The 57,671-nt window shown below is 64.3% G+C and carries 40 protein-coding genes and 1 tRNA gene (1 of these 41 running past the window's edge); 26 read left to right on the top strand and 15 right to left on the bottom strand.

All coding sequences use genetic code 11. From position 1 onward, the window contains the following. Nucleotides 1–648 precede the first annotated feature (648 nt). The 8 genes from QD172_RS14635 to QD172_RS14670 all read left to right on the top strand — a co-directional run bounded on the left by QD172_RS14635 (nt 649) and on the right by QD172_RS14670 (nt 11,987). A complete protein-coding gene (locus QD172_RS14635; protein WP_240499605.1) occupies nt 649–1,938 on the top strand; it encodes a GlxA family transcriptional regulator in 1,290 nt (429 codons plus the stop codon). 196 nt (nt 1,939–2,134) lie between these two features. Continuing rightward, on the top strand, nt 2,135–2,989 hold the full coding sequence (gene mtgA / locus QD172_RS14640) for a monofunctional biosynthetic peptidoglycan transglycosylase (protein ID WP_279856140.1): 855 nt from the start codon (nt 2,135–2,137) through the stop codon (nt 2,987–2,989). Between the two features lie 253 nt (nt 2,990–3,242). Next, nucleotides 3,243–4,253: a dipeptidase gene (locus tag QD172_RS14645; RefSeq protein ID WP_279856141.1), complete on the top strand. Its 1,011-nt coding sequence runs from the start codon at nt 3,243–3,245 to the stop codon at nt 4,251–4,253. Between the two features lie 135 nt (nt 4,254–4,388). Next, nucleotides 4,389–4,925: a DUF5943 domain-containing protein gene (locus tag QD172_RS14650; RefSeq protein ID WP_043333737.1), complete on the top strand. Its 537-nt coding sequence runs from the start codon at nt 4,389–4,391 to the stop codon at nt 4,923–4,925. A gap of 266 nt (nt 4,926–5,191) precedes the next feature. Continuing rightward, nucleotides 5,192–7,270, top strand: coding sequence for a dimethylglycine demethylation protein DgcA (gene dgcA, locus QD172_RS14655; RefSeq protein ID WP_279856142.1), 2,079 nt, complete (start codon nt 5,192–5,194; stop codon nt 7,268–7,270). A 32-nt stretch (nt 7,271–7,302) separates the two neighbouring features. Further along, nucleotides 7,303–9,507, top strand: coding sequence for a (Fe-S)-binding protein (locus QD172_RS14660; protein WP_279856143.1), 2,205 nt, complete (start codon nt 7,303–7,305; stop codon nt 9,505–9,507). Continuing rightward, a complete protein-coding gene (locus tag QD172_RS14665) occupies nt 9,504–11,024 on the top strand; it encodes an electron transfer flavoprotein subunit alpha/FixB family protein (protein ID WP_279856144.1) in 1,521 nt (506 codons plus the stop codon). The genes QD172_RS14660 and QD172_RS14665 overlap by 4 nt, the downstream gene beginning before the upstream one ends. Nucleotides 11,025–11,057: 33 nt before the next feature. Then, nucleotides 11,058–11,987, top strand: coding sequence for an electron transfer flavoprotein subunit beta (locus QD172_RS14670; RefSeq protein ID WP_279856145.1), 930 nt, complete (start codon nt 11,058–11,060; stop codon nt 11,985–11,987). 66 nt (nt 11,988–12,053) lie between these two features. Here the strand turns inward: QD172_RS14670 and QD172_RS14675 are convergent, their stop codons facing one another. Continuing rightward, complete coding sequence (locus QD172_RS14675; RefSeq protein ID WP_136939039.1) at nt 12,054–12,761, bottom strand: DUF4174 domain-containing protein; 708 nt, start codon at nt 12,759–12,761, stop codon at nt 12,054–12,056. A gap of 440 nt (nt 12,762–13,201) precedes the next feature. Here QD172_RS14675 and QD172_RS14680 point away from each other — a divergent pair, with 440 nt between their 5' ends. Continuing rightward, a complete protein-coding gene (locus QD172_RS14680) occupies nt 13,202–13,594 on the top strand; it encodes a DUF4168 domain-containing protein (protein ID WP_077379061.1) in 393 nt (130 codons plus the stop codon). 97 nt (nt 13,595–13,691) lie between these two features. On the opposite strand, the gene QD172_RS14685 is transcribed toward QD172_RS14680, so the two are convergent. Next, nucleotides 13,692–15,281: a BCCT family transporter gene (locus QD172_RS14685; protein ID WP_279856147.1), complete on the bottom strand. Its 1,590-nt coding sequence runs from the start codon at nt 15,279–15,281 to the stop codon at nt 13,692–13,694. 434 nt (nt 15,282–15,715) lie between these two features. Between QD172_RS14685 and QD172_RS14690 the strand changes: the two genes are divergently transcribed. The 3 genes from QD172_RS14690 (at nt 15,716) to QD172_RS14700 (ending at nt 20,969) form a co-directional block, all read left to right on the top strand. Next, nucleotides 15,716–17,479, top strand: a complete 1,764-nt coding sequence (locus tag QD172_RS14690) for an NADH-ubiquinone oxidoreductase-F iron-sulfur binding region domain-containing protein (protein WP_279856148.1) — start codon at nt 15,716–15,718, stop codon at nt 17,477–17,479. Then, nucleotides 17,476–20,502: a molybdopterin-dependent oxidoreductase gene (locus QD172_RS14695; RefSeq protein ID WP_279856149.1), complete on the top strand. Its 3,027-nt coding sequence runs from the start codon at nt 17,476–17,478 to the stop codon at nt 20,500–20,502. Before QD172_RS14690 ends, QD172_RS14695 begins: the two co-directional genes overlap by 4 nt. A gap of 227 nt (nt 20,503–20,729) precedes the next feature. Next, nucleotides 20,730–20,969 (top strand): hypothetical protein, encoded by a 240-nt coding sequence (locus tag QD172_RS14700; RefSeq protein WP_077379069.1) that lies wholly within the window; start codon nt 20,730–20,732, stop codon nt 20,967–20,969. A 162-nt stretch (nt 20,970–21,131) separates the two neighbouring features. Here QD172_RS14700 and QD172_RS14705 read toward each other — a convergent pair whose 3' ends face one another. Beyond that, nucleotides 21,132–21,770 carry a flavin reductase family protein gene (locus QD172_RS14705; RefSeq protein WP_279856150.1) on the bottom strand — a complete coding sequence of 213 codons (639 nt, stop codon included), beginning with the start codon at nt 21,768–21,770 and terminating at the stop codon, nt 21,132–21,134. 1,392 nt (nt 21,771–23,162) lie between these two features. Here QD172_RS14705 and cyoA point away from each other — a divergent pair. From cyoA to cyoE, 5 genes are read left to right on the top strand one after another with little or no spacing between them, the layout of a single operon-like run. Then, the gene (gene cyoA / locus QD172_RS14710) at nt 23,163–24,131 is read left to right on the top strand and encodes a ubiquinol oxidase subunit II (RefSeq protein WP_077379075.1); all 969 of its coding nucleotides are present in this window, start codon (nt 23,163–23,165) and stop codon (nt 24,129–24,131) included. Nucleotides 24,132–24,134: 3 nt separating this feature from the next. Then, nucleotides 24,135–26,144, top strand: coding sequence for a cytochrome o ubiquinol oxidase subunit I (gene cyoB, locus QD172_RS14715; protein ID WP_136939036.1), 2,010 nt, complete (start codon nt 24,135–24,137; stop codon nt 26,142–26,144). A gap of 2 nt (nt 26,145–26,146) precedes the next feature. After that, complete coding sequence (gene cyoC, locus QD172_RS14720) at nt 26,147–26,773, top strand: cytochrome o ubiquinol oxidase subunit III (protein ID WP_077379079.1); 627 nt, start codon at nt 26,147–26,149, stop codon at nt 26,771–26,773. Continuing rightward, nucleotides 26,770–27,099, top strand: a complete 330-nt coding sequence (gene cyoD / locus QD172_RS14725) for a cytochrome o ubiquinol oxidase subunit IV (protein ID WP_054555337.1) — start codon at nt 26,770–26,772, stop codon at nt 27,097–27,099. Before cyoC ends, cyoD begins: the two co-directional genes overlap by 4 nt. A 13-nt stretch (nt 27,100–27,112) precedes the next feature. Continuing rightward, entirely contained in the window at nt 27,113–27,967 is an 855-nt protein-coding gene (cyoE, locus tag QD172_RS14730; protein WP_084209346.1) for a heme o synthase, read from the top strand. Nucleotides 27,968–28,121: 154 nt separating this feature from the next. On the opposite strand, the gene QD172_RS14735 is transcribed toward cyoE, so the two are convergent. Continuing rightward, nucleotides 28,122–29,405, bottom strand: a complete 1,284-nt coding sequence (locus tag QD172_RS14735) for an aromatic ring-hydroxylating dioxygenase subunit alpha (protein WP_077379084.1) — start codon at nt 29,403–29,405, stop codon at nt 28,122–28,124. A gap of 673 nt (nt 29,406–30,078) precedes the next feature. Between QD172_RS14735 and QD172_RS14740 the strand changes: the two genes are divergently transcribed. Together QD172_RS14740 and nhaC are read left to right on the top strand one after the other, a co-directional pair. Then, entirely contained in the window at nt 30,079–31,188 is a 1,110-nt protein-coding gene (locus QD172_RS14740) for a hybrid-cluster NAD(P)-dependent oxidoreductase (RefSeq protein ID WP_077379384.1), read from the top strand. 199 nt (nt 31,189–31,387) lie between these two features. Then, nucleotides 31,388–32,917, top strand: a complete 1,530-nt coding sequence (gene nhaC, locus QD172_RS14745) for a Na+/H+ antiporter NhaC (RefSeq protein WP_279856151.1) — start codon at nt 31,388–31,390, stop codon at nt 32,915–32,917. Nucleotides 32,918–33,461: 544 nt separating this feature from the next. On the opposite strand, the gene QD172_RS14750 is transcribed toward nhaC, so the two are convergent. Beyond that, the gene (locus tag QD172_RS14750) at nt 33,462–34,355 is read right to left on the bottom strand and encodes an AEC family transporter (RefSeq protein ID WP_084209344.1); all 894 of its coding nucleotides are present in this window, start codon (nt 34,353–34,355) and stop codon (nt 33,462–33,464) included. A 280-nt stretch (nt 34,356–34,635) separates the two neighbouring features. On the opposite strand from QD172_RS14750, the gene glyA reads away from it, so the two are divergent. The 6 genes from glyA to purU all read left to right on the top strand — a co-directional run bounded on the left by glyA (nt 34,636) and on the right by purU (nt 42,585). Beyond that, nucleotides 34,636–35,946: a serine hydroxymethyltransferase gene (gene glyA / locus QD172_RS14755; RefSeq protein ID WP_077379135.1), complete on the top strand. Its 1,311-nt coding sequence runs from the start codon at nt 34,636–34,638 to the stop codon at nt 35,944–35,946. A gap of 141 nt (nt 35,947–36,087) precedes the next feature. Then, nucleotides 36,088–37,338, top strand: a complete 1,251-nt coding sequence (locus tag QD172_RS14760; RefSeq protein WP_191236556.1) for a sarcosine oxidase subunit beta family protein — start codon at nt 36,088–36,090, stop codon at nt 37,336–37,338. Between the two features lie 25 nt (nt 37,339–37,363). Next, nucleotides 37,364–37,690, top strand: a complete 327-nt coding sequence (locus QD172_RS14765; protein ID WP_279856153.1) for a sarcosine oxidase subunit delta — start codon at nt 37,364–37,366, stop codon at nt 37,688–37,690. Further along, nucleotides 37,687–40,794 (top strand): sarcosine oxidase subunit alpha family protein, encoded by a 3,108-nt coding sequence (locus QD172_RS14770; RefSeq protein ID WP_279856154.1) that lies wholly within the window; start codon nt 37,687–37,689, stop codon nt 40,792–40,794. Before QD172_RS14765 ends, QD172_RS14770 begins: the two co-directional genes overlap by 4 nt. Beyond that, complete coding sequence (soxG, locus tag QD172_RS14775) at nt 40,787–41,488, top strand: sarcosine oxidase subunit gamma family protein (RefSeq protein WP_240499601.1); 702 nt, start codon at nt 40,787–40,789, stop codon at nt 41,486–41,488. Before QD172_RS14770 ends, soxG begins: the two co-directional genes overlap by 8 nt. Nucleotides 41,489–41,709: 221 nt before the next feature. Next, nucleotides 41,710–42,585: a formyltetrahydrofolate deformylase gene (purU, locus tag QD172_RS14780; protein ID WP_279856155.1), complete on the top strand. Its 876-nt coding sequence runs from the start codon at nt 41,710–41,712 to the stop codon at nt 42,583–42,585. 145 nt (nt 42,586–42,730) lie between these two features. On the opposite strand, the gene fhuB is transcribed toward purU, so the two are convergent. From fhuB to QD172_RS14825, 9 genes are all read right to left on the bottom strand, one after another. Beyond that, nucleotides 42,731–44,833 carry a Fe(3+)-hydroxamate ABC transporter permease FhuB gene (gene fhuB / locus QD172_RS14785; RefSeq protein WP_279856156.1) on the bottom strand — a complete coding sequence of 701 codons (2,103 nt, stop codon included), beginning with the start codon at nt 44,831–44,833 and terminating at the stop codon, nt 42,731–42,733. Nucleotides 44,834–44,840: 7 nt separating this feature from the next. Beyond that, on the bottom strand, nt 44,841–45,851 hold the full coding sequence (locus QD172_RS14790; RefSeq protein WP_279856157.1) for an ABC transporter substrate-binding protein: 1,011 nt from the start codon (nt 45,849–45,851) through the stop codon (nt 44,841–44,843). After that, nucleotides 45,848–46,615 (bottom strand): ATP-binding cassette domain-containing protein, encoded by a 768-nt coding sequence (locus QD172_RS14795; protein ID WP_077379143.1) that lies wholly within the window; start codon nt 46,613–46,615, stop codon nt 45,848–45,850. The genes QD172_RS14790 and QD172_RS14795 overlap by 4 nt, the downstream gene beginning before the upstream one ends. Before the next feature lie 46 nt (nt 46,616–46,661). Then, complete coding sequence (locus QD172_RS14800) at nt 46,662–47,261, bottom strand: sigma-70 family RNA polymerase sigma factor (protein ID WP_240499599.1); 600 nt, start codon at nt 47,259–47,261, stop codon at nt 46,662–46,664. A gap of 317 nt (nt 47,262–47,578) precedes the next feature. Then, the gene (locus tag QD172_RS14805) at nt 47,579–50,260 is read right to left on the bottom strand and encodes a GNAT family N-acetyltransferase (protein WP_279856158.1); all 2,682 of its coding nucleotides are present in this window, start codon (nt 50,258–50,260) and stop codon (nt 47,579–47,581) included. Then, nucleotides 50,257–51,813, bottom strand: a complete 1,557-nt coding sequence (locus QD172_RS14810) for a SidA/IucD/PvdA family monooxygenase (protein WP_279856159.1) — start codon at nt 51,811–51,813, stop codon at nt 50,257–50,259. Before QD172_RS14810 ends, QD172_RS14805 begins: the two co-directional genes overlap by 4 nt. Further along, complete coding sequence (locus QD172_RS14815; protein ID WP_077379149.1) at nt 51,806–53,494, bottom strand: aspartate aminotransferase family protein; 1,689 nt, start codon at nt 53,492–53,494, stop codon at nt 51,806–51,808. Before QD172_RS14815 ends, QD172_RS14810 begins: the two co-directional genes overlap by 8 nt. 385 nt (nt 53,495–53,879) lie before the next feature. Then, nucleotides 53,880–56,012: a TonB-dependent siderophore receptor gene (locus QD172_RS14820; RefSeq protein WP_279856160.1), complete on the bottom strand. Its 2,133-nt coding sequence runs from the start codon at nt 56,010–56,012 to the stop codon at nt 53,880–53,882. Between the two features lie 265 nt (nt 56,013–56,277). Next, the gene (locus QD172_RS14825) at nt 56,278–56,919 is read right to left on the bottom strand and encodes a hypothetical protein (RefSeq protein ID WP_279856161.1); all 642 of its coding nucleotides are present in this window, start codon (nt 56,917–56,919) and stop codon (nt 56,278–56,280) included. 215 nt (nt 56,920–57,134) lie between these two features. Here QD172_RS14825 and QD172_RS14830 point away from each other — a divergent pair. After that, nucleotides 57,135–57,211: transfer RNA gene (locus QD172_RS14830), tRNA-Ile, on the top strand. Nucleotides 57,212–57,552: 341 nt separating this feature from the next. Here QD172_RS14830 and QD172_RS14835 read toward each other — a convergent pair. Beyond that, a protein-coding gene (locus QD172_RS14835; RefSeq protein WP_065392634.1) for a PRC-barrel domain-containing protein crosses the window boundary here: on the bottom strand, nt 57,553–57,671 show its 3' end. Its footprint extends 439 nt past the window's final position; only the last 119 of its 558 coding nucleotides appear in the window; its start codon lies off the right edge, out of view; it ends in the stop codon at nt 57,553–57,555.

The following is a 57,671-nucleotide window of genomic DNA, read 5'->3' on the forward strand; positions in this document are numbered from 1 at the left end:
ACACCTCCTTTGAGGTGTGAGGATGGTAGCCAGTGAAGACGAAAAGGCATGCGAAACACCTTCTTTCTTGAGGTGAGCCTGAAGCCTCGAGCTGTGATGTGACATGGCCAGCCACAGGGGATCGCTCCCCGAGCAGAGAACCTGCGTGAAAGACAGAAACGACAGCCCCGGCATCCATCACAGGATGTCGGGGCTGTCGTTTTTCCGTCATGAGCGACATCGCCTTTCAGAACCTTTCGCTATGAAGGGCGGTTTTCGTGGCTCGCGGTTATATCGCGTCGATGTCAGCCAATCACGGCGTTATTCTGTGCCGTACAGCAACGATGATTTGCCGTGCAGCGGCGATTTAATCGCTGCGCGGTATCAGGGCGATGGTTTACTGTCGAGAGGTGGACAACGCACGACGTCCAAGCAGTGATTCACGACACCCCTGACGTTATCGGACTCCTTCGGGTCGCATCCCGAGTCGCTCAAGCGAGAGATCACGATGATGGCTGTCATCACTGCTGGAATCGCCAGCCTTCCGGTCGATTCCCTGCTGAGTGCCAACAACGACAATATCGCGGGCCCCCTGATCGCCGACTGATCCGGGTGAGGGCATTCATGCTCCGGTCTGCAACTCAGGCAGATAGCAAGAAGGAGTTTCCCATGGCACTGACCAGTGGCCGCATTGATCGCCCGCACGATCGCTCTCACATGACATCCGGCTTTTCCTCCGATTCCCGCCGGGCGGGGGCTCGCTCGCTGGGCCCTCAGGCCGGCGAGACACGCCAGCCGCAGACCATCGGCTTCCTGTTGCTCGACAGCTTCACGCTCATCTCGCTGGCCTCGGCGGTCGAACCGCTGCGCATGGCCAATCAGCTGGCCGGACGTGAGCTGTATCGCTGGTACACCGTGACCCTGGAAGGCATGCCCGTGCGTGCCAGCGATGGTCTGCAGGTCACGCCGGATGTGTCGGCCGAGACCTGCCCGGCGCTGGACATGGCCATCGTCTGTGGCGGCGTCGGTATCCAGCGGGCGGTGCAGCGCCCGCATGTCAGCTGGCTGCAGGCCCAGGCGCGCGCTGGCCGTCAGCTGGGCGCCGTGTGTACCGGCAGCTGGGCGCTGGCGCAGGCCGGACTGCTGGAAGGTCACGAGACCAGCATTCACTGGGAGTGTCTGGCGGCCATGCAGGAGGCCTTCCCGCGCGTACCGCTGACCACGCGGCTGTTCTCCATCGACCAGCAGCGTGCCACCGCCTCGGGCGGCACCGCGCCGATGGACATGGTATTGACCATGATCGCCCGCGAGCATGGCCGTGAGCTGGCGGCGGGCATCTCCGAGATGTTCATCTGTGACCGCGTGCGCGGCGAGCAGGACCAGCAGCGTGTACCGCTCAAGCACGTGCTGGGCACCACCCAGCCCAAGCTTCTGGAAATCGTCGCGCTGATGGAGGCCAATCTGGAGGAGCCCATCGGTCTGGACGAGCTGGCCCACTACGTGGATGTCTCCCGCCGTCAGCTGGAGCGCCTGTTCCAGCGCTATCTGCACTGCTCACCGTCGCGCTACTACCTCAAGCTGCGCCTGACGCGGGCGCGTCAACTGCTCAAGCAGACGGCGCTGTCGATCATCGAGGTGGCCTCGGCCTGTGGCTTCGTCTCCACGCCGCACTTCTCCAAATGCTACCGCGAGTACTTCGGCATGCCGCCGCGCGATGAGCGTATCGGTGGTGAGCGTCAGCCCGGCGTGTCTGACGTGCCGTGTCGTGCCGATGTCGATCATCAGCTGCACGGCGTGGCCAGTCTGGAAGGCGTACTGCATGGTGCCATCCATCAGTCGCTGAGCCAGACGACTGCCTCCTCGCCGCTGCATACCGCCGCCGAATCGCCGGTGTCCTCGGCGATCCTGGCGCTGGCCAATGCGCGTGGCGAGCCAACCTACGCAAGCGTCAGGCTCTGATCGCCATACACCTGCGTGACGGGATGACCCCTCGATGCCCCTGCCCTTCGGCCGGGGCATCTTGGTTTTCACAGGAGCCATCGGCGGGCTCTGGTACACTCGAGCGCTGCATGAGGCAGTAGCTGACAACAAGGGCTGGGAGACGGGATGACCCGTCGTGATCAGCCACGACACGCGCGACAGGGGACGGCGAGGGATGGCACGAACACAGGGGCAGAAGACCCGCGATGGGCAATCGGCACGCCGCGGCGCGACACGCAGGCCGGCGGCGTCCGTGAAGATGCGCCCGATGGAGCGTCTGCGCTGGCTGGCGACATGGGCGATCAAGGTGCTGGGCTGCTGGATGGTCGCCTGCATCGGCCTGGTGGTGTTGCTGCGCTTCGTGCCATTGCCGGTGTCGATGGTGATGCTGGAGAAGTGGGGCTACAGCCTGGTCTCGGGGGCGCCGATGGCGCTCCAGCATGACTGGGTGCCGATGGAGAAGATTTCCCGCAATGCCCGGCTGGCGGTGATCGCCTCGGAAGACCAGAAATTTCCCGATCACTACGGCTTCGATGTCGATCAGATCGTCAAGGCCATCGATGCGCGCCTGGCCGGTGAACGGCTGCGCGGGGCCAGCACCATCAGCCAGCAGACCGCCAAGAATGTCTTCCTGTGGAACGGGCGCAGCTGGGTGCGCAAGGGGCTGGAGGTCTGGTTCACCATCCTGATCGAGGTGATCTGGCCCAAGGAGCGCATTCTCGAGGTCTATCTGAACGTCGCCGAGTGGGGGCCGGGGGTGTTCGGTGTCGAGGCCGCGGCCGTACATCACTTCAATACCGATGCCGCCAGCCTGTCCGCCTACCAGGCCAGCCTGCTGGCGGCGGTACTGCCCAATCCGATCCGCTTCAATGCCGGCAAGCCCTCGGCTTATATCCAGCGGCGTGCCAGCTGGACACGGCGCCAGATGAACAATCTCGGCATGGGCTATCTCAAGCGGCTGGAACAGCCGCGTGGCTGGTTGAGCTGGGACCTGCTGCCTTCGCTGAAGGAGCTGTCTCCCGCGCACTGACCTGACCAGCTTGACGGTACACCATCGGCTGTCCCACGACGCCCCGGCTCTCTCGAGTCGGGGCGTCGTCGTTTCAGAAACGACAGTCCTGACGCGATTCGGTAGCCACGCGTCGCATCTGGCGTCAGAGGGGGATGAGGGCAGGACTATGCTGGCACAGCCTGCTGGAGATCGTGTTCCGGCAGACCCTGTCCGCCGGGTACGGGCAGTGACCTGACTTCCAGAGCCGCCTGCCCAGCGCCGGAGCGACATGATGTCCGAATTCTCCTCCTCCTTCGGTGGGTCCGATGCGGCCCGCGCCCTGCACGATGACAGCATCGTCATCGATGGTCTGGTGATCGCCAAGTGGCAGCGCGAGCTGTTCGAGGACATGCGCAAGGGCGGTCTGACCGCGGCCAACTGCACCGTCTCGGTCTGGGAAGGCTTCCAGGCGACCGTCAACAACATCGTCAAGAGCAACCAGCTGATCGCCGAGAGCAGTGACCTGGTCTGCGTGGCGCGCACCGCCGCCGACATCCGCGCCGCCAAGGCCGCGGGCAAGACCGGCATCATCTACGGCTTCCAGAATGCCAACGCCTATGAAGACCAGATCGGCTATGTCGATGTCTTCAAGCAGCTCGGCGTGGGCATCGTGCAGATGTGCTACAACACCCAGAATCTGGTCGGTACCGGCTGTTACGAGCGCGATGGCGGCCTGTCCGGCTTCGGGCGCGAGATGGTCGCCGAGATGAACCGCGTCGGCGTGATGTGTGATCTCTCCCACGTCGGCTCGAAGACCTCCGAGGAAGTCATCCTCGAATCGAAAGTCCCTGTCTGCTACTCCCACTGCGCGCCGGCCGGTCTCAAGGACCACCCGCGCAACAAGTCCGATGCCGAGCTGCGCTTCATCGCCGAACACGGCGGCTTCGTCGGCGTCACCATGTTCACCCCCTTCCTCCGGGCTGGCGTCAACGCCACCGTCGATGACTACGTCGAAGCCATCGAGTACGTGATGAACCTGGTCGGCGAGGATGCCATCGGCATCGGCACCGATTTCACCCAGGGTCACGGTCAGGACTTCTTCGAGTGGCTGACCCACGACAAGGGTTACGCCCGTCGTCTCACCAACTTCGGCAAGATCGTCAATCCGGAAGGCATCCGCACCATCGGCGAGTTCCCCAACCTGACCGAGGCGCTGCTGCGTCGCGGCATGAGCGAGCACCAGGTGCGCAAGATCATGGGCGAGAACTGGCTGCGCACGCTGGAAAACGTCTGGGGCGGCTGAGTCTGCCTGCCTGGGCCTTTTCTGGTTCGCTCTTTCTTGATCGCACTTTCGTGATCTCTCTCCTGATCTCTTTCTTGATCTCTTTCTTGAACTCTCTTTTGCATCTCCCTTTCAGCCCCTTTTGAGGACACCGACATGAGCAAGATGGCCCCTGAACTGCCGATCGAGGTGGATAGCGAGACCGGCGTCTGGACCTCCGACGCACTGCCGATGCTGTACGTGCCGCGTCACTTCTTCATCAACAACCATGTCGCGGTGGAAGAGGCGCTGGGCGTGGAGAAGTACGCCGAGATTCTCTACCACGCCGGCTACAAGAGCGCCTGGCACTGGTGCGAGAAGGAAGCCGAGCTGCATGGCCTGGTCGGCGTGGAAGTCTTCGAGCACTACATGAAGCGCCTGTCGCAGCGTGGCTGGGGTCTGTTCATCACCGAGGAGATCGATCTGGAGCGCGGTACCTGCAAGGTGCGCCTGGAACACTCCTGCTTCGTCTATCAGCAGGGCAAGACCGGCACCAAGCTCGAGTACATGTTCACCGGCTGGTTCGCCGGCGCGATGGACCAGATTCTGGCCGCGCGTGGCAGCGAGCTGCGCACCGTCGCCGTGCAGACCCAGAGCGGCGGTGAGGAAGGCTGTGACGTGGGGTATTTCGAGGTCGCTCCCGGAACAGTGTGACGTTTTCGGATCCGCCACTCTCTATTCCATGGCTCGGGTCAAGGCCCAGGCCCGGCCCAGGCAAAAGGCAAAAGCCGGCTGCCCGATCCTCTCTCTGTCACGACACTCACCACACACACAACAACGACAACGCAACGCCTGAGCGCCGCCTTTCCTGACATGCAAGACGCCTGATGCCGCCCGCCGCCACGAGCCCCGACTCGAGGCGGCGGGCAGGCCAGGCCGGCGTGACAAGGCGGCGCTCTCCCCGGCGAGGAGCTTTCACCATGGCATTCGACGCACTCTTCCAGCCGATCGAGATCGGCAAGCTGACCATCCGCAACCGCGTCGTCAGTACCGCCCATGCCGAGGTGTATGCCACCGATGGCGGCATGACCACCGAGCGCTACGTGCGCTACTACGAAGAGAAGGCCAAGGGCGGGTGTGGCCTGTGCATCTGTGGTGGCTCCTCGGTGGTCTCCATCGACAGCCCGCAGGGCTGGTGGAGCTCCGTCAATCTGTCGACCGACCGCATCATCCCGCATTTCCAGAATCTGGCCGATGCCGTGCACAAGCATGGCGGCAAGATCATGATCCAGATTACCCACATGGGCCGTCGCTCACGCTGGGACGGTTTCGACTGGACCTCGCTGATGTCGCCGTCCGGTATCCGCGAGCCGGTGCACCGCTCCACCTGCAAGACCATCGAAGTCGAAGAGATCCAGCGCATCATCGCCGACTTCGCCCAGGCGGCGCGGCGTGCCAAGGAAGGCGGCCTGGATGGCGTCGAGCTGTCCGCCGTGCATCAGCACCTGATCGACCAGTTCTGGAGCCCGCGGGTCAACAAGCGCACCGATGAGTGGGGCGGCAGCTTCGAGGGCCGCATGAAGTTCGGTATCGAGGTGCTCAAGGCGGTGCGTGCCGAAGTCGGTGATGACTTCGTGGTCGGCATGCGCATCTGTGGTGATGAATTCCATCCCGATGGCCTGTCGCATGACGACATGAAGCAGATCGCGGCCTATTACGACGCCACCGGCCTGCTCGATTTCTTCGGCGTGATCGGCTCCGGCTGTGATACCCACAACAGCCTCGCCAACGTCATTCCCAACATGTCCTACCCGCCGGAACCCTTCCTGCATCTGGCCTCCGGCATCAAGGAAGTGGTCAAGATTCCGGTGATCCACGCCCAGAACATCAAGGACCCCAATCAGGCCGAGCGCATCCTGGAAGGCGGCTATGTCGACATGGTCGGCATGACCCGCGCGCACATCGCCGACCCGCACATCATCGCCAAGATCAAGATGGGCCAGCTCGACCAGATCAAGCAGTGCGTCGGCGCCAACTACTGCATCGACCGCCAGTACCAGGGCCTGGACGTGCTGTGCATCCAGAATGCCGCGACGTCACGCGAATACATGGGCCTGCCGCACGAGATCGAGAAGACCAGCGGTCCGGTGCGCAAGGTCATCATCGTCGGTGGCGGTCCGGCCGGCATGGAAGCGGCGCGTGTGTGTGCCGAGCGTGGCCATGCCGTGACACTGTTCGAGGCGAAGGAAGAGCTGGGTGGCCAGATCACCACGGCTTCCAAGGCGCCGCAGCGTGACCAGATCGCCGGTATCACCCGCTGGTATCAGCTGGAGCTGGCGCGTCTGAAGGTCGATCTGCGCCTGGGCACCCGCGCCGATGAAGCGACCATCCGTGACCTGCGCGCTGACGTGGTGATCCTGGCGGTGGGCGGCCGTCCGTTCATGGAGCAGTTCGAATCCTGGGGCTACGACGAGGACCCGGCCAAGAGCCTGATCGTCTCTTCCTGGGACGTGCTGGACGGGCGTGTCGCGCCGGGCAGCAACGTGCTGATCTACGACAGCATCTGCGAATTCTCCGGTGTCTCGGTGGCCGATTATCTGGCCACCAAGGGCGCCAGGGTCGAGATCGTCACCGATGACATCAAGCCGGGGGCGGCGGTCGGCGGCACCACCTTCCCGACCTATTACCGCAGCCTGTATGCCAAGGAAGTCGTGATGACCTCCGACATGGTGCTGCATGAGGTCTACCGCGAAGGAGAGGGGCTGGTGGCGGTGCTCGAGAATGAATACACCGGCACGCTGGAAGAACGCGTCGTCGACCAGATCGTGGTCGAGAACGGCGTGCGCCCCGATGAAGCGCTCTACTACGCCTTCAAGGACGGCTCGCTCAACAAGGGCCAGATCGACGTCGAGTCGCTCTACGCCATCAAGCCGCAGCCGTGCCTGAGTCAGGCCACCGACGGGGATGATTACCTGCTGTTCCGTCTCGGCGACTGCAATGCACCGCGCAACACCCACGCCGCCATCTATGACGCCCTGCGCCTGTGCAAGGATTTCTGATCGCGTCTGACACATCGGTGGGAGGTTTGGCTATGAACGAAACAGTGTTGTCGGTGTTGATCTTCGCCGCCTTGGCGCTGGCCGCCATCGGTGCGGTCAAGCGCATCGGCCTGTGGCGCCAGGGGCGGGCGGATGCCACGTCCATGAGCGTGGGAGAACTGATCGCGAGCCTGGCCAAGGTACCGCGCCGCTACGGGGTGGACCTGCACCACGTGGTCGCGCGGGACCGCTACATGGCCAACACCCACGTCGCCACCGGGGGTGGCTTCGTGGCCGCGGCGCTGCTGATGGTGGTGGTCTACGGCTTCGGCATCGACTCCGCCTGGCTGGGCGTCTTGCTGCTGCTGGCCAGCGGCGCGATGTTCGCTGGTGCGCTGTTCGTGCGTCGTCGTCGTCTTGACCCGCCGGCGCGCCTGTCGCGTGGTCCGTGGATGCGTCTGCCAAAAAGCCTGCTGGTGTTCTCCGCCAGCCTGTTCGTGATGAGTCTGTCACTGGTGCTGCCGGAAGGCGTCGGCGGCATGATCTCCGGCGGTATCCTCGGGCTGGTGCTGGTGGCGGGGATCGCCTGGGGGCTGCTCGAGATGATCGTCGGCATGACCGGTGGCGGCTCGCGCATCACCGGGCCGATGAAGCATGCCTTCGCGGGCGCGCTGCATCTGGCCTTCCATCGGCGTCCGGGGCGTTTCAGCACCCGTGACAGTGCCGGCATCCGCGACAGCGCGCTGCTGCCGCTGGATCTTTCCGATCCCGAGGCACCGCTGGGCGTCGGCAAGCCTGCCGACTTCAACTGGCGTCAGCTGCTGGGCTTCGATGCCTGCGTGCAATGCGGGCGCTGTGAAGCGGTGTGTCCGGCGTTCGCGGCCGGTCAGCCGCTCAATCCCAAGAAGCTGATTCAGGACATGGTGGTCGGCATGGCGGGGGGCAGCGATGCCGCCTACGCCGGTTCACCCTATCCGGGCGATGAGCCGAAGCGCGCGCCCGGTCAGCATGGCGGCGGCCCGCAACAGGTCATCGTCGGGGCCTCTCCGCATGCTCGTCCGGCAGGTCAGGCAGCGACTTCTGGGCCGATCCAGATCAAGGCGGCGCCGGGCGCTGCGGGCAAGCCGGCAGACGCCGACAAGCTGATCCACGAATTCACGGCACTGGTCGAGCCGGAAACCCTGTGGGCCTGCACCACCTGTCGCGCCTGCGTCGAGGAGTGCCCGATGATGATCGAGCACGTCGATGCCATCGTCGACATGCGGCGCCACATGACGCTGGAGCAGGGCGCGACCCCGGGCAAGGGCGTCGAGGTGCTCGACAACCTGATCGCCACCGACAACCCGGGCGGCTTTGCGCTCGAGGCGCGTCTGCACTGGGCGGCGGATCTCGACCTGCCGCGCATCGCCGAGGTTCAGGCCGCTCGGGAAGCGGCGCGTGATCCACGTCCGGTGGAAGCGCTGCTGTGGCTGGGCGATGGTGCCTTCGACATGCGCAACCAGCGCACGCTGCGCGCCTTCGTGCAGGTGCTGCGCGCGGCCAGGGTCGATTTCGCCATCCTCGGTGCCGAGGAGCGTGACAGTGGCGACGTGGCACGCCGTCTGGGTGACGAGGCGACCTTCCAGTCGCTGGCCACCCGCAATATCGCCACCCTGTCGAAGTATCGCTTCGCGCGCATCATCACCTGCGATCCACACAGCTTCCATGTGCTGGGACGTGAATATGTCGCCTTCGGTGGCGACTACCTCGTCAATCACCACACCAGCTACATGAACGAGCTGCTGGCGGCAGGTCGTCTGAGTCTCGATGCCACCAGACTGGCCACGCTCGGCTCGGTCACCTGGCATGACCCCTGCTATCTGGGTCGCTACAACGGGGAATTCGAGGCGCCGCGCACCTTGCTGGCGGCGCTGGGTCTTGAAGTGCGCGAGATGCAGCGCTCCGGCTTCCGCTCACGCTGCTGTGGCGGCGGCGGTGGCGCGCCGGTGACGGACATCCCCGGCAAGCAGCGTATCCCCGACATGCGCATGGGTGACGTGCGCGAGACCGGCGCCGAGGTAGTGGCGGTGGGCTGCCCGCAGTGCACCGCGATGCTGGAAGGCGTGGTGGCACCGGCGGGTGAAGCCGAACCCCAGGTGCTGGATCTGGCGGAACTGATGGCGCGGGCGCTGGTAGCGGATGCGTCCACTCAGGGCTTGTCCACGCAGGGCTTGGCGGCGTCGACCACGCAGACTACTGACGCGGAGGTGGCGGCATGACGATCCCCGTCGATCCACAAGCAACCGAGCATCCACACCCATCAGAGCATCCACACGCATCCGAGCGCGAGCCACTGCCACGCCGTGACCCGCGCCTGGAGCAGCAGGCACGCAATCGTCTGCACCCGCAGCATCTCAGCGCGCTGCAGGCGCTGGGCCGAGGCGCGGCCACTCCTCAGGAACGCTGGATGGGCCCGAAGGGCGTGATGCGTCGCAATCCGCATGTCGGGCACTTCATCGCCGCCAATGGCCGCAAACGCATCGATCGCAGTGGCCGCTCCGGGCCTGCCGCGGCAGGTGCCGGTCAGGCCGCGGTCGTTGCCAAGGCGCGCGTGCTGCCGCTGGTCGAGATCGCATCACCCGCCTTCCTGATCGCGGTGGTGCCGGACATGACCGGCGGGCGACTCTCGAGTCACGACCGCGATGTGCTGGGGCTGGCGCGTCAGATCGCCGATGCCGACCCCGCCCATCTGGGGGCGGTGCTGGCCGTCACCTTCGGCACCTTGCGCGAGGAGGGTGACGCCGCCGACAGTGTCGGACTCGGTGCGGCAGGTGCCGATCGCTGGCTGCACTTTGCCGACAGTGTCCACGATGGTTACGCGCCGCTGGCCCAGCTGGCGGAGCTTGAGGCCATTGATACACGCCTGGCACCACGGCTGTGGTTGCTGCCGGAATCCCGCACTGGCGGCGGTGAGCGTGGCCGACGTCTCGGGGCGCGCCTGCTGTGCACGGGCGATGCGCTGGCGCGGCCCAGCGGCAATGTCTATCAACTCGAGGGCGAGCTTGCGGCCATCGGGCGTGGCGAGCTTGCCGAGGTGAACGTCACCGGGCGCAGCGGCAATGGTCAGCAGGACCTGACCCGCGCGCTGACCCGTATCCTGCTGTGCGAGGCGGAATGCGCCGAGCCGGTGGAAGATGTGCGCCACGCCGCGCTGCCGCTCGAGTGGGAGGCGGACAGCACCGCGCGCGCCATGCCAGACGTGATCGAAGACCTAGGCCCGGTGGCGGTCGATCCCTCCGCGATCGCGCTGGGTGAGGCCGAATTCATTCTCTCGGCGGGCAACGGCATACGCGATTGGGATGGCTTCCACCGTGCCGCCAGCCTGCTGGGGGCCACCGAAGGCGCCTCGCGGGTGGCGGTGGATGACGGCTTCATGCCGCGTGCCCGTCAGGTCGGCGCCACCGGTACCTGGGTGACGGCGCGGGTGTACGTGGCGGTGGGCATCTCGGGGGCCATCCAGCATCTGCAGGGCATCCAGCGCTGCGACAAGGTGGTGGCGATCAATCTCGACGGCGGCTGTGACATGGTCAAGCGCGCGGATCTTTCGGTGATCGGCGATGCCGGGGCGATCCTCGCCAGTCTCTGTCAGCAGCTCGAGGCCGAACGCGGTGCCGGTGGTGACGCCCAGGCGGCAGGTGGTGCCTCGGCGGCGGGTCAGTCGTCTACTGCGCCCGCCATGTCCTCCAACCCGTCATCCAGCCCGTCATCCGCCACGCTTGCCGCCGACGCGGCCTGAACTCGCGCCTGCGACAGGAGAAAGGAGAAGGACATGAAGGCAGATCATTCGTCCATTGCGCAGCAGGCCTCGGAACCGCTTGAGGTCGTGAGTCTGGTATCGCTGGGGCAGCACCCGGTCTCGGGGCGTCTGCGGCGCGCAGAGCAGGATGCCCGCGCCCTGGAGCTGTGTCTGGCATTGGAGCGCCAGTCGGCACCCGGTGCCGTCAGCCTCAGCGCCTGGCACGCCAGTGGCAGCAAGATCGCGCCTGGCAGCGAGCAGGACCAGGCGCTGCGTGGCTATCTGGGCATGGGGCTGGAGTCGTTGACGCTGGTGACGCCTGACTCTCTTGGCGCTGATCCGCTCACGGCTGTCGATTCGTCGCTCACGGCTGTCGATCCGCAGGCGGCGGCTGCCGATCAACCGGTCATCGATGTCTGGCCGCTGCTGGTGACGCGCCTCAAGCAGGCGGCACCGCAGCTGGTGGTGTGCGGTGGCCAGAGTGAGACCGGCGAGGGCAGTGGCCTGCTGCCGCATCTGCTGGCGGAGAGCCTCGGCTGGCCGCTGGTGGAGGGCATCGTCGCAATCGAGAGCTGCGATGGCGCGCATCTCACCGCCTTGCAGGCCCTGCCGCGTGGCCAGCGGCGGCGACTGCGGGTGAAGCTTCCGGCACTTGTCAGCGTCGATGCCGCCGCGCCGGCGGCACGTCAGTCGGCCTTCGCGCAGGCGCGGCGGGGTGAACTTGCCGCGGTGGCAAGCGGCGAGCTTGCCCATGACGCGGTGGCGGAAACCTTTGCCATCGCGCCGGCTCGCAAGCGACCCAAGCGCTTGAAGCGCATCAAGGCGACCAGCGCGCGGGACCGCTTCAAGGCCGCGGCCGCCAAGGCCGAAGGGGGGAGCGGCAAGCGTCTGGATGGCGTGAGTGCGGAGGAGGGCGCGGCGGAAATCCTCAAGCTGCTGCGCGAGGAAGGCGTGCTGCGCTGAAGCTGCGCAGACATGAAAACGCCCCTGTCAGCTCGGCTGGCAGGGGCGTTTCGTCGTTCAGGCGTGTCATTCATCCCACTGCCAATCCTCGTCATCCAACGGCGCGGGCGAGGTATGTTCCTCGCTGCCCGAGGAGGTCTGACGGGTGGCCTCGCCGGCTTCGCGCTGGCGCATCGGCATGCTGTCGATCACCTGATAGATCTGGTCCGGTGCGACGAACCCCTCCAGCTGCATCTTCTTGCCACCGTCCTTGCCGATCAGGATGACGGTGAAGGGCGCGCCCTCGCGCAGCTGCATGGCATCACGCAGGGCGCGAACCTCCTCGAAGCTCATCGGTACGCCATCATGGATGCCGCGCGTGCCCATCAGCGTATAGAGCGTGACATCGCGCTGCTGCATCTCGCCACGCGTGGCGCGCAGCTCATCACGCTGGCGCTCCAGCTCACGGTCCTGCTCATCCGGCGCGACCAGCACCAGCGAGCGACGGTTCCAGGTCTCGCCCAGCAGCGGGTTGGCGGCGGGGTCGACGTTGGCGGCGGTCATGGTGGTGTCTACCGTGTCTGGTGGAGAGGGCGGTGGCGGCGCACCTGCGGAAGTCTCGGCGGGCGCATTCAGCTGCGGATTCTCATCCAGCAGGCTGAGGGCCTGGGCGGGGAGACTCGTGAACAGTCCGGCCAGCAGGCACAGACTCACTCCTCGGGCGAATGCTGCCCGGACAGCGATGTGGCGCGGCAACGAGCGGCGCGAGGGCGAAGACGGCGTATATCGGGACATGACAGTCCTCCGGCGGCGTGGGGCAAGAATGCAGGACAGTCCGGCATGGGACCGCAACGCAGGGGCCTGATGTCAGGTTATGTCAGTCTGCACCAGTTTGCCGACCTTGTGCAGGCGGTTTGTGTGGTACTGCACGGGGGGATATATCAGCGGTAACTGCACGGACATGACGCCTGCTGTCTGACAGGATGGCTGCCAGATGAGGGAAAGTGTCTGCATGATCTTTCTCGGGCAACTCGGTGCTTGTATGGGTGTCCAGCTCACAGGAGGCCTGCCATGCGGGGCTTGGTGGTCTTTGCGTTGCTCGTTTGCGACAGTTGTATCCAGAGTTATCCGAATGTTTTTCAAACAGTTACACGAAAGATTGAACATCCGGCCGTGGTGTCCGTCTGAGTTGGTGTAATCACTTTTTGATGATCAATGAATGACTGGAGGTTGCAATGAAACGGATGACTGCATACATGACGGCTGCCCTGATCTCTGCGGGCATGATGTCTGCGCCGGCGTTCGCTGCTGACGCACCGGCCCAGGGTCAGGCTCCTGCTCAGGCGACACAGGCTCAGGCCGGTGACTTCAGCGATGCGCAGTTGGAACAGTTCGCTGCTGCCTCTCAGGAGATCGCACGCATTTCCCAGGATTTCGCCGGCAAGCTGCAGGAAGCTGACGACGAGACCGAAAAGCAGAGCGTCCGTCAGGAAGCCAATGACGAGATGGTCAGCGCGGTCGAGGACTCCGGTCTGGAAGTCGCGACCTTCAACTCCATCGGTCAAGCGGTGCAGAACAACCCGGACCTGATGAAGAAGGTGCAGAAGCTGGCTCAGGAAAACTCCTGATCTTGCCTGGATGACGTTCGGGTCATCCAATGAAGACGCCGCCCCCGGTTGCCGGGGGCGGCGTTTTTTTGTGCTCATGATCCGTCAGCGCCGCATGTCAGGCGCCGGTGACCGGTCGGGCGAGCGCGTCCTGCGTCTTCCTTTCCTGCATCAGACCACGGAACAGCGAATAGCACATCACCAGCAGTACCAGCGTGAACGGCAAGCCTGTCGCGATGGCACCGGCTTGCAATGAGCCGAGTGCGGCACTTCCCCCGCCGTACAGCAGGGCACCGGCAATCAGTCCCTCCATCGCCGCCCAGAAGACTCGCTGGCTGACCGGCGCATCCACCTTGCCGCCGGCAGTGATCGAGTCGATCACCAGTGAGCCGGAATCCGAGGACGTGACGAAGAACACCAGCACCAGCAGGATGGCGATGAAGGACGCCACGCCGGACAGCGGCAGGTTGTCGAGCATCTGGAACATGGCCAGTGACACGGAATCGATGCCGTTGGCCAGCGCGCCGACCCCATTGATGGCCTGTTCCAGTGCCGTGCCCCCGAAGACGGACATCCACACGATGGTGACGAGTGTCGGTACCAGCAGCACGGCGGTGACGAATTCGCGCACCGTGCGGCCGCGCGAGACACGCGCGATGAACATGCCGACGAACGGCGACCAGGAAATCCACCACGCCCAGTAGAAGACGGTCCAGCCGTGGAACCAGCTCTCGTCCGGGCGATCGATCCAGTTGGACAGCGGCAGCAGGTATTGCACATAGCTGAGTGTCGTGGTGCCAAGTCCCGTGAGGATGGCCAGTGTCGGCCCGAAGATGAGGATGAAGATGATCAGTACGGCGGCGATGATCATGTTGATGTTGGAGAGCAGCTTCACCCCGCCGTCCAGGCCACGACTGACCGAGTAGATGGCGACCAGGGTCACCAGGATGATGATCGCGATCTGGGTCGGCAGGCCATCGCCGATGCCGAACAGGTAATCCAGCCCCGAGGCCGCCTGAGCGGAGCCCAGCCCCAGCGACGTCGCCAGACCGAAGATGGTCGCCAGCACGGCCAGAATGTCGACGACATGCCCCATCCAGCCCCAGGTGCGCTCACCGAGTATCGGGTAGAACGCCGAGCGGATGGTCAGCGGCAGGCCCTTGTTGTAGGTGAAGAAGGCCAGCGACAGGCCCACCACGGCGTAGATGGCCCAGGGATGCAGGCCCCAGTGATACATGGTGGCACCCAGCGCGGCGCGTGCGCCCTCCGGCGTGCCGGCAGGCGCATTCAGCGGCGTGCCGTACCAGTCGGTGTAATAGGCCACCGGCTCGGCGACGCTCCAGAACATCAGACCGATGCCCATGCCGGCGGCGAACAGCATCGCGAACCACGAATGCGTCGAGAACTCGGGAGTCGCCTTCTGGCCGCCCAGGCGCAGCTTGCCCACCGGGTGAATGATCAGCAGCAGGCAGAACAGCACGAAGAGGTTGCCGGCCAGCATGAACAGCCAGTCGCCATGTGCGATGGACCAGGCCTTGGCGCCGCCCAGGGCACTTTCCGCGCCCGCGGGGAAGACGATGGCAAACAGGATGAAGCTGACGATCAGCACGGCGCTGATCGCGAAGACGGGGTTATGCACATCGAGACCCATGACCTGGACATTGTCCTGGCCGATCTCGTAGTCCGTGTCATACGGATTCGATGACATGTGGTGACCTCATGTTGTTATTGGTGTCGCCATCCGAGCAGGGCGGGTGGGGCGAGTCGAGGCGTTGTCGCGGGTGTCTCCCGTGGCTGCGATGAGGGAAGGGGGTGGAGTGGCAATCCGGAGCGCGGTGCGAGTCTGACTGCGGGGCAGGTCGCCGCCGGGCCTCGGTGATTGTGTGAGGGCTGGGCGAGGGCGAGTTAGCTGGATACGACGCCGACATGTGCGTGACTGACATGCGAGGCGATTCGGCGGGGGAGGCGGTTGTCGCGGCTCTGCCCGCTTTGTAGATTGCGATCTACAGTGAAGGAACCTGCCCGGCGTGACGGACCTGCCGGACAGCGCCCACCTTCACGCAGGCGCGTCCACGGTCCAGCCAGGCCGTTGTCTCGACCGCACGCTCCGCCAGTTCATAACGATAACAATGTGGTGCCGCCATGACGCCTGAGACCCTGACCGAGCCGACCCCCGTCGCTCGTCGCCGTTCGCGCAGCCAGTTGCGCGGCCGCCCGCTGGATGCCGAGGCCTGGGCCGAGGTGCAGCGCCTGCTGGGTGATGCCCCGGCGCAGCGTGACCTTCTGCTCGAATATCTGCATGTGCTCAATGATGAGGTCGGTTACCTGACGCTGGCCCATCTGCGCGCGCTGGCCGAGTGGATGCGCCTGCCGATGGCCGAGGTCTACGAGACGGCCACCTTCTATGCCCATTTCACCGTGATTCGCGATGGCGAGACGCCGCCTGCGGCACTGACCGTGCGCGTCTGTGATTCGCTATCCTGTCAGCTGGCCGGCTCCGCGGCCCTGCGCGCCGGTCTCGCCTCGGGTCTGGACCCCGCACAGGTGCGCGTGCTGCGGGCACCCTGCATGGGGCGCTGCGACAGTGCGCCGGTGGCGGAGGTCGGGCATTGCCATCTCGGCCATGCCGGCGTGGAAGGTGTCACGGCGGCGATCGCCGAGGGCCATGTGCATGCCGCGCCGGCCGCGAGTCTCGACTATCCGCGGCTGGCGGAATATCGCGCCAGTGGCGGCTATGGGCTGCTCGCCGCGCTGGAGGGCGGTGAGGTCAGCATCGATGACCTGGCGCAGATGATCGAACAGGCCGGTCTGCGTGGCCTGGGCGGAGCGGGCTTCCCGACGTTTCGCAAGTGGGGCTTCGTGCGTGCCGAGGCAGGGCCGCGCTATTGCGTGATCAATGCCGATGAGGGCGAGCCCGGCACCTTCAAGGACCGCTGCTATCTGGAGCGTGAGCCGCACACCTTTCTCGAGGGCGCGCTGGCCAGTGCGCATGCCATCGAGGCCGAGGCGCTCTACCTTTACCTGCGCGACGAGTACCCGACCCTGAATGACGTGCTGCGCGAGTGCATCGCGGAGCTGGAAGCCGCAGGCATCGTCGCGCCCGGCTTCATCCATCTGCGGCGTGGCGCCGGTGCCTATATCTGCGGCGAGGAATCGGCACTGATCGAGTCGCTGGAAGGCAAGCCCGGCAAGCCGCGCCAGCGTCCGCCCTTCGTGGCCCAGTGCGGGCTGTTCGGACGCCCGACCCTGGTCAACAACGTCGAGACGGTCTACTGGATCGCGCGGCTCCATCGCGAAGGGCACGCGCCATACGTGGCAGCCGGACGCCAGGGGCGTCAGGGGCTGCGCAGCTTCTCGCTCTCCGGGCGCGTCAGACGCCCGGGCATGTACCTGGCACCGGCCGGCATCACGCTCAATGAGCTGGTCGAGGAATACGGCGGCGGCATGGCCGAGGGCCATCGCCTGCGGGCCTATCTGCCCGGTGGGGCCTCCGGCGGCATTCTGCCGGCCAGCAAGGCGGACCTGCCGTTGGACTTCGACACCCTGCAGGCCCATGGCTGCTTCATCGGCTCGGCCGCAGTGGTGGTGCTGTCGGACCAGGATGACCTGGCGGCGGTGGCACGCAATCTGATGAGCTTCTTCATGGATGAGTCCTGCGGCCAGTGCACGCCGTGCCGCGTCGGCACGCGCCAGATGCTGGCGGCGCTGAGCGGCGATGAATGGGACGAGGCGCTGCTGACGCGCTTGTCGCAGGTGATGATGGATGCCTCGATCTGCGGGCTTGGCCAGGCCGCGCCCAATCCGGTGCTCGGCCTGCTCAAGGACTTCCGGGAGACCCTCGCCAGCAGTGGGGTGCACTTGATCGCTACGAGCCATGCGGCTGACACCACGGGAGGTGAGGCATGAATGCGCTGACAGGGTTGGGCAACTCATCCGCGGATGATCAGCCGCTGCGCGAGGATGGCTTCACCATCACGCTGGATGGTGCCGAGGTGACGGCCTATCCCGGCGAGACGCTGTGGACGATCGCCAGGCGTGCCGGCGAGACGATTCCCCACCTCTGCTACAGCGAAGCGCCGGAGTATCGCGGCGATGGCAACTGTCGCGCCTGCATGGTCGAGATCGATGGCGAGCGCACCCTCGCTGCCAGCTGCATCCGCGAGGCGCGGGCGGGCATGGTGGTGCGCAGTGCCAGTTCTGAGCGGGCGGGTGCGGCGCGCGCGATGGTGGTGGAGCTGCTCGCCGCCGACATGCCAGCCGAGGGCCATAACCCCGATGTCAGCAGCCACTTCATGGCGATGGCCGAGCTGCTGGCGATGGATGTCGGGCGTGCTCGCGAGACGCTGGGCGGCGCCCGCGAGACGGTCCGCGAGTGGCTGGGGGATACGGCTGAAGAGTGGCTGCCGACGCCGGCCAGCGCTCTCGATCACTCCCATGCCGCGATGGCGGTCAATCATGACGCCTGCATCAGCTGTGGCCTGTGCGTACGCGCCTGTCGCGAGGTGCAGGTCAATGACGTGATCGGGCTGGCGGGGCGTGGCAGCAATACGCGCATCGTGTTCGATCTCGAAGACCCGATGGGCGACAGCACCTGCGTCGCCTGCGGCGAGTGCGTGCAGGCCTGCCCGACCGGTGCTCTGATGCCTGCCGCCCAAGTGGATGAGCAAGGCCATGGCGACAGCGCCGCCGTCGATGCGCGCGTCGCCTCCGTCTGCCCGTACTGCGGCGTGGGCTGTCAGCTGGAGTATCAGGTCAGTCGGGGCAGTGGCGAGGCGTTGAGTGCCGAGGGGCAACCGGTCGCGACCCTGGCGGATGCCCAGCAGGGCATGGCGGACGGCGACTCCCTCAAGACTGACAAGCGCCGGCAGCGCGTCGCGGATACGCGGCTGGACAACATCATTGCGGTCAGTGGCCGCGACGGGCCCTCCAACCATGGCCGGCTGTGCGTGAAGGGGCGCTTCGGCTTCGATTATCCGCGTCATCCGGCGCGCCTGATTCGCCCCCTGATCCGCCGTGACGGTGTGGCCAAGGGGCTGGATGCGAACTTTGACCCTGCCCACCCGCTGACCCACTTCCGTGAGGCCAGCTGGGGCGAGGCCCTCGAGGTCGCGGCCGAGGGACTCATGCGCCTCAAGCGAACGCATGGCCCCGATAGCCTGGCGGGCTTCGGCAGCGCCAAGTGCACCAACGAGGAGGCGTGGCTGTTCCAGAAGCTGGTGCGCACCGGCTTCGGCTCCAATCATGTCGATCATTGCACGCGGCTGTGTCATGCAAGTTCAGTGGCGGCGCTGATGGAAGGCGTCGGCTCGGGCGGCGTGAGCGCCTCCTTCATGCAGGCCGAGCAGTCTGATCTCATCGTGCTGACCGGCTGCAATCCGGGCGTCAATCATCCGGTGGCCGCCACCTTCTTCAAGCGCGCCGCCAGGCGAGGCACGCGCATCGTGGTGATCGACCCGCGTGCGCTGGCGCTGCGGCGTCATGCTCATCGCTCGATCCAGTTCACGCCGGGGGCGGACGTGGCGCTGTTCAATGCCATGCTCAACGTCATCATCACCGAAGGGCTGGCCAATCAGGCCTATATCGAGGCGCATACCGAGGACTTCGCCGCCCTGGCCGAGCACGTCACGGCATTGACGCCAGAGGCGATGTCGCCGCTGTGCGGCGTGGCGGCCGAGGAGATTCGTGCCGTGGCCCGTGAGTACGCGACGGCCGAGCGCGCGATGATCTTCTGGGGCATGGGCATCTCGCAGCACACCCACGGCACCGACAATGCCCGCTGTCTGATCGCGCTGGCGCTGGTGTGTGGCCATGTCGGGCGTGAAGGCACCGGCCTGCACCCGCTGCGCGGGCAGAACAATGTCCAGGGCGCCTCGGATGCCGGGATGATTCCGATGGTCTTCCCGGATTATCAGCCGGTGGGTGACACGGCGGCGCGCGCGCGACTGGAAGCGCTGTGGGATACGCCGCTCTCGGCCACACCGGGCCTGACGGTGGTGGAGATCATGCACGCCATCCATGCCGATCAGATTCGCGGCATGTACATCCTCGGCGAGAATCCGGCGATGTCGGATCCGGATCTCGATCACGCGCGCAGCGCGCTGGCGCATCTCGAGCATCTGGTGGTGCAGGACATCTTCGTCACCGAGACGGCGCAGTTCGCCGATGTGGTGCTGCCCTCGTACGCCTGGCCGGAGAAGGACGGCAGCGTCACCAACACCAATCGCCAGGTGCAGCGCGGACGGGCGGCACTGCGCGCCCCGGGAGAGGCCAAGCCGGACTGGTGGATCACCCAGCAGCTGGCGCGGCGCATGGGGCTTGCCTGGGATTACGCCGGGCCGCAGGAGATCTACGCCGAGATGCAGCAGGGCATGGATTCCCTCGACAACATCGACTGGGCGCGGCTGTCCGAGGAGAACTCGGTGACCTACCCGTGCCTGACGCCGGGAGGCGAGGGTGAGGATGTGGTGTTCGGCGATGGCTTCCCGCGCGCCAGCGGTCGGGCCCGCTTCGTGCCGACCTGGCCCACGCCGCCGGATGAGACGCTGGATGACGACTATCCGACGGTACTGACCACCGGCCGTCAGCTGGAGCACTGGCATACCGGCTCGATGACGCGCCGCGCGTACGTGCTCGACAGTCTGGAACCTGCCGCCGTGGCCACGCTCAACCCCGTCGAGCTGGAGCGACTGGGGATCACGGCGGGGGAGGCGCTCTCGATCACCACGCGGCGCGGTCAGATCACGCTGGCCACCCGCGCGGACCCGCTGACGCCGGCCGGCATGGTCTTCGTGCCATTCTGCTACGCCGAGGCCGCCGCCAACCTGCTGACCAATCCGGCGCTGGACCCGGTGGGCAAGATCCCCGAGTTCAAGTACGCCGCCTGCCGCCTGGCCAGAGCCGAATCTGCTTCGGCCAGTCTGGACATGTGAACGCGAGGGGAGGTGAGAGGAGGAGAGGGAAAGGAAAGGGCAGGGCCCGTCTGGCGCAAATGCCTATGGCAGTGGCGCTGGCGGATACGCAGGGCGTGCCTCGGTCTGACCAGAATGTCGGAGACGGCTCGCCGCGCGTTTCGGCTATCCTCAGAAGGGCCATGCTCAGAACAGAGTGGGTCAATACCAATGACAATGCCCGCCGTCCGCGAGCAAGGAGAATGACGATGATGATCGTGGAGCTGATTGATCACGAAGACTTTCGTGAGCGGCTGGTGGCACTGGGCGTGCAGATTTCCGAACATGCCTGCGCGGACACCTGTGCGCGCATGGCGTTGAGAAAGCATGTGGAAGTCGGGGTGCCCGGCTTGCAGGAGCTGGTGCGCGAGCTGGTGATGCACTCCGATATCCTGCTGCCTTCGGTGCGTCAGGCACTCGACAAGTACCTGCTGCCGGGGTTGCGCTGAAGCTTCCCCGCCACCGTCAATCCTCTGGGGCAATGATGCGGGATAGGTGAGTCACCAGAGTCACCAGAGTCACGAGAGCATCTTGAGCGGGCCTGTCATCAGACAGGCCCGCTCTGCGTTTCGGCCCGCTCAAGGCTGATCAGGCAGGTCGCTCAAGGCTGATCAGGCAGGTCGCTCAAGGCTGAAGAGACTGTCGGTGCGCGCATAATCGCTGCCGGCCATGCGCCCGATGGCGCGCAGCACCTCATTGTCGACATGGCGGCCATCCCAGACCTCGGGGTCTGCATGGACCACCACGACCTCGGCGAGCACCAGTGAGCCGGACAGGGGCTGGTCTCCCAGGTGGATGATGTCGCGGAGTCGGCAACCGAAGGCGATCGGCGCGCCGTCCACGCGGGGGACCTGCAGCGGCGGCATGGCTAGCTTGTTCAAACCGGCGTGGGCGAATTCATCCTCGCTGGCCGCGAGGCTGGCACTGGTGAGATTGAGTGCCTCGCTCATGGCCTCGCCCCCGATATGGATGACACATTCCGCCACCTGTTCGAGGTTGTCGAGAGTGTCCTTGGTATGCCCTTCGCCGTTGCGCAGCGGGCTGAAGGCCAGCACCGGTGGATTGACGCTTGCCACGGTGAAGAACGAGAACGGCGCCAGATTGGCATTGCCGGCGGTATCGATCGTCGAGACCCAGGCAATGGGCCGCGGCGCGATGCTGCCCGAGAACAGCCGATAGAGAATGCTGGCGGGTAGCTGGTCGGCGTCGAGCAGGGCATTGCTGGCGGAGGGGGGCTGGTCAGTCGTCATCGGGCGCTGCTCCATCGGGTAGATAGGTGCCCCTGGCAGGGAAGGGCGATGCGCAAGCGAGGTTCGACGTCGAGAAGCGGCGTCGAGAAGCGGCATCGGAAGTCAGGGCTCGTGATCGCCCAGCGGCGCTGCATCAGGGTCTCGAATCTCGTCTCGACATGCCGCCTGCTCCCTTGCGGCAAGGGGGTGAACAGCAGGATAGCGCGTGTCCCTGCAGGAACAAACCTCCAAGTCTCGTTGCGCCGCGGCATGCGTATCAATGATTCGGGAGGATAGTCTGTACGGGAAAAGGAAAGTGAAAAATCAGAAAGATCATTGGTGACATTTCTGGTGTGGTCAATTGTCGCATCCCTTGACCTGATGCTGAAACATGGTTCCTGAAATGCCATCACGGTCTTCAGACCTGGTGGCTCCGCAGGACTTTTCAGAGACTTGGCTGGCACTTGTGTGGTGTTTTTGTATCCACATGGTGTCTATTTGGTATTTATTTGTAAAATTTTTATGAAATGGCGCGAGGCGTCATCTGATGAAAAAAGACTGGATATGAACAAATGATGAGGACGAAGTCGCTGGATTGTGACAACGATTTCATCCATTCGTGCGGGAATGAAAAATGTCATGGTGAATCAATATAAGGAGAATTACGTCACGATTTCCAGAGCAGGATGGGAAATTATAATGGAACGAAGTGCGGCATTTTTTGCAATTGAGAGTGTGAAAAAGACGTCGGTGATCTCGGTCCGTCGGTAGACAGGCAGACAGGCGTCTCGATGTGACGAGGTGTTTCTGCCAGGCGGCACTCCTTGCGCGGGTGTCATTGCGCGCACTTCTTTGGATGAATATTGCTGTATTTATTGTTTTGTTGAAATTTTATGCTCTTGTCGTGCTTGGGGTTGGCGTTTCCCGTGGGGGCTCGGCGGTCGCTCGTGGACCTGGGAAGGCACGTGAGTCGGGAAATGGTCATCGCGCAATGCGGGGGTGGCCAGAGCCTTGTCGGCGGGAGGAGTCAGGGCACCTCGAAGGGAGGAAATACCGGATTGGCGTCTGGTCGCCCAAGTGACGCCGTGTTGCCTGTCAACATGATTGACGCCTTCGTCAGGTTCCTCGTTCAGTGGTCAGGGCATAACCCGAACGCGTGAGGGAGAGCATCGTCCTCTTCCGATGGTGATTGGCTGCGCGCGCGAGGGGAAATTGATCGGCAGGTGCGACTACCTGCGTCAGTGTGCCCCGTAGTCAGCCCCCCTGATTTTTCTCTATCCTGTGCCCCGCCTGCGGGAAATCCTCTGATTTCGTTCGAACGATCGACGGCTTCCTGTTGGTCATTTCTTCGAACGCTGTGTTCCACATGTGGGCTCGTCATGACGTCATGGCGTGTTCCAACGAGGTCGTGAGATGAGAAAAAGCCTAATGCGGGGGGCTCTGCGGGGACTCCCCATCCTCGCGGGATTGTTGATGCTGTCCGGCTGTGATGCCGTGCTCTTCGATCCCAAGGGACCCATCGGTGAATCCGAGAAGTCGCTGATTCTGACTGCTACCTACCTGATGCTCGTGGTCGTTGTCCCGGTCATCTTCATGACGCTGTGGTTTGCTTGGCGCTATCGCGATACCAAGCAGAGCAAGGCGACCTATACGCCCAACTGGGCGCATTCCACCAAGATCGAGATCGTGGTCTGGGGCATTCCGTGCCTGATCATCCTCGCGCTGGGCATCCTGACCTGGAAGAGCACGCATGAGCTGGACCCGCGTGCCGAGATCCAGGATGGCGGCGAGCCGATCGAGGTTCAGGTCGTGTCGATGGACTGGAAGTGGCTGTTCATCTATCCGGAGCAGGGCATCGCGACAGTCAATGAGCTGGCCATGCCGGTGGATCGCCAGGTGCGCTTCCACATCACCTCCGAGACCGTGATGAACTCGTTCTTCGTCCCGCAGCTCGGCAGCCAGATCTACGCGATGGCAGGCATGGAAAACCGCCTGCACCTGATCGGCAACGAAGTGGGTACCTATGACGGTATCTCTGCCAGCTACAGCGGCGCCGGCTTCGCTGACATGCACTTCAAGGCGCATGTGATGAGCGAAGGCGACTTCGACGCCTGGATCGAGAAAGCGCGTGGCAGCAGCAAGGTGCTGGATGACGCCGGCTACGAGGCACTCAAGGAGCCGAGCGAAGACGTGGCACCCACCTTCTATGGTCAGGTCAAGCCGAATCTGTACGAACAGATCATGGCGCCCTACATGGATGGCATGGAGCTGGGCATGGGTGACATGAAGATGGGGGGCAAGCATCACGGCGAGTCCGCCCACGACATGTCAGGCCATGACGCTGCCGGTCACGCTGAATCTGCGATGGCAACCGAGGAATAAGCAATGCTTGGAAAACTCACAATAGAGGCTGTTCCGTATCACGAGCCGATCGTCATGATCGTGCTTGCGGCGGTAATCCTCGGTGGTGCAGCCCTGTTCGGCTTCATCACGGTAAAGAAAAAGTGGGCCTACCTGTGGAATGAGTGGTTCACCTCTGTCGATCACAAGAAGATCGGCATGATGTACATCATCGTCGCACTGGTGATGCTGATTCGTGGTTTCTCCGATGCGATCATGATGCGTTCCCAGCAGATGCTGGCGTCCACCGGCGGTCACGGCTATCTGCCCCCGGATCACTACGACCAGATCTTCACTGCCCACGGCGTGATCATGATCTTCTTCGTGGCGATGCCGCTGGTCATCGGCCTGATCAACGTCGTCGTGCCGCTGCAGATCGGCGCACGTGACGTGGCGTTCCCGTTCCTGAACTCGCTGAGCTTCTGGCTGTTCGTGGTCGGCGCGCTGCTGGTCAACATCTCGCTGGGTCTGGGCGAGTTCGCCAAGACCGGCTGGCTGGCCTATCCGCCGTTGTCGGGGGCCAATTACAGTCCCGGGGTCGGGGTGGATTACTGGATCTGGTCATTGCAGATTTCCGGTGTCGGTACCCTGCTGACAGGTGTCAACTTCGTCGCCACCATCCTCAAGATGCGTGCGCCGGGCATGACCCTGATGAAAATGCCGGTCTTCACCTGGACCGCACTGTGCGCCAACGTCCTGATCATCGCGGCCTTCCCGATCCTGACCGCGACCATCGCGATGCTGACGCTCGACCGTTATCTTGATTTCCACTTCTTCACCAATGACCTTGGTGGAAACATGATGATGTACGTCAACCTCATCTGGGCCTGGGGCCATCCTGAGGTGTACATCCTGGTGTTGCCGGTCTTCGGTGTGTTCTCCGAAGTCATCTCCACCTTCTCCAAGAAGAAGCTGTTCGGTTACACCTCTCTGGTGTGGGCGACCATCGTCATCACGATCCTGTCGTTCGTCGTCTGGCTGCACCACTTCTTCACCATGGGTGCCGGCGCTGACGTGAATGCCTTCTTCGGTATCGCGACGATGATCATCTCGATCCCGACGGGCGTGAAGATCTTCAACTGGCTGTTCACCATGTACCGCGGTCGTGTCGAGATGACCTCTCCGGTGCTGTGGACCCTCGGCTTCATGGTCACCTTCACCATCGGTGGCATGACCGGTGTCCTGCTGGCCGTGCCGGGCGCCAACTACGTCCTGCACAACTCGCTGTTCCTGATCGCCCACTTCCACAACGTCATCATCGGCGGCGTGGTCTTCGGTGCGATGGCCGGTATCACTTACTGGTTCCCGAAAGCGACCGGCTTCATGCTGTGCGAGAAGTGGGGCAAGCGTTCCTTCTGGTTCTGGATCACTGGCTTCTACCTCGCCTTCATGCCGCTGTACATCCTCGGCTTCATGGGCATGACCCGTCGTCTGCAGCACGTCGACAACCCGTTGTGGGTGCCGTACCTGGTCGTCGCCTTCATCGGTGCCTGCCTGATCATGATCGGTATCGCGTGTACCGTGATCCAGATCGCGGTCAGCATCAAGGACCGCAAGAAGCTGCAGGACACCACTGGCGATATCTGGGGCGCGCGTACGCTGGAGTGGAGCACCACTTCACCGGCACCGTTCTACAACTTCGCTCACGAGCCGCAGGTCTCTGAACTCGACGAGTTCTGGGAAATGAAGGAACGCGGTATCGAGCAGGAGGCCAAGAAGCCTTATGCGCCGATCCACATGCCGCGCAACGCAGCGGCCGGTGTCATCATCTCCGCCTTCAGCCTGGTGTTCGGTTTCGCGCTGATCTGGCACATCTGGTGGATGGCCGTGGTCGGGCTGGTCGGCATGGCCGTCAGCTTCATCGTGCGCACCTTCAACTATGACATCGACTACTACGTGTCCGTCGAGGAAGTGGAGCGTGTCGAGCGCGAAGGTCGCGAGCGTCGTGCCCTGCCCAGCGCCCGCACACCTAACGACACAGTGGTTCAGGGGTAATCATGGCGAACAATGCAATGACATCTCATGATGGGGCGCACGACGCCCATGACGATCACGAGCATCACGATACCAATGGCCTGAAGGTCTTCGGTTTCTGGCTCTATCTGCTGAGCGACTGCATCCTGTTCGCGATGCTGTTCGCAGGCTATGTGGTACTCAGCCAGGCGTATGCCGGTGGCCCGACGGGCGCCGAGATCTTCGAGCTTGACTTCGTGCTGGTCGAGACCGCGCTGCTGTTGGCCTCGAGCTTCACCTACGGCCTGGCGATGCTGGGCATGAACCGCGGAGACAGCTCCGCGGTCATCAAGTGGCTGATGATCACCTTCGCCTGTGGTGCGGGCTTCATCGCGATGGAAATCTATGAGTTCCATCACCTGATCGTGAATGGCCATGGCCCGGACAAGTCCGCGTTCCTGTCAGCCTTCTTCACGCTGGTCGGTACCCACGGTCTGCACGTGACCGTCGGTCTGGTCTGGATGGCGCTGCTGATCATCCAGGTCAAGCAGAAAGGCCTGACGGAAATGCATCGTGGTCGTCTGATGATGCTCAGCCTGTTCTGGCACTTCCTGGACGTCATCTGGATCTGCGTCTTCACCGTCGTCTATCTCACAGGAGTGATGCTATGAGCCATTCCAACAACGACCACAACGACAATCACGGCAGCGTCAAGCAGTACGTGACCGGTCTGATCCTCTCCATCATCCTGACCATCATCCCGTTCGGGATGGTGATGATGATGGACGATCCGGGTGTCGGCGTGATCTGGGCCATCTACGGCTTCGCCATCGCTCAGGTCTTCGTGCAGCTGTACTTCTTCCTGCACCTGGACGGCTCCAAGGAGCAGAGCTGGAATGTCATGGCCATGCTGTTCACCCTGGTGATCGTGGCAATCGTCGTTGGTGGTTCCATGTGGATCATGATCGAGCTGAATCAGAACATGATGCCCATCTGATAGCGTGAGCCTGATGATCAAGGACTACCTGCGTACCACCAAGCCGGGCATTATCTTCGGCAACCTGATCACCGTCAGCGGCGGCTTCTTTCTCGCTTCCGGTGGTGAGGTGGATTGGGCGCTGTTCATCGCCACCCTGGTCGGGGTGGCGTTGATCGTGGCCTCAGGCTGTGTGTTCAACAACTGCATCGATCGCGACATCGATCGTCACATGGCGCGTACCCAGGGCCGTGCTCTGGTGCAGGGCGACATCTCGCTGACGGGGGCTTTCGTCTTCGGCAGCGTGCTGGGCCTTGCGGGCTTCTGGCTTCTGGCCGCGATGACCAATCTCATGGCGATGATCGCCGTGGGTCTGGGCTTCGTGATCTACGTCGGGGCCTACAGCATGTGGCTCAAGCGTGGCTCGGTGTATGGCACCCTCATCGGTTCACTGTCCGGCGCCGCGCCGCCAGTGGTCGGTTACCTGGCTGTCACCGGCCAGGCGGACATGGGGGCGCTGCTGCTGTTGATCATCTTCAGCATGTGGCAGATGCCGCATTCCTATGCGATTGCCATGTTCCGTGTCGATGACTATCGGGCCGCCAATATTCCGGTACTCCCGGTAGCGCGAGGCATGGAGCATGCCAAGCGTGTAGTGACGGGGTACATTGCCGGCTTCATCCCGGTGTCGCTGTTGCTGACACTGTGGGGATATACCGGCATCTGGTATCTGGTAGTCGCGACCGTCACGGGTGGCTGGTGGCTGTATCTGGCCGCCTGGCGCCTCAAGGATCAGCCTGATGCCTCCTGGGCACGCAAGCTGTTCGGCTTCTCCATCATCATCGTCATGGCGCTCAGCCTGATGATGAGTCTGGACACGCAGCTGTAATCCAGCCGTAGTATCTCTCGGGTGACCGCCTTCGGCGTGTTGCCCGGGTGAAAGCCAAAAAAAACCCGCCACCGGCTTGCCGGTGGCGGGTTTTTTCTTGCCTGTCCTTTGGAGTCCAGGTTTCGAGGACTCAAGGAATCCAGGACTCAAGCCCTCAGGCCAGCTGCAGATGCGGCTCCTGCTGTTCCTTGAGCGCTTCCTGCATGCGCTCGGCATACCAGTCGACGAAGTCGACGACGCCGAACTCGAAGGTCGCCGAGTAGGGGCCGGGCTGATAGGCGCTGGAGTTGACGCCGCGCTGGTTCTCTTCCACCAGCTGACGGTCCTGATCATTGGTGGCGTCCCACACCTTGCGCAGCTTCGCCAGGTCGTAGTCGACCCCTTCCACCGCGTCCTTGTGCACCAGCCACTTGGTGGTCACGCGGGTCTTGAGGGGGCCGATCGGGTCGACCTGGAAGACCACGGCGTGATCGCCCATGAAGTGGTTCCAGGAGTTGGGCAGGTTGAGGATTCGCAGCGAGCCCATGTCGGGGCTCTGCAGGCGACCCAGCAGCTTCTTGCACGCCGGCGTGCCGTCCGTGGTCATCGAGACGGTGCCTTCCAGCAGCGGCGTGCGCGTCATGCGATTGCGGCGACCGAAGCGCACCAGCTGATAGGGCACCTTCTCGGCATCCCAGTCGGCCTGCTTCTTGGCGACCAGCGCCTTGTAGGCTTCGGTGGCACGCGGGTCATCCGTGTCATCGAATTCCTGCAGGGTGTTGAGCAGCTCCGGGTGGGAGCCGTCGCAGTGATAGCACTCGCGATTGTTCTCGATCACCAGCTTCCAGTTGCCTTCCTCGATGATGGAGGAGCTGGCCGCGACCTTGACGTTCTCCATGTCGTAGGGCTTGAGGTAGAACTCCAGTGTCTTGAAGAACGGCTCACAATTCTCGGGCTGCTCGGCGAGGTTGATGAACAGCATGCCGCCGGCTGAACGCACGTGGACGGGGTGCAGGCCGTAGTCACTGGTATCGAAGGTGGTGCCCATGTCGGAACCGGCGAACAGCAGACGGCCATCCAGTTCATAGGTCCACTTGTGATAGCCGCACACCAGCTTGGCGACCTTGCCGCGCTCGGTGCTGCACAGGCGAGACCCGCGATGGCGACAGACGTTATGGAAGGCATGGATGGCCCCGTTGTCACCGCGCACGATGATGATCGGGCTGTTGCCCACGTCCATGGTCATGAAGTTGCCCTTGAGCGGGATCTCGCTGCCGAGACCGGCAAACAGCCACTCGCGCTCGAAGATCTCCTTCATGTCGAGATCGAACAGGCGCTGATCATTGTAGAAGGGCTGGGGCAGGGTATAGCCGGGACTGCGGGCCTGTAGAAGCCGCGCGGCGGCCTCGCGTACCGCCTGACGCTGCTGGTCCTGAGCGTGTTCCAATAGATCGCTCATCGCGATGTCCTCGCACGGTCGGTAGGCGCCGGGAGCAGGGTCGCCTTGGGTTGAGTGAATGTGCTGATCATTGTTGTTGTGAAGCCGGGACAGAGGAAACGAGTGAACAGACCATTGCCGGGCAGCACCGCGGCAGACATCAGCGCACCTATGAGTCAGCGCACCTATGAGTCAGCGCACCTATGAATGAGTGCCGATGCATCGCGCGGTGCGTCGTCCTGTCCTGGTCGGTTCGGGTGTCGAGGGCGGCGCAGGTAGAGAGGCCGCTCGCTCAACAGGATAGTCAGCGTGGAAGTTCAGGCAGCCCGCATGATATCCGAGTGGCTTTGCCACGCATGGATCGCAGTGTGGCTGAGGTCAAGTCGCGACTTGTGTCTGATGGCGACGCTCAATGATGTATTTCCGACGCCGGTCGTCTGCGCAGGGTCTTCGAGGCACAGGCAGGTGCAGCGGTGAGGCGGGGGCAGGGCACTGCGGGGTCGTGATTGGAGGGATCGGGCATGTTTCTGTCGTGCACGGATAAATGCTTGCCGGACGCTGACTCGACAATCCAGAGCATGTCCCACCGTTGGTCGCGCACGCAGCGCAGGGTGGCCTGACACTGTCTCTTCAAGAACTGACACTGCCCCTTCAAGAACATGTCTCCAAGAACAACATGCCCAGCGAGGCCTTCATGAGCACCACACTCAGCAACTTCAATCCGGTTACGACGCAGACCTGGACCAACGGTCGACATAGCGTGCGCTGCGTGAAGGTCATTCAGGAAACCTGGGATGTGCGCACCTTCTGTTTCATGGCCGAACAGCCGGTGATGTTCTTCTTCAAGCCGGGGCAGTTCGTGACCTTGGAGCTGGAGATCGATGCGCAGCAGATCATGCGCTCCTACACCATTTCCAGCTCGCCGTCGGTGCCCTACAGCTTCTCGATCACCGTCAAGCGCGTGCCGGGCGGACTGGTCTCCAACTGGCTGCATGACAATCTGAACGAAGGTGACGAGCTGGCCGTGCACGGCCCGGTGGGCAACTTCAACTGCATCGACTATCCGGCGGAACGCATCCTGATGCTGTCAGGCGGGGTTGGCATCACGCCGCTGATGTCGATGGCCCGCTGGTACTTCGACACCAATGCCAACGTGGACATCGCCTTCTTGCACAGCGCCCGCAGCCCGCGCGACATCATCTTCTGGCGTCAGCTCGAGTTCATGGATTCGCGGGTGCCGGAATTCAACATGCACATCATCTGCGAGCGCTTCGAGACCGGTCAGACCTGGTCGGGCTATCGCGGCTATCTGACCGACGCGATGCTCGAGATGATCGCGCCGGACTTCATGGAGCGCGAGATCTTCTGCTGCGGCCCGACCCCCTACATGAATGCGATCAAGCATCTGCTTCGCAGCCATGGCTTCGACATGAGTCGCTACCACGAGGAGTCCTTCGGGGCCACGCCGGTGGAGGTCGAGGAAGAGGCCATCGAGCAGGCCGAGCAGGCGGAAGTGCTGGCCGATGAGCTGGACCGCGCCGACCTGACGCGCGTCGAGTTCGCCACGACCGGCAAGTCGGTGCAGATCGCCCCGGGCGAGACCGTCCACGCCGCCGCCGCCAAGCTCGGCCTGCATATTCCGAAGGCCTGCGGCATGGGCATCTGCGGCACCTGCCGCGTGCAGAAGGTCTCCGGGGAGGTCGCGATGGAGCACAACGGCGGCATCACCGATGAAGACGTCGCGGATGGCTTCATCCTGTCCTGCTGCAGCGTGCCCAATGGGGATGTGGTGATCGATTACTGATCTCGCCCTCTCTCGCCGGCAAGATGACAGTGGTGACAGGGTTGAGGAGAGGTGAATGAATCTCGTGCAAGTGCTTGGCAGAAAGTCGTAGACGATGTCGCATTCAGGGAGGTAGATGCCGCTGTCAGCCATCTGGAGCGGCGTCAGTCGATTAGCGTGGGGGTACAACAAGTACAACTGGCTAATGGAGCAATACCTCATGACTCGTGATGTTGATGCACCGCAACGCCCCTCTCTGCCCATGGCCAGCCTGCCGATTCTGGCAACCCTGGCCGTGCTGGCCCTGCAACTCTTCGTCTTTGGCGAATTCACTCCTCACGTGCCGCTGATCTGTGGTGTCGCCATGACGGCGCTGGTCGGTTGGAAGCTGGGGCACGGCTGGTCGGCGATGGAAGAGGGCATGATGCGCATCGTGCGTGTCGGCCTGCCCTCCATCGCCATCCTCATTCTTGTCGGCATGACGGTCGGGGTGTGGATCGCCTCGGGCAGCGTGCCGATGATCATCTATTACGGGCTCAAGCTGATCTCGCCGGAATACTTCCTCGCGACGGCGATGCTGCTGTGCTCGGTGGTCTCGGTCACGCTCGGCACCAGCTGGGGCACCGTGGGTACCGTGGGGCTGGCCTTGATGGGCATCGGCGCCGGTTTCGGCATCCCACCGTGGTGGACGGCCGGTGCCGTGGTCTCCGGGGCCTTCTTCGGCGACAAGGTCTCTCCCCTGTCGGACACCACCAACCTCGCTCCCGCCGTCACCGGGGTGAATCTGTTCGCCCACATCCGCAACATGATGCCCACCACGATCCCCTCGATGCTGATCGCCCTGGTGATCTACCTGGTCGCCGGCAACCTGCTCGCCGCCGGGCAGACACTGGATCTCGAACGCATCACCGCGATTACCCAGGGCCTGGACGGGGCCTTCGAATTCAATCTGTGGGTGCTGGTGCCGCCGCTGCTGGTGATGACACTGGCCATCGCCCGTATGCCGGCGTTGCCGGCGCTGTTCGTCGGGGTGCTGGCCGGGGCGGTAGTGGCCTATGGTGTCCAGGGCGAGGCCATCAAGGCGCTGTTCGGTTACATGCAGAGTGGCTACACCCTGAATACCGGCGTCAGCGAGATCGACAGCCTGCTCAATCGCGGCGGCCTCATGTCGATGGCCTGGGTCATCCTGCTGGTGATGATCGCACTGGCCTTCGGCGGGATGCTGGAAGTGATCGGCTGTCTCGAAGCGCTGTGCGCCGCCGTGCTGGTCAAGGTGCGCGGCATCTTCGGGCTGCAGGTCGCGGCCAGTTCCACTGCCGCGCTGACCAACGTCATCGCGGGCGACCCCTACCTCTCGATCGCCTTGCCGGGACGCATGTACGCACCGATCTTCCGTGGCGAAGGCTACTCGACCCTCAATCTGTCCCGCTCTCTGGAAGAGGGTGGCACGCTGGTCTCGCCGCTGGTGCCCTGGAATGCCAGTGGCGCCGTGGTCATCAGTTCGCTGGGGCTGATCACCAGTGGTGGCAGTCTCGAGGGGCTGCTCTACATTCCGCTGGCCTTCGCCTGCTGGTTATCGCCGCTGATCGGGCTGCTTTACACCCTGGCGGGACGCTTCATCGTTCGCGCCGACGATGCCGAGCGCGTCGAATGGGCGGACAAGGGCCATGCCGTGGTCTCCCTGGTGCAACTGCGGGACACGACACGGCAGACCGCACAGGCGGGACGACCGCTGCAGGCGCACGGTTGAGCGCCTCAAGCATGAGGGTTCTACGACTTCATGCTCAGGTTCATGAGCAAGTCGACTCGCGCAGGATGACGGCACAAACCATCTGGAGGAAGTGCCGGCCTCGAGACTACGCTTCAGGTGTTGCCGACAGGAAGCCTGCTGGCTGTCAGGAAGGTCGTTGCGGGGTGCCCGCAAGCGCGATCCCCGTATCGTGCACCAGAGACCGACACTTCCTCTGCCAGCTTCCAGCTGCAGATCGAGAGCGGAAGACATCCTGAACGATGCGTGATGGCCACTCCCGTCACGGGAAAATCGGAAGAAAGGGCAATGTCTCATCAAGGGAACGGTTCACTGCCCCCAGGCTGAGAGGCAGTGACGGACGACTAGAACAGCCGGCAGAACAGGAAAGTTTCGCACTGCGGGAGCACGACGCATGCCTGGGCATGTGGAGATGGGCTCCCGCGGTGCGGCTACTTTCTGCAGGAAGATACCCACGACCACGCATGCCTCGGCCTGCGTGGTTTTTTCATGCGCCGAGCAAGCGCCGGGGCGTGCCCGGCAGGCATCACTGCCCCATCTCGGCCCCCAGCACGGCGAGCAGCGCCGGCAGGTAGAGGAAGGCCGCCAGGGTCGAGCAGAAGACCAGCGTGGCCACGTATTCCGGCTCGCGGCCTGCCTTCTGGGCAAACATGTAGTTGTAGACCGCCACCGGCATGGCCATCTGCATCACCAGCACGTGCAACGCCAGCGGCGGCAGCTCCAGCAGCGTGCCGATCCCCCAGGCGCAGGCGGCGGCGAAGGGGATGCGCAGGGCGCTGAAGCCCACGCCTGCCGCCAGATTCCTGACGCGGATACTGGCCAGCGAGACGCCAAGGGTGATCAGCATCAGCGGCACGGTGAAGCCGGAGATCAGCTCCAGGCTGTTGGCCACGAAGCGCGGCATGTGGATGTCGCTGAGCAGCAGGGTGGTGGCGAGGATACTGGCCCAGATGGTCGGGGATCGCACGACGCTGCGCAGCGGGTTGCCGCTGGTGCTGGCAAGCCAGGCACCGAGCGTGAACTGCAGAAGCGACATGGTGACCATGATGGTGATGGCGTAGGCGAAGCCGGCCTGGCCGAAGGCATACAGGGACACGGGCAGGCCCATGTTGCCGACGTTGGAGAACAGCAGCGGGGCTACCGCGACCTTCCACGGCTTGCCGATCAGGCGGGAGAACGGCCAGCTCAGGGCCAGCAGCAGCGCCATTACCGTGAGGGTCGCCAGGCCCGTGCGCAGGAAGCTGGAATTGTCGATCTCGGCACTGCCCAACGCGTTGAGAATCAGTGCCGGTGTGCCGATGTAGAGCACCAGCCGGGTGACGAAGGCCATGGGGTATTCATTGCCCAGGCGCACCCAGAAGAAGCCGATGGCGGCGCCACACAGCACCGGAGCCATCACCGCCAGCAGTTCCATCAACATGCCACCTTCCTCCTTGTCTTCCCGTATCGCCCTGAGCGCGACAGCCCTTGCTGTCTGCGTATCTTCGCATATGCCTGTCGCTAGCATACCTGCCTTGTGGCGCCAGCCCGAGTCGCAACTGCGCAGGCATGTCGCATTCGCACTGCACGGTGACGCTGACAAGCAGCCTGCCCGTCAGGGGCGGGGCTAGTATCGGAGCACATCTGCAAGGTTTGACCTGCCGGGTCCTCATGACCCCTCTGCATTTCCAACGACAACATCCGATAACCGGAGGCGCGCAATGTCTCAGCAACATGGCTACACCCGTGATGACCGACTGGCCAGACTCGATCCCGCTCTGGCCGAGGCCATCCTCGAAGAGACAGCGCGTCAGGAAGCGCATATCGAGCTGATCGCTTCCGAGAACTATGCAAGCCCGCTGGTGATGGAAGCCCAGGGCAGCCAGCTGACCAACAAGTACGCCGAAGGGTATCCGGGCAAGCGCTACTACGGTGGCTGCGAATTCGTCGACAAGGTCGAGACACTGGCCATCGAACGTGCCTGTGCGCTGTTCGGCTGTGACTACGCCAACGTGCAGCCGCACTCCGGTGCCCAGGCCAATGCCGCCGTGTTCATGGCGCTGGTCTCGCCGGGCGACACCATTCTCGGCATGAGCCTGGCGCATGGCGGTCACCTGACCCACGGTGCCGCCCCCAACTTCTCCGGCAAGCACTACAACGCCATCCAGTACGGCCTGACCGAAAGCGGCGAGCTGGACTACGAGGAAATGGAGCGTCTGGCGCGCGAGCACAAGCCGAAGATGATCATCGCCGGCTTCTCCGCCTACTCGCGCGTGGTCAACTGGCGTCGTTTCCGCGACATCGCCGACGAGATCGGTGCCTGGCTGATGGTCGACATGGCCCACGTGGCCGGTCTGGTCGCGGCGGGTCACTACCCGAGCCCGATCCCCCACGCCCATGTCGTCACCACCACCACGCACAAGACCCTGCGCGGCCCGCGTGGCGGCCTGATTCTCTCCGCCACCGGCGACGAGGCACTGTACAAGAAGCTCAATGGTGCCGTCTTCCCGGGTCAGCAGGGCGGCCCGCTGATGCACGTCATCGCTGCCAAGGCTGCGGCCTTCAAGGAGGCGATGAGCCAGGACTTCGTCAGCTATCAGGCGCGCGTGATCGCCAATGCTCGCGTGATGGCTCACGTCTTCATGGAGCGCGGCTATGACGTCGTCTCCGGTGGCACCGATGACCACCTGTTCCTCGTCTCGCTGATCCGTCAGGGCGTGACCGGTAAGGACGCGGATGCCTCTCTGGGTCGCGCCCACATCACCGTCAACAAGAACAGCGTGCCGAATGATCCGCAGAGTCCCTTCGTGACCTCCGGCCTGCGCATCGGCACACCGGCCGCCACCACGCGCGGCTTCGGCGAGGCGGAATGCGAGGCGCTGGCCGGCTGGATCTGTGACCTGCTCGACGCGCTGTCCAGCGGCGAGAGCGACAAGGTCGAGGCTGAAGTGCGCGGCAAGGTCGAGGAAGTCTGTGCACGTTTCCCGGTCTACGCCTCCGCCAGCATCACTGATACCGCCGAGATTGCCTGAACAGGGCGCTGGCGAGAGACAACGATAACCACGACACATGCCGCAAGCGCAGAGACATCACTCGGGTGACAACAACAGACAGCACTCGGGCGAGAGCACCGGACAGCGCTTGCGGTGGCAAAGATGTGAGGAGGGTGGCAAATGCAGCGTTACTCGGGATTCGGGCTGGTCAAGCATGCGCTCAGCCACCATGAGAACTGGCAGAAGGTCTGGCGTAGCCCAGAACCCAAGAAGGAATACGATGTCATCATCGTCGGTGGCGGCGGGCATGGACTGGCCACGGCCTACTACCTGGCCAAGGAGCACGGCATCACCAATGTCGCGGTGATCGAGAAGGGCTGGCTGGGCGGTGGCAACACCGCGCGCAACACCACCCTGGTACGCTCCAACTATCTGTGGGACGAGGCGGCGGCGCTCTACGAGCACTCCATGAAGCTGTGGGAAGGCCTGTCCCAGGACCTGAACTACAACGTGATGTTCTCCCAGCGTGGCGTGCTCAACCTGGGCCATACCCTGCAGGACATGCGTGACATCCAGCGCCGCGTGAACGCCAACCGTCTGCAGGGCATCGACGGCGAAGTGCTGGATGCCCAGCAGGTGCAGGAACTGGTGCCAGCGATGGACTGCTCCAGCCGCGCACGCTATCCGATTCTCGGTGCCTCCTGGCAGCCGCGCGGTGGCGTGGCGCGTCACGACGCCGTGGCCTGGGGCTTCGCGCGCGGTGCCGACAGTCTCGGCGTCGACCTGATCCAGCAGACCGAGGTCACCGGGTTCCGCAAGCAGGATGGCGCCATCGTCGGGGTGGAAACCTCGCGCGGCTTCATCGGTGCCAAGCGTGTCGGCGTGGTCACCGCCGGCAACTCCGGTGTGATGGCCGAGAAGGCCGGCTTCCGTCTGCCGCTGGAATCCCACCCGCTGCAGGCGCTGGTTTCCGAGCCGCTCAAGCCGATTCTCGACACCGTGGTGATGTCCAACCACGTCCACGGCTATGTCAGCCAGTCCGACAAGGGTGACCTGGTCATCGGGGCCGGCATCGACGGCTACGTGGGCTACGGCCAGCGTGGCAGCTACCCGACCATCGAGCACACCCTGCAGGCCATTGTCGAGATGTTCCCGATCTTCTCGCGGGTGCGCATGAACCGTCAGTGGGGCGGCATCGTCGACACCTGTCCGGACGCCTGCCCGATCATTTCCAAGACGCCCGTGAAGGGGCTCTATTTCAACTGCGGTTGGGGCACCGGTGGCTTCAAGGCCACGCCGGGTTCCGGCAACGTCTTTGCCTGGACGCTGGCCAAGGGGCGCACCCATCCGCTGGCAGAACCCTTCTCCTATGACCGTTTCAACACGGGCAAGCTGATCGACGAACATGGCGCCGCCGGCGTCGCGCACTGAACCTGCCGTCAGGAGACGACCGACCATGATGCATATCTTCTGTCCCTACTGCGGCGAGCTGCGCGAGGAAGAGGAATTCCACGTCAAGGGCCAGGCGCATATCGAGCGCCCGAAGGACCCCGTAGCCTGCTCCGATGCCGAGTGGGGGGATTATCTGTTCTTCCGCAACAACCCGCGTGGCGTTCATCACGAGCTGTGGATCCACGCCGTGGGTTGTCGCAAGTATTTCAACATCACCCGCCACACCGTGACCTACGAGATTCTCGAGACCTATCGCATGGGCGAGCAGCCCACCATCACCGGTGAGACGAAAGCCGATCCGACCACGCAAGCCAAGGGGGTGAGCGCATGAGCCAGCAAGACCACCAGACCGCCGCTGCCCCGCGCCGTCTCGCCTCGGGTGGACGCATCGACCGCGCCACGCCGTTGACCTTCACCTTCAATGGCAAGCGCTATCAGGGCCTGGCAGGCGATACCCTCGCCTCGGCGCTGATGGCCAACGGCCTCGATGTGCTCAACGCCAGCTTCAAGTATGCGCGTCCGCGGGGCCTGGTCGCCGCCGGTGCCGAAGAGCCCAACGCCATCCTGCAGCTGGGCAGCACCGAAGCGGGCCAGGTGCCCAACGTGCGTGCCACCCAGCAGGCGCTTTACGACGGCCTGGAAGCCCACGCCGTCAGCGGCTGGGTCAAGGCCCAGAAGGACCTGATGAGCCGTTTCCTGCCGCAGGTCGGCAAGCTGGGCGGCAAGTTCATGCCGCCGGGCTTCTACTACAAGACCTTCATGGCGCCGGCCTCGCTGTGGATGACGTATGAAAAGTACATCCGCAAGGCCGCCGGTCTCGGGCGTTCTCCGCTCGAGGACGACCCGGACATCTATGATCACCTGCATCAGCACACCGATGTGCTGGTGATCGGCTCCGGCCCGGCGGGCCTGATGGCGGCGCTGGTCGCGGCCCGCAGTGGCGCGCGCGTCATCCTGTGTGACGAGCAGGAAGAGCTGGGTGGCTCACTGCTCTCCATGTCGGCGGACTGTCTCGATCAGACCCTGGACGGCAAGCCCGCCATCGAATGGCGTGACGCCGTGCTGGCGGAGCTTGCGGCCTGTGAGGATGTGCAGCTGCTGCCGCGCACCACCGCCAACGGCTATCACGATCACAACTTCGTGACCCTGCACGAGCGCCGCACCGAGCATCAGGCCGATCTCGCACCGCGCAATGCCCGTGGCGCCCAGCAGGCACGTTCACGCCTGCATCGTGTGCGCGCCCACCGCGTCATCATGGCCACCGGTGCCCACGAGCGGCCGCTGGTCTACAGCCACAACGATGTGCCGGGCAACCTGCTGGCCGGTGCCGTCACCACCTATCTGACCCGTTACGGCGTCGCCGCCGGCAACAAGCTGGTGCTGTCGGTCAACAACGGCCACGCCTATCGCGCGGCGCTGGCATGGAAGGCGGCCGGTCGTGAGGTGGTCGCGATTGCTGATGCGCGTCCGGCCCCTGCCGGCGTGATGGTCGAGGCGGCGCGTGCCGCAGGCATCCGCATCATCGCCGGCTCCGCCGTGATCGAGGCCAAGGGCGAGCGCCGCGTGACAGGCGCGCGCATCGCGGCCATCGATGTCGATGGATTTACTGTCACCGGTGAAGTGGAAGAGCTCGCCTGCGACACCATCGCCAGTTCCGGCGGCTACAGCCCGGTGGTTCACCTGGCGGCGCACACCGGCGCGCGTCCGGTGTGGAGTGATGAGATCCACGGCTTCCTGCCGGCGCTGGGCGCACCGATGCTCAAGGGCTTCGATGCCTGTGGCGCCGCCAATGGCAGCTTCGCGCTGGAAGATGCGCTGGTCGCAGCCTATGCCAGCGGTGTCGCCGCGGTGGAAGCCTGCGAGTTCGAGATCGCCAAGGCCGAGGTGCCGGCGGTGTCCGAGCTTGCGGAATCCCCGATGCTGCCGCTCTATCAGGTGCCGCATGACAAGCCCACCGCACGCGCACCCAAGCAGTTCGTCGATCTGCAGAACGACGTCACTGCCGCCGGGATCGAGCTCGCCACCCGCGAAGGCTTCGAGTCCATCGAGCACGTCAAGCGCTACACCGCGATGGGCTTCGGCACCGACCAGGGCAAGCTGGGCAACATCAACGGCATGGCGGTCGCCGCGCGCTGTCTGGGGCAGACCATCCCCGACACCGGCACCACCGTATTCCGCCCCAACTACACACCGGTGACCTTCGGCGCCATCGTCGGCCGTCACTGCGGCGAGCTGTTCGACCCGATCCGCTACACCGCGATGCACGAATGGCACGTGGCGCAAGGCGCCAAGTTCGAGGATGTCGGCCAGTGGAAGCGCCCCTGGTACTACCCGCAGGGCAGTGAGGACATGCATGCCGCCGTCGAGCGCGAGTGTCTGGCGGTGCGCGAGAAGGTCGGCGTGCTGGATGCCTCGACCCTGGGCAAGATCGACATCACCGGTCGCGATGCGCGCGAATTCCTCAACCGCATCTACACCAACGCCTGGGCCAAGCTGGGCGTCGGCAAGGCGCGCTACGGCCTGATGTGTCACGACGACGGCATGGTGATGGACGACGGTGTCACCACCTGTCTGGCCGAAGACCACTTCCTGATGACCACCACCACCGGTGGCGCGGCCTCGATCCTTGAGTGGCTGGAACTGTGGCACCAGACCGAATGGCCGGAGCTGGACGTGCAGATGACCAGCGTCACCGATCACTGGGCGACCCTGACCGTCACCGGCCCCGAGGCGCGCGCGCTGGTCGGCGAGCTGACTGATATCGACCTTGACCGCGACAGCTTCAAGTTCATGGAAGTCCGTGAAGGACTGATCGCCGACATTCCCGGGCGCATCTTCCGCATCTCCTTCACCGGCGAGCTGTCCTACGAACTCAACGTGCCGGCCAACTACGGGCTGCATGTCTGGAAGCGTCTGTTCGAGTGCGGCAAGAAATACGGCCTCACGCCCTACGGCACCGAGACCATGCACGTGCTGCGCGCCGAGAAGGGTTTCATCATCGTCGGTCAGGACACCGATGGCTCGATCACCCCGGAAGACCTCGGCATGCAGTGGTGTGTCGGCTATAACAAGCCGTATTCCTGGATCGGCAAGCGTGCGCTGTCGCGTCCGGATACCCGCCGCGATGACCGCAAGCAGATGGTCGGCCTGATTCCGACGCGCAAGAAGGCCGGCGATGAGCGCATCGTGCTGCCGGAAGGCTCGCAGATCGTCTTCGACCCCGAGCACGCCATCCCGATGCCGATGGTCGGCCACGTGACCTCCAGCTACTACAGCCCGACGCTGGGACATGGCTTCGCGCTGGCGGTGGTCAAGGGCGGTGCCAAGCGTATCGGCGAGACGGTGTTCCTGCCGCAGGCCGATGGCACGACGCTGGAAGCCGAAATCACCTCACCGGTGTTCTACGACAAGAAAGGGGAGCGCCAGCATGTCTGATGCCACCACACTCGACCCGCAAGCGGGTGCCGCCGTCGAGGCGCAGCCGCAGGACATGACAAGTTCTCAGACGTCGGTGATCGACCAGCGCCCGACGCCTGAAGTTCACGCCCAGAGCGCCCGTTCGCCGCTGGCGCATCTGTTCACGGCCCGCGATGACGGTGATGCCGGCGTCGTGCTGCAGGAGAAGGCGTTTCTCGGTCACCTGACGCTGCGCGGTGACCCCGCGCAGCCGGGCTTCGCCGAGGGTGTCGAGGCGGCGTTGGGTCTGGCGCTGCCGTTGACCCCGGCGACCCTCCACCAGAATGAGGGCGGTCGCTCGATCCAGTGGCTGTCACCGGATGAGTGGCTGATCCTGGTGCCCGGCGAGGAAGCCTTCGCTGTCGAGAAGGCGCTGCATGAGCGGCTTTCGGGGCGCTATCAGGTGGTCAACGTCAGCGGTGGCCAGACTGTCATCTCGCTGAGTGGCGACCAGGCGCGTCAGGTGCTGATGAAGTCGACGCCCACCGATGTGCACCCGCGAGCCTTCCCGGTCGGGCGGGGCGTACCGGCGGTGTTCGCCAAGGCGACGCTGGTGCTGCGCCGCGTCAGCGAGAGCGAATTCGAGCTGGTGGTGCGCAGAAGCTTCGCCGATTACCTCGGCCGCTGGCTGCTGGATGCCAGCGAGGAATTCGGGGTCTGCATCAAGGCCTGAGATCTGCGTCTGGAGAGAGGTCTGCGTCTGGAGAGAGCTCTGTCGCAGGCGCACGCCATGACCTGAATCGGCTGCCAGGGGCCTTGCCCGGGCCAGGAGGCGGGCTTCAGAAATACTGAAGCCCGCCTCAATAATATTGGTTTGTCGCGCAGGGCCCCGGATGCAACCCTGACGTTGCAGCTTCCAACAATGAATAATCCTTACATGACAGGCACCTATGTATGCGTGATACCTGGATTCTGACCGCCCAATGTCCCAGCCGTATCGGCACGGTGGACGTCGTGACACGCTACCTGCGCGAGCAGGGGTGCTATATCACCGAGCTCAATTCCTTCGATGACCGCCTGTCGGGGCGCTTCTTCATCCGGGCCGAATTCCGGCCCCAGACCGAGGCCGGCGAACTCAGCGACAGCTTTGACGCCGCCGGTTTCGAGCAGGGGCTGGGCACGCGTGCCGCCGACTTCGAGATGGACGTCAGCCTGAGTGCGCCGGAGGAGCGCATGAAGGTGGTCATCATGGTCTCGCGCTCGGACCACTGCCTGAACGACCTGCTCTATCGGCATCGCATCGGCCAGCTGCCGATGGACATCACCGCCGTCATCTCCAACCACCCGGACATGGCGTCGCTGGCCGAGTGGCATGGTCTGCCCTATCACCACCTGCCGATCACCGCCGAGACCAAGGCCGAGCAGGAAGCGCAGGTGTGGAAGATCGTGCAGGACACCGGTGCCGAGCTGGTGATTCTGGCGCGCTACATGCAGGTGCTGTCGAGTGACATGTGCGAGAAGCTCTCGGGGCGGGCGATCAACATCCACCACTCGCTGCTGCCGGGCTTCAAGGGCGCGCGCCCCTATCACCAGGCCTACGAGAAGGGCGTCAAGCTGGTCGGTGCCACCGCGCACTACATCAACGATGATCTCGATGAAGGGCCGATCATCACCCAGGGCGTCGAGACGGTGGATCACGCCCACTATCCGGAAGACCTGATCGCCAAGGGCCGTGATATCGAGTGCCTGACCCTGTCGCGTGGCGTGCGTTATCACCTCGAGCGTCGCGTCTTCCTGCATGACAGGCGCACGGTGGTGTTCGGCAACTGAGTGCAGATTGCGAAAAGAGAAACGCTGAAACACGAAGCCCGCGATCAGGAGGTCGCGGGCTTCGTGTCTTCTGGCGTCGTGTCTTCTGGCGTCGTGTCTTCTGGCGTCATGTCTTCTGGCGGTGAGGCCTCTCAACGAGAGCGACTCAGCCCGACTTGCGCAGGCTCCACAGGAAGTAGCTGCCGCCGATCAGCGAGGCCATCAGGCCGGCGGGGATCTCGTAGGGCGAGAGCAGCTGACGGCCCAGCCAGTCCGCCAGCACCATCAGCAACGCCCCACACAGCACCGCGCCGAGCATGTGATCTCGCGCGCGGCTCAGCCCCAGCAGACGCGCCAGATGCGGGGCCAGCAGGCCGACGAAGGACAGCGGGCCGACGATCAGGGTCGCCAGCGCGGTGAGCACCGCCACCGCGCCCAGCAGCACCAGACGGGCACGGATCACGCCGATGCCCAGTGCGCTGGCATTCGCCGTGCCCAGCGGCAGGATGTCCAGCCAGCGCGCCAGCGGGCGCACCAGCAGCACCGCGACGATCGCCAGCGCGAGCACGCCAACCGCCGCGGAGAGGCCCACGTAGTAGGTGGAGCCGGACAGCCAGGCCAGAATCTGCTGACCGCGCGGGTCCCCATCGGCGAGGATGATGCCGCGCACCGCATCGTAGAGCGCCGTGATCGCCACCCCGCACAGCAGCACGCGTTCGGGGATGAAACCGCTGCGATGATTGAGCGCCACCAGCAGCGCCAGACAGGCCAGTGCCCCGCAGACGCCCGCGCCCAGCAGGGTCAGCTGGCCCGGTTCCGGCACCAGCAGCAGTGTCAGCATCAACGCGATGGCGGTGCCGCCGCTGATGCCGAGAATCTCGGGGCTGGCCATCGGGTTGCTGGTCAGGCGCTGCAACAGGGTCCCGGCGAGGGCCAGCAGCACGCCGGCACCTGCCGCCGCCAGCACGCGTGGCAGACGGAAGTCCAGCACGCTGGTCTGGCCTGACAGCAACTGTTGGAGCATGTCACCGCCAAGCGTCCAGCCATCGACGCCATTGCCGACGAGAAGCGCCAGCAGCAGGGCGATGATGACGCCTGCCAGCAGCCAGCCCAGCAGGCGATCGGGGCGGGGATGACGATGTGTCAGTGACATGCCGTGATGACTGGCGGGGCCTGCTCCCTGCGCCATCTTCAGGCGCGGAATCAGCCACAGCAGCAGCGGCGCGCCGAGGGCCGCCGTCATCGCGCCGGTGGGAATCAGGTTGGGCAGCAGGCCATCGAGACTGGCGACCACCAGGTCCGTCACCGCCAGCAGCAGTGCCCCGAACAGCGGTGCCCACAGCAGGCGCTGACCCAGGCGGCGTGCGCCCATCAGACGCACGCAGGCCGGCGCGGCCAGGCCGATGAAGCCGATGATGCCCAGCACGCTGACCACGCAGGCGCTCAGGAATACCGCCAGCCCCAGGCTCATCAGACGCAGCTTGCGCAGCGAGACGCCCAGGCTTCTGGCATTGGCCTCGTCGAGATCCAGTACCGCCAGCGGGCGCATCAGCACCAGTGCCAGCAGCATGCCCGGCAGCAGACGGGTGATCAGCGTGGTCACGCCGTCCCAGCCGTTCTGCGCCAGCGAGCCTGCGCCCCATACCAGGGTGCCGTGCAGGGCTTCCTGATTGAACAGCAACAGCACCATGCCCAGCGCGCCGATGTAGAGGTTGACCACCAGGCCCGCCAGCACCACCACGGTCGGTGACATACCGCGTGCCCAGGCCAGCGCGAATACCAGCCCCATGGCGGCCAGGCCACCGGCCAGCGCGACCCATTCTCGGCCGAGCTGGAAGCCGTCACCTCCAAGACCCGTGCCGGCCATCAGCGCCGGGGCGAACAGCGTCGCCAGCATCATCGCCAGACTCGCGCCACTGGCAACGCCAAGGGTGGTGGGCGCGGCCAGTGGATTGCGCAGCACCTGCTGCATCAGCACCCCCGCCATCCCTAGGGCAGCCCCGGCCAGCAGCGCGCAGATCAGCCGTGGCCACCAGCTGACATGGGCCACCAGTTGGGCGGAGAGCAGGGCACTATCCGTCTGGCTGAGACTGGCCGCATTCGTGACATCGGGGGATGCCCACAGTGCGGTCAGGCCCTGCATCAGGCTCAGGCCGTCACGGTTGAGGGCGAGGCTACCCAGCACCAGCAGGGCCAGCGTGAGCAGACTGCAGGCTCTGCCGGGAGTGAGCCGAAGGGGATTGGGGGCGGAAGAGGAACGCTCTCTCATGACCTGCTCAGGGGTGGCCATCGGTGATCTCTCCCTCAGGTGCCGGCTCGCCGTCGAGCGCCGTGTCCGTGTGGTCGTTGAACAGGTGCTCGTCAAGCAGATCCTCGTCAAGCAGGTGCCTGGCGAGCAGGTCGGCGAAACGATTGGCCGAGGGCAGGGCGCCAAAGCTCCATACCGGCGGCAGGAACAGTGGCGCCGAGGCAGCGCTGTTCTCGCGCACGCCGGGCATGGCCTGCCAGAGACCATTGCGCGCCAGGGCCTCGCGTCCGCCGGGTGGCAGGGGCTCCACCACCACCATGCGGCCCTTGAGGGTCACCAGCTTCTCGAGACTGACGGTGGCGAAGCCCCAGGCATTGGTATCGCCTTGCCAGGCATTGTCGATGCCCATGCGCTCGATCACCGCCTGGAACAGGCTGTTGTCACCGAAGATGCGCACATGGCGGTCATCCATGAACTGCACCATCAGCAGGGGGCGCAGCGCCTGACCCTCGCGAGCGCTCTGCTGGCGCAAGGCGGCAGCGTAGCCGGCCAGTCGGGCCGTGCTCTGGCGAATCAGTTGCTCGGCCTGTGGCTCGCGCTGCGTCAGCTTGCCCAGCTGGCGGGTCGCCGCGATCAGCGTCTGCCAGGTGTCGGCATCCGGGGTATAGATGGCGACACTGGTGACCGGCGCGATGGCCGACAGGCGTGGCGTGAGGCTGGCGAGCATCGGGCTGATCAGGATGTCATCGGGGGCGAGGGCGGCCAGCTGCTCCAGATTCGGTTGGGTGCGCAGACCGAGATCCCGCGTGCCTTGAGGCAGCGCCGGTTGAGCCACCCAGCTGGCGTAGGTCTCCACCTGGCCCACGCCCATGGCGCGCACCCCGAGTCCGGTCAGGGTCTCGGCCAGGGTCCAGTCCAGCGCCACGACGGGGCGATCGACGAAGCCCGCTGGTGCCCCATAGGCGTCACCCGTCGTGGCGGCGCTGGCGGACCCCGCGGCCAGCAGGCTCAGGCCGATCAGTACCATCAACCACTTCATACCGGCACCGCGATCTGTTGCTGGCCATGCGCCGGGGTGATCACCTGCATCTCGACGCCATAGATATCCTTGAGCGTGGCGGGATTCATCATCTCGTCGGGCGCGCCTTCGGCCAGCACCTTGCCACTGTGGAGCGCTACCAGACGGTCGCAATATCGCGCCGCCAGATTGATGTCGTGCAGCACGATGATGATGCCCAGTCCCAGGGTGTGGCTGAGATGCGAGACCAACTCCATCACCTCGATCTGGTGGGCGATATCCAGCGCCGCCAGCGGTTCATCCAGCAGCAGATAGCGGCTGCCCTGGGCCAGCAGCATCGCCAGCCACACGCGCTGACGCTCGCCGCCGGAGAGCGTATCGACCTGCTGGTCGGCGAAGGCCTCGGTGTGGGTCAGTGCGATGGCGCGCTCGATGGCGGCCTCATCCTCGGCGCCGGGACGCCCCAGCAGGCCGTGCCACGGATAGCGCCCGAAGGCGACCAGCTCTCGTCCGGTCAGCGCTTCGGCGGCCGGCAGGTGCTGGGGGAGATAGGCCACGGCGCGGGCGAATTCACGGTTGCCGAATTCCGAAAGCGCACGCGCATCCAGCGACAGCCGGCCGCTGGTGGGCTGCATCTGTCGTGCCAGCAACTTGAGCAGCGTCGACTTGCCGGACCCGTTGTGACCGATCAGGCCATGCACCTTGCCCGGCGCGAAATCCAGCGCGGAGGCTTGCAGCAGACAGCGCTGACCGAGGGTGAAGCGCAGTTGGTCGAGAGTGAACATTGAGGCGTCCGTCAGCCGCATTCGAGGCGGTGCTTGAAGGTGGAAATCATGATGAAGACCCGGGGATGTCGCCAGCGCGCGTCCTGTTGTCGGCCCGCTCACCGCGAAAGCAGCCGGCGGCCGTCAGTCGATCCGCACAATGGCGTTGCGCCTGCTGGACATAGCGGCCTGCCATGCGCTCCGAGACCCCCAGACGCTCGCCGATCTCACGCTTGGTCACGCCTTCCAGTCGATACCAGAGGAGTGACTGACGAAGATGGTGGGGCTGCTCGGCGAGCGCCTGCTGGATCACCTGAAGCTTCTGGCGCCGCGCGAGACAGCGCTCGGGGTCCAGGCGTGTCGCCGAGAGACGCTCGTCGTCGTCCTCCATTTCCTCGAAGACCGGGGCGCGCGACTGGTGGCGGTGATGATCGATGATCAGATTGCGTGCGATCCGATACAGCCAGGCGCGCGGATTGCGCGGCGGCTCCCCTGTCATCCTGAGGCGCAGATAGACGTCATGGCACATGTCTTCCGCCAGATCATGCGAGGCCAGCTGACGGGTCAGGAATCCGATCAGCTCCTGGTGATAACGGGCAAACAGTGCGTCCAGCGACGCCAGCTCATCCTCGGCCACCGCGCTGGTGTCCGTCCGGGCGTCAGCCACCGGGCAGGCAGCCCGTGCCGGCGGAGCGCAGGGGGGCCGTTGCGTCTGCAGGTCAGCGCCCTCATCTGAGCGGGCTTCTGTCAGTGCTTGGAATGCGCAGAAGAAAGAGGACATCCACGGCTCGCAATGAGGATTGGCGTGATGAGGCGCTCAATCATATTGGTGTTGCGAATCATTATCAATGTCTGTCTGGCAGGCACGCGTCTGACCGCCTGCGAAGCATTCGGAGGCGGCCAGACGCGCAAGGCGGGACTTGCGCGGAGGGGGCCGGCCTCCCGGATCACGTTCAGCGAGATGATCCGGGAGGCGCGACGCCGTCAGTGGCGGGCGAAGGCGGCGATGGGGTTGTCCAGCTCTCCCTTGAGTTGCAAGGCACCGGAGGGGTCGGTGAGGTCGACCATCTGCTGGTTGTTGCGCAGCTGCAGTCGGTTGAGGCACGACAGCGTGAAGCGTGGCGCGAACAGGTCGTGATGCGCGAACTTGTCGGCCATCTCCGGGTGCGCATCCTGGTAGTCATGGATGCAGGCCGCGACGCATGACCAGAAGGCGTCTTCCGTCATCACCTGCTCGCGCACCAGCAGCGGTACCGCGAAGCGGAAGATGCAGTCGAAGATATCGGTGAGCAGCGACAGGATGCGGATCGGTTCCGGCACCTCGACCACCAGACGCTCGACTCCTTCCGGCAGCTCCAGGGCGCGGGTCTCGTCGGTGGCGAACAGCGCGGCCTCTTCGGCGATGTCCTTCATCAGTGCACCACACGGCACGCCATCGCGCAGGCGCATGATCAGGTTCTCGCCATGCGGCATGAACACCAGATCATGCTTGAAGTAGCAGTGCAGCAGCGGCGTCATGTAGGCCGTCAGCCACTTGTCGATCCACGCTTCGGCGCCGATGCCGGAGCGCTCGATCAGCGCAGGCAGCAGCGCCTTCTCGTCGTTGTCGACGTGCAGCAGCGCGGCCATGGTCATCAGGCGCTCGCCCTCGTCCTTGACGTCTTCCGGGCTCTCGCGCCACAGGCTGGCCAGCATCTTGCGATAGCCGACGGCCGCCGGGTCGGCATCTTCCAGCACGTCATCGCGATAGCCGATGGCGGCGACTTCACGCAGCAGACGGAAGCCCCATGTCTCGAAGGACGGGTCGGAGTCGATCAGCCCCTGCAGCCACTGGTTGATGGCCGGCGTGGCGCGCATGTAATAGGGCGACAGACCGCGCATGAAGCCCATGTTGAGGATCGACAGCGCGACCTTCACGTAGCGGCGGCCCGGCTGGTTGCGGTTGTAGAGCGTGCGGATCGACTGCTGGGCCTGATAGCGGTCCTCGCCAAGGCCCAGACAGACGATGCGCTGGCTTGAGATCTCGGCGGCGAAGGTGATCGCCAGCTTGTGATTCCACTGCCACGGGTGCACCGGCATCATCAGGTAATCGGCGGCATCGAGGCCCTTGGCCGTCAGCTGATGCTCCAGGCGGGCCAGTTCGGCGTGACCCAGTTCCTCTTCCAGCAGACGGCGCGGATCGAGACCATCCACGCCGGAGTAATGCGCGTTGTCGCGATGCACGGCGATCCACACCAGCGCGAAGGGCTGTGCGGCCTCCGGCGCGTAGGCGCGATAGTCCAGCGCATCGAAGCCCATGCGGCCATTGTTGGCGACAAAGCACGGGTGACCTTCACTCATCGCCGATTCCAGGGTCTGGAAGGAGGCACCGGCCAGCACGCGGGCGGATTGATTCTCGCGCACGGCGCGCTGCATCTTCCAGGCGCTGGAAGCGAGCGTGGCGCTGACTTCCTCGAGATAGACCGGCAGCAGGCGCGGCGGAATCTCCAGCACGTCGTTGAGTTCCAGAATCAGCTCGCGGGCATCCAGCGGCAGGGCCTCGCCATTGGCGTCCAGACGCTGGAGGGAGGCCGCGTCGATCAACCAGTGATCGAGCTGGAAGCGGCGCGCCACGAAGCGATATTCCACCGCACGACGACTGACGGGGGCCTTGTCGCTCGCCGGGGCAGACAGCGAGAGGCGGTAATGATGCCAGCCATCCGTGATGCGGGCGTTGGTCTCGTCGGCACACTGCGGGTGGATCAGGCGCTCATGGCTGAATTCGGCCAGCGCCTTGCGCACCAGCAGGCGATTGGCCTGTTGCCAGTCCGGCCCGGTGAGATGCTGACCGGCCGCCGCCGGATTGGCGGTGACGGCGGTATCCAGTCGCGGGCTGCGGCTCGCCAGGGCGGCGCGGAAGTCCTGCGGGGTGCAGAAGCACAGACGCGCGGGCTTGCCGTCGAGATCCAGCGGGCCGTGATCGACGAAGCCGACGGCGGCATTCAGCGGGTGAATGGCGGTATTGCGGCTGTCGGGTTCGACCACCACGCGAGTGACCGGGCGGACTGCCTCACCGGTATCCGCGGCGTGCTCGTCACGGAACTGGCCGGCGAAGATCATCGCCATGATCGTTTCGATCACCGCACGCGAGAAGCCGCTGATGGGGGCCTGGTCATCGCTGCGCGGCGCGATGAGGAAGTGCATGCCGAAGTCGCCTGGCTGCACGGCGTAATGCTTGCCTAGCGGGTCGTGTGCCGGGTCATAGAGCTCGACCAGAAACGCCGGCTGGTCGTTATAGAGACCGAGCCAGCCCTGGGCGTGGCGACTGTCTTCCAGGCCCTGATAGAAATCGTGCTTGGTGGTGAGCAGGTCTTCGCTCATGCCCCAGAAGCTGGCGCGCGCGCCACTGGTCCACTCGTCCACCAGCGCCATGTCGGCGGCGAGATCCAGCGGGCGCAGCGCGAATTCCGCTCGCTCCGGCGTGCTGTCATCCTGCGGCTTGCGCAGGCGCGCCTGGGCCTGTTCGAGCTCCACCGAGCGGCGCGAGAAACGTGTGCCGGGTACCGGGCTCAGCAGGTCGAGTGCCGGGGAGGTGTCCAGTGATGTGTCGCCGAAGATCTGCTGGGCCGGGGTCGCGGCGCTGTGGGCGTTGGCACGGGTGGTGGTGATGTCGACGGGCATGTTCATGCGGTGGTCTCCCGGTGTTGCGCTGCGCGTGAGGACTCGGTGGGGGCGGTGCTGGACGAGGCGGTCTTTTCGCTGGCTGCACTGGCATGCAGGTCGGTCTCGCCATAGGCCAGATGGGCGGCGGGCAGGGGCGTGAAGCCGTTGCCGTTGCCCTTTTCAACGCCCGGGGCGCCGAAGCTCTGGAAGGCGATGCGCCGCTCGATGGGATAGACCTCACGCCCGGTGATGGCGCGCAGGATGCAGCTGTTGCGATAGCAGGCCATGCCCAGGTCCGGGGCGGCCAGCGAGTGGGTATGCAGCTCGGCGTTCTGGACGAAGATCTCGCCGGCAAAAGGCGACTGGTCACCTTCATTGCCTTCGGCGTCTGCGGTGCTCTGCGCATCGACGGCGTAGAAGCGCCCGACGGCGTAGCGGCCTTCGGCGTCACGACGGATGCGTGACTCGATGCTCTTCAGGAAGGGCGGGGCGACGTAGTGATAGCCGGTGGCCAGTACCACGGCACTGGTCTCGTGGCGCCATGCCTGCTGCTGTTCGCGCTGATAGAGCCCCAGGCTGAAGCCGCCATCGGCGCTCTCGCGAGTCAGCGAGGTCAGCTCGGTATTGGTCATCAGGGTGGTGGGCACCACGCCCTGCAGCTGCTTGGCGTAGAGGGTGTCGTAGATCTCGTTGATCAGTTCGAGATTGATGCCCTTGTAGAGGCCCTTCTGGGTCGCCAGCAGGGTATTGCGCTGTTCGCGCGGCAGGGCATGGAAGTAGTCGATGTAATCCGGTGACGTCATCTCCAGCGTCAGCTTGCCGTATTCCAGCGGGAAGAAGCGCGGCGAGCGCGTGATCCAGTTGAGCTGGTAGGCGTGCTGGTCGATCTCGCGCAGCAGGTCGAGATAGATCTCGGCGGCGCTCTGGCCGGAGCCGATGATGGTGATGGCCGGCTGGGACGTCAGTTCGTCCTTGCGCGCCAGGTAGTGGGCGTTGTGGCACACGCGGCTGCCCGCCACAGGCACCTCGCCGCGTACCGCATCGGCAGCGCCGGGCAGATACGGCTGGGTGCCGGTGCCCAGCACCAGCTTGCGTGCGCGATAGGTGAAGGCCTCGCCGGTGCTGGGGCGAGTGCCGCGCACCACATAGATGTCGCCGACATGCTGGATGTCCTGGACCTCGTGATCGAAACGCAGGCTGGTCAGCTCGCGCGCCGCCCACTGGCAGTACTGGTTGTACTCGCGGCGCAGCAGGAAGAAGTCTTCGCGAATGTAGAAGTTGTAGAGCTTGTCATGCAGCTTCAGATAATTGAGGAAGCTGAAGTGGCTGGTCGGGTCGGCCAGCGAGACCATGTCCGCCATGAAGGGCGTCTGCATGCTGGCGTCTTCCAGCAGCATGCCCGGGTGCCAGTCGAACTCGGCCTTGCGCTCCAGGAAGACGCCGTTCACGTCCTCCAGCGGCTCGCTCAGACAGGCAAGGCTCAGGTTGAAGGGGCCGATGCCGATGGCGACGAAGTCGAGCACCTCATTGCGCGTTTCAGCTGTGTCGGTGACGTGAGGAGTCGAGGTGTCATGCATGACGGCTTTCCTTTGCTTCTGTGGTGTGGCTGCGACGGCTGGCGGCGGGGGCATCGGCCAGTGCTGCGGCGTGGCTTGCCTGGGCCGTGGTGCTGACGGCGAGGTGATGCGCCTTGACCAGCGCCTGACCATGCTGGCGGATCAGCTCGACCACCGCGGCGATGTCGTCGCGGGTGGTGTCCGGGTTGAGCAGCGTGAACTTCAGATACTGACGGCCGGAGACCTTGGTGGCGGCGACGATGGCTTCCCCGCTGCGCGACAGGCGCTTGCGGATCTCGCGATTCAGGGCGTCCCACTGTGCATCGCTGAGGGTGTCTTCGTTGGCGTCATGGAAGCGGAACACCAGGGTGCTGAGCTCCGGGGCCTGGACGACATCGATGTCCGGTGCCGCCGCGAGCAGCTGATGGCCCTCGCGAGTGAGGTCGATCACGCAATCGAGCATGTCGCCGAGGGCATCGGCGCCCATCAGGCGCAGCGTCAGCCACAGCTTGAGCGCATCGAAGCGGCGCGTGGTCTGCAGGCTCTTGTTGACCTGATCCGGTGTGCCCTCGCGGGCCTGGAGTTCCGGGTTGAGGTAGTCGGCGTGATAGGTGACGTGGCGCAGCTGGGTGCGATCACGCACCACGCAGGCGCTGCAGCTGACCGGCTGGAAGAAGGTCTTGTGGTAATCGATGGTGACGGAGTCCGCCATCTCGACGCCCTTGAGCCAGTGACCGTGACGACGCGAGGTGATCAGACCGCCGCCGTAGGCGCCATCGACGTGGAACCAGATGCCACGTGCATGGCATTCACGGCCGATGGCCTGCAGCGGGTCGATGCTGCCGAAGTCGGTGGTGCCGGCGGTCCCGACCACGGCCATCGGAATCAGGCCTTCCGCGCGCGCCTTGTCCAGCGCCTCACGCAGGGCTATCGGGTCCATGCGGCGACGCTCATCCACGGCGACGGGGATGACGGCGTTGTGGCCGAGGCCGAGCAGGGCACAGGCCTTCTGCAGGCTGAAATGGCTAATGCCGGAGGCGAAGACGCGCAGGCGCCCGGCTTCCGGCGGCAGGCCGTGGGTCTGGTTGCCGGGGTGGTTGGGCAGCTTCTCGCAGACCGCGTCACGCGCCAGCAGCAGCGCCATCAGGTTGGATTGGGTGCCGCCGCTGGTGAAGATGCCGTCCGCGGTCGGACCCAGGCCCAGTCGTTCGGTGGTCCAGTCGATCAGGCGCTGCTCGATCAGGGTGCCGCCGGCGCTCTGATCCCAGGTGTCGAGTGAGGAATTGATCGCGCCGAGCAGGCTTTCCGCCCAGACACCCGGCAGCACGACCGGGCAGTTGAGGTGTGCGATGTAGCGCGGGTGATGGAAATAGACGGCATCCTTCAGGTAGAGCGACTGGAGCTCCTCCAGGCCCGCTTCCAGATTCTCGAGGGGCGTCTCGAGATCCAGCTCGGCAAAGGCCGGGCGCAGGGCTTCCGGAGTGATGCCGCTGAAGGGTTGCTGAACGTTCTCGAGCTGTTCGGCGACCAGACTGCTGATGCGTTGCATGCCGGCCTGCCAGGCATCCATGTTGGCAGGTGAAAACAGGGCGGCGCTGGGCGAGCGGGACAGGGAGCTCGCGGCGGCAGCGGCCTGGGGGGCAGATGCGGGGGATCCTGCAGCCGCGCCATAGGTGGCGGCGGAATCATGAAGGCTGTGCATTACATAACCTTATGCGAATGTTCGCAGATAAAGACTTGGAAGAGACTCGCAGCCAGCCAGGGCAGGTGGCACAGGTGCGAGGACCAGTCAGGACATTCATCAAGTGCCGCGTGATGCGGTCGTTGTTGTTGGTGAAGTTGTTGGTGGAGTTGTTGGTGAAGTTGTTGGCAAAGCGGTTGGCGCGGTCAGTCACGCCTGCCGTGGGCATCGGCAGAGAGTGAGTCGTCACCGAGCGCCCCTGTGTCGGGCAATCTCGATGTCATGTGCGGCACACGCCAGAGGTATCAGATGATGAGTGGTTCAGGGCGATGGTGCCGGCGACATCCTTGCCGCCGGCGGGTCATGCGGGTCGATTCAGAATCGACGGACGGCGGACGTGTCGGAATCAGAAATCATAGGTCAGTGTCGCGGTCACGCTGCGCTCGGCACCGTAGTAGCAGAAGCTGGTGCTGTAGCAGGACGCGATGTATTCCTTGTCGAACAGGTTGCTGACGTTGAGCTGCACGCTGGTGCCGCTCCAGCCGACCTGGCTCAGGTCGTAGCCGACCAGGGCATCGACGAGTGCGTAGTTCGGGACCTTCTCGGTGTTCTCGGAATCCGCCCACATGTCGGCGTAGTAACGCACGCCGAGGCCGGCATTCAGGCCGGTCAGAGGGCCCTCGTTGAAGGCGTAGTCACCCCAGACGCTGACCTGGTGCTTCGGCACCTGGTTGGCATCGTTGCCTTCGGTGCCATCTTCCGCCTTGGCATAGGTCACGTCGGTGTAGCTGTAACCGGCCTGCAGCGCGAAGTCGCGGGTCAGCTGGGTGCGGGCTTCCAGCTCCAGGCCCTGGGACTCGATCTCGCCGTAGGACGTGTAGTAGCTGTCTTCCGGGTCCTTGGAGGCGACGTTTTCCTGATTGATGCGGAACAGCGAGACGCTGTACTGATCACGCGTGCCGTTGGGCTGGTACTTCATGCCGACTTCCACCTGCTTGCCGGTGGTCGGGTCGAGCAGGTCGCCATCCTCGTCGGTGTAGGAGTTCGGCGAGAAGGACGTGGAGTAGCTGACGTAGGGCGAGATGCCGTTGTCGAAGCCGTAGATCAGGCCGATACGGCCGCTCATCTCGTTGTCGTTCAGCTCACTGCTGGTGTTGTAGTCGCGATCGGTATTCTTGATGTTGACCCAGTCCTGACGCAGGCCGGCGGCCAGGTTCCAGCGGCCCCAGCTGAGCTGATCCTGCAGGTAGGCACCGGTCTGATCCAGTTCACGCTTCTGGTTCTCGGTGGCATAGATGGAGACATCGGCATCGCTGCTGCTGGTGACGTCCAGCGAGCTGGCGGTGCCGTATTCCCAGTCCACGTCGTTGGTGCGGGTCTGATAATCGGCACCGAACAGCAGGGTGTGATCGATGTCGCCGGTGGAGAAGCGGGTCTCCAGCTGGTTGTCGACCGTCCAGGCACGCAGGCTTTCCTCGCCACCGGAGTAGTAGCGGGTCAGCTCGGTATCCGAGGCCCAGCCATAGGCGTAGACCTGCTCGAGATCCACATCGGAACGCAGGTAGCGGAATTTCTGGCGCGCGGTGACATCGTCATTGAAGCGATGCTCGAAGTCATAGCCGAGCATGCGTTCGGTGCGATCGAATTCCTCGTAGTCCTCGTCGCCTTCGTAGAAGTCGTTGCCGAGCTTGATGCCGTCGTGGCTCACCACCGTGCCCTCGTAGGGGAGGCCTGAGTGGTAGCCGCCTTCCGGGTCCTTCTGGAAGTAGCCCATCAGGGTGACGGTGGTGTCGTCGGTGACATCCATGGTGATCTGCGGCGAGAAGGCATAACGCTCTTCGCTGACGGAATCGACCTGGGTGTCTTCGGCGCTGGCAAGGCCGGTCAGGCGATAGGCGATGCGCTTCTCGTCATCCAGCGGGCCGGTGAGATCGAAGGCCGCGCTGCGCTCGTTGTCGTCACCGACGGTGAAGCGCACCTGGCCGGAGTCCTGGAACTCGGGGCGCTTGGACTGCATCGCGACCAGACCGCCCGGCGAGGAGCGGCCGTAGAGGACGGAGGACGGCCCCTTGACGACTTCGATGCTGTCGAGGAAGTAGGGGTCGATGGTCATCGAGCTGTAGGAGCCCGAGTCACCCATCAGCTTCAGACCATCCAGGAAGGTGTTGCTGACACTGCCATCGGAGAAGCCGCGCAGGACCAGATAGTCATAGCGGTTGGAAGCACCGATCTGATTGGTGAACACGCCCGGCGTATAGTCCGCGGCACGCTGCACCGTCTCGGCGGCGCGCTTGTCGATGTCATCACGGGTGATGGTGGAGACAGCCTGGGGAGTTTCCAGGTAACCGGTCTGCGTCTTGGTAGCCGCCGTGGTGGTGACCGTCATGGTATCCAGCTGCTCGTCCTGAGCATCCCGATGGTCGGCCGCCACGGCCTGCCCGGTGAAGGGTAGGCTCAGGGCAATCGCCAGTGCCAGCGGGTGCCGTGGCAGTGAAAGCAATGGGGATTGATGCGGGTGTCGCGTGGCGGAGTCTTTCATGAGTGACGATGTTCCATCCTGAATGATGTTTTTGCGAATGCTTCTTGTTTGTCGTTCTCTCCTGAGGGAAGACGTACAGGGTTGGCATTTCTGAACCATGAATGAGAATTATTTTTGTTATCTGATGTCAGTGGGCCGTGCACGTGGCCTGGCGGGGGCTTCCGGTGGCGCTCAGACATGCAAAGACCGCCCCGAAGGGCGGTCTTTGTCAGAGGGCGGTCCTTGGCAGAGGGGCGCCTCGACGGAGGATGGCGTCGGCGGGGGATCAGCGGTCCTGCATCTCGCCCTGCAGCGTGATGGGGATATCGCCGACCAGATTGCCATAGCCCAGCAGGCCAAGCAGGGTACTGCCGACCTGGTTCTTGGCGACTTCCGCGCTGTCCAGCGCCATGGGCTCGGCGTTGGCGAAGCTCAGGCGGTCGGCACTCTCGCGGGTCACGTTCAGAGGCAGGGTGTCGCGGTGAGTGCGGTTGCCATCGGTGGCCGTGAAGGGCACCTGCATGCGTGTCGTCCTGCCTGTCTCCAGCGCTGCCAGAGCCACGGGGTCCAGATTCAGCATCAGGGTGGCGAGACGCATCTGACTGACGCCTGACAGCCACGGCGGCAGCTCGCCGACCTTGTCCAGCAGGTCGGTCTGACCGACGCTGAGCGGAATGCTCATCTTGCCGTCATCACCGACGGTGCCGCTCAACCCACGCAGGTGGTGGACGTGCTCGACATTGCCCTGCGCCTTCTGTTCGGTCAGCGTGGCGGTGGCGCCACTGGCATCCGGGATCAGCTGCCAGGCTGCCTGGCTGGGCACGCTGATGCCGATACCACTCATGGCAACGGCCAGGGCGAGGGCCTTGATAGGGGCGCGAAGGCGCTTGTGGAAGGAAGAGGTCCAGCGAAGAAAGGGAAATGACATGGTGACTCCTGATGGCTGGGCGCTATGAAAGGTGAGCTCTGTGCGGCGCATTGAGGCATTGGACACGCCAGTGGCGCAAGGGTTCGTGACAGGGTGGCAGGCGGGATGGGGCTGATCGGAGGCGGTGACGGCGGCTCGTGTCCAGCGAGGTCTATGTTGTTGAGTTTTCGGGCTTTCCTGACGCTTTGGCTTTCGCTATCATAGCGGCGCTGTCCGGGCCCATAGCTCAGTTGGTTAGAGCACTCGACTCATAATCGATTGGTCGCAGGTTCAAGTCCTGCTGGGCCCACCATCCCGAGGCGCTTTTCTGTAGCGCCTGCCAGGTCGCCATCGGCGGCTTTTTTTGTGCCTGCCCGTTTCGCCAGATCGATGGTTTTCCGCTTTCGGCTCTCCTCCGTGGCTCTTCGCCTTTCGCTGGCGGGGAACTCGGTCGCATGGGCTCGCATCAGCACGTCAGTCGTTCCGGCTCGCCTTCGCACTGCCAGATACCAGAACGCCCCGTGCCATGTGGCGACGGGGCGTCGGCTCGAACGTCGTAAAGGACTGCTCTGATGTCACTGCCTTGCGGGCGGCGACGAATCCTTCATGTCACTGCCACGAGAATGGCGCAAGACGCTTCGGTGTCAGTGGTGATCACTGAGTCTCGTCTGCCATCTCATCCTGGGCGTCATTGGCGGCACCGCTGATCGCGTTGCCTGCCGAGGTCAGGGCATTGGCGGTTGCCTGACGAGTGTCTTGCCAGGCGCTGGCAG

This window comes from Cobetia sp. 10Alg 146, assembly GCF_029846385.1.
Classification (GTDB): domain Bacteria; phylum Pseudomonadota; class Gammaproteobacteria; order Pseudomonadales; family Halomonadaceae; genus Cobetia; species Cobetia marina.

Coding starts and splice junctions, on each gene's coding strand:
- nhaC (WP_279856151.1), top strand. CDS start 31,388: ATGACTCGTGATGTTGATGCACCGCAACGCCCCTCTCTGCCCATGGCC.
- soxG (WP_240499601.1), top strand. CDS start 40,787: ATGTCTGATGCCACCACACTCGACCCGCAAGCGGGTGCCGCCGTCGAG.
- purU (WP_279856155.1), top strand. CDS start 41,710: ATGCGTGATACCTGGATTCTGACCGCCCAATGTCCCAGCCGTATCGGC.
- cyoB (WP_136939036.1), top strand. CDS start 24,135: ATGCTTGGAAAACTCACAATAGAGGCTGTTCCGTATCACGAGCCGATC.
- QD172_RS14810 (WP_279856159.1), bottom strand. CDS start 51,813: ATGCATGACACCTCGACTCCTCACGTCACCGACACAGCTGAAACGCGC.
- fhuB (WP_279856156.1), bottom strand. CDS start 44,833: ATGAGAGAGCGTTCCTCTTCCGCCCCCAATCCCCTTCGGCTCACTCCC.
- QD172_RS14680 (WP_077379061.1), top strand. CDS start 13,202: ATGAAACGGATGACTGCATACATGACGGCTGCCCTGATCTCTGCGGGC.
- QD172_RS14805 (WP_279856158.1), bottom strand. CDS start 50,260: ATGAACATGCCCGTCGACATCACCACCACCCGTGCCAACGCCCACAGC.
- QD172_RS14790 (WP_279856157.1), bottom strand. CDS start 45,851: ATGAAGTGGTTGATGGTACTGATCGGCCTGAGCCTGCTGGCCGCGGGG.
- glyA (WP_077379135.1), top strand. CDS start 34,636: ATGTCTCAGCAACATGGCTACACCCGTGATGACCGACTGGCCAGACTC.
- QD172_RS14750 (WP_084209344.1), bottom strand. CDS start 34,355: ATGTTGATGGAACTGCTGGCGGTGATGGCTCCGGTGCTGTGTGGCGCC.
- mtgA (WP_279856140.1), top strand. CDS start 2,135: ATGGCACGAACACAGGGGCAGAAGACCCGCGATGGGCAATCGGCACGC.
- QD172_RS14650 (WP_043333737.1), top strand. CDS start 4,389: ATGAGCAAGATGGCCCCTGAACTGCCGATCGAGGTGGATAGCGAGACC.
- dgcA (WP_279856142.1), top strand. CDS start 5,192: ATGGCATTCGACGCACTCTTCCAGCCGATCGAGATCGGCAAGCTGACC.
- QD172_RS14660 (WP_279856143.1), top strand. CDS start 7,303: ATGAACGAAACAGTGTTGTCGGTGTTGATCTTCGCCGCCTTGGCGCTG.
- QD172_RS14705 (WP_279856150.1), bottom strand. CDS start 21,770: ATGACGACTGACCAGCCCCCCTCCGCCAGCAATGCCCTGCTCGACGCC.
- QD172_RS14685 (WP_279856147.1), bottom strand. CDS start 15,281: ATGTCATCGAATCCGTATGACACGGACTACGAGATCGGCCAGGACAAT.
- QD172_RS14765 (WP_279856153.1), top strand. CDS start 37,364: ATGATGCATATCTTCTGTCCCTACTGCGGCGAGCTGCGCGAGGAAGAG.
- QD172_RS14770 (WP_279856154.1), top strand. CDS start 37,687: ATGAGCCAGCAAGACCACCAGACCGCCGCTGCCCCGCGCCGTCTCGCC.
- QD172_RS14645 (WP_279856141.1), top strand. CDS start 3,243: ATGTCCGAATTCTCCTCCTCCTTCGGTGGGTCCGATGCGGCCCGCGCC.
- QD172_RS14735 (WP_077379084.1), bottom strand. CDS start 29,405: ATGAGCGATCTATTGGAACACGCTCAGGACCAGCAGCGTCAGGCGGTA.
- QD172_RS14675 (WP_136939039.1), bottom strand. CDS start 12,761: ATGTCCCGATATACGCCGTCTTCGCCCTCGCGCCGCTCGTTGCCGCGC.
- QD172_RS14760 (WP_191236556.1), top strand. CDS start 36,088: ATGCAGCGTTACTCGGGATTCGGGCTGGTCAAGCATGCGCTCAGCCAC.
- QD172_RS14670 (WP_279856145.1), top strand. CDS start 11,058: ATGAAGGCAGATCATTCGTCCATTGCGCAGCAGGCCTCGGAACCGCTT.
- QD172_RS14635 (WP_240499605.1), top strand. CDS start 649: ATGGCACTGACCAGTGGCCGCATTGATCGCCCGCACGATCGCTCTCAC.
- cyoC (WP_077379079.1), top strand. CDS start 26,147: ATGGCGAACAATGCAATGACATCTCATGATGGGGCGCACGACGCCCAT.
- QD172_RS14700 (WP_077379069.1), top strand. CDS start 20,730: ATGATGATCGTGGAGCTGATTGATCACGAAGACTTTCGTGAGCGGCTG.
- QD172_RS14815 (WP_077379149.1), bottom strand. CDS start 53,494: ATGCACAGCCTTCATGATTCCGCCGCCACCTATGGCGCGGCTGCAGGA.
- QD172_RS14740 (WP_077379384.1), top strand. CDS start 30,079: ATGAGCACCACACTCAGCAACTTCAATCCGGTTACGACGCAGACCTGG.
- QD172_RS14690 (WP_279856148.1), top strand. CDS start 15,716: ATGACGCCTGAGACCCTGACCGAGCCGACCCCCGTCGCTCGTCGCCGT.
- QD172_RS14665 (WP_279856144.1), top strand. CDS start 9,504: ATGACGATCCCCGTCGATCCACAAGCAACCGAGCATCCACACCCATCA.
- QD172_RS14795 (WP_077379143.1), bottom strand. CDS start 46,615: ATGTTCACTCTCGACCAACTGCGCTTCACCCTCGGTCAGCGCTGTCTG.
- QD172_RS14825 (WP_279856161.1), bottom strand. CDS start 56,919: ATGTCATTTCCCTTTCTTCGCTGGACCTCTTCCTTCCACAAGCGCCTT.
- cyoE (WP_084209346.1), top strand. CDS start 27,113: ATGATCAAGGACTACCTGCGTACCACCAAGCCGGGCATTATCTTCGGC.
- QD172_RS14695 (WP_279856149.1), top strand. CDS start 17,476: ATGAATGCGCTGACAGGGTTGGGCAACTCATCCGCGGATGATCAGCCG.
- cyoD (WP_054555337.1), top strand. CDS start 26,770: ATGAGCCATTCCAACAACGACCACAACGACAATCACGGCAGCGTCAAG.
- QD172_RS14820 (WP_279856160.1), bottom strand. CDS start 56,012: ATGAAAGACTCCGCCACGCGACACCCGCATCAATCCCCATTGCTTTCA.
- cyoA (WP_077379075.1), top strand. CDS start 23,163: ATGAGAAAAAGCCTAATGCGGGGGGCTCTGCGGGGACTCCCCATCCTC.